51 protein-coding genes and 1 riboswitch (1 of these 52 cut by a window edge) are annotated in these 55,811 nt (G+C 66.7%); of the genes, 30 read left to right on the forward strand and 21 right to left on the reverse strand.

Features of this window, described 5'->3' with window-relative positions:
* Positions 1 to 181 precede the first annotated feature (181 nt).
* The 3 genes from BW970_RS00800 to BW970_RS00810 form a co-directional block, all read right to left on the reverse strand.
* Positions 182 to 1,204: an acyl carrier protein gene (locus BW970_RS00800; protein WP_076527766.1), complete on the reverse strand. Its 1,023-nt coding sequence runs from the start codon at positions 1,202 to 1,204 to the stop codon at positions 182 to 184.
* Between the two features lie 176 nt (positions 1,205 to 1,380).
* On the reverse strand, positions 1,381 to 3,564 hold the full coding sequence (locus BW970_RS00805) for a dehydrogenase E1 component subunit alpha/beta (RefSeq protein ID WP_076527768.1): 2,184 nt from the start codon (positions 3,562 to 3,564) through the stop codon (positions 1,381 to 1,383).
* 155 nt (positions 3,565 to 3,719) lie between these two features.
* A complete protein-coding gene (locus BW970_RS00810) occupies positions 3,720 to 4,940 on the reverse strand; it encodes an acyl-CoA dehydrogenase (RefSeq protein ID WP_076527770.1) in 1,221 nt (406 codons plus the stop codon).
* A 101-nt stretch (positions 4,941 to 5,041) separates the two neighbouring features.
* Between BW970_RS00810 and BW970_RS00815 the strand changes: the two genes are divergently transcribed.
* The gene (locus BW970_RS00815) at positions 5,042 to 5,992 is read left to right on the forward strand and encodes a LysR family transcriptional regulator (RefSeq protein WP_076527772.1); all 951 of its coding nucleotides are present in this window, start codon (positions 5,042 to 5,044) and stop codon (positions 5,990 to 5,992) included.
* Positions 5,993 to 6,331: 339 nt separating this feature from the next.
* Here the strand turns inward: BW970_RS00815 and BW970_RS00820 are convergent, their stop codons facing one another.
* Positions 6,332 to 6,730 carry an META domain-containing protein gene (locus BW970_RS00820; protein ID WP_076527774.1) on the reverse strand — a complete coding sequence of 133 codons (399 nt, stop codon included), beginning with the start codon at positions 6,728 to 6,730 and terminating at the stop codon, positions 6,332 to 6,334.
* 202 nt (positions 6,731 to 6,932) lie between these two features.
* Between BW970_RS00820 and BW970_RS00825 the strand changes: the two genes are divergently transcribed.
* Positions 6,933 to 7,286 carry a DUF1304 domain-containing protein gene (locus BW970_RS00825; protein ID WP_076527775.1) on the forward strand — a complete coding sequence of 118 codons (354 nt, stop codon included), beginning with the start codon at positions 6,933 to 6,935 and terminating at the stop codon, positions 7,284 to 7,286.
* A gap of 58 nt (positions 7,287 to 7,344) precedes the next feature.
* Here the strand turns inward: BW970_RS00825 and acnA are convergent, their stop codons facing one another.
* The gene (gene acnA / locus BW970_RS00830; protein ID WP_076527777.1) at positions 7,345 to 10,098 is read right to left on the reverse strand and encodes an aconitate hydratase AcnA; all 2,754 of its coding nucleotides are present in this window, start codon (positions 10,096 to 10,098) and stop codon (positions 7,345 to 7,347) included.
* 484 nt (positions 10,099 to 10,582) lie between these two features.
* Here acnA and BW970_RS00835 point away from each other — a divergent pair, with 484 nt between their 5' ends.
* The 7 genes from BW970_RS00835 to BW970_RS00865 all read left to right on the forward strand — a co-directional run bounded on the left by BW970_RS00835 (position 10,583) and on the right by BW970_RS00865 (position 17,150).
* Positions 10,583 to 11,383 (forward strand): LpxI family protein, encoded by an 801-nt coding sequence (locus BW970_RS00835; RefSeq protein ID WP_076529096.1) that lies wholly within the window; start codon positions 10,583 to 10,585, stop codon positions 11,381 to 11,383.
* Positions 11,380 to 12,534: a lipid-A-disaccharide synthase gene (lpxB, locus tag BW970_RS00840; protein WP_076527778.1), complete on the forward strand. Its 1,155-nt coding sequence runs from the start codon at positions 11,380 to 11,382 to the stop codon at positions 12,532 to 12,534. Before BW970_RS00835 ends, lpxB begins: the two co-directional genes overlap by 4 nt.
* 37 nt (positions 12,535 to 12,571) lie before the next feature.
* On the forward strand, positions 12,572 to 14,059 hold the full coding sequence (gene hisS, locus BW970_RS00845; protein WP_076527780.1) for a histidine--tRNA ligase: 1,488 nt from the start codon (positions 12,572 to 12,574) through the stop codon (positions 14,057 to 14,059).
* A gap of 3 nt (positions 14,060 to 14,062) precedes the next feature.
* Positions 14,063 to 15,166 (forward strand): ATP phosphoribosyltransferase regulatory subunit, encoded by a 1,104-nt coding sequence (locus BW970_RS00850; RefSeq protein WP_076527782.1) that lies wholly within the window; start codon positions 14,063 to 14,065, stop codon positions 15,164 to 15,166.
* Positions 15,163 to 15,873 (forward strand): ATP phosphoribosyltransferase, encoded by a 711-nt coding sequence (gene hisG, locus BW970_RS00855; protein ID WP_076527784.1) that lies wholly within the window; start codon positions 15,163 to 15,165, stop codon positions 15,871 to 15,873. Before BW970_RS00850 ends, hisG begins: the two co-directional genes overlap by 4 nt.
* 146 nt (positions 15,874 to 16,019) lie before the next feature.
* Positions 16,020 to 16,760: a 3-oxoacyl-[acyl-carrier-protein] reductase gene (fabG, locus tag BW970_RS00860; RefSeq protein WP_076527786.1), complete on the forward strand. Its 741-nt coding sequence runs from the start codon at positions 16,020 to 16,022 to the stop codon at positions 16,758 to 16,760.
* 153 nt (positions 16,761 to 16,913) lie between these two features.
* Positions 16,914 to 17,150, forward strand: a complete 237-nt coding sequence (locus BW970_RS00865; protein WP_076527788.1) for an acyl carrier protein — start codon at positions 16,914 to 16,916, stop codon at positions 17,148 to 17,150.
* 291 nt (positions 17,151 to 17,441) lie between these two features.
* Here BW970_RS00865 and BW970_RS00870 read toward each other — a convergent pair whose 3' ends face one another.
* From BW970_RS00870 to BW970_RS00880, 3 genes are read right to left on the reverse strand one after another with little or no spacing between them, the layout of a single operon-like run.
* The gene (locus tag BW970_RS00870; protein ID WP_076527790.1) at positions 17,442 to 20,747 is read right to left on the reverse strand and encodes an efflux RND transporter permease subunit; all 3,306 of its coding nucleotides are present in this window, start codon (positions 20,745 to 20,747) and stop codon (positions 17,442 to 17,444) included.
* Positions 20,748 to 20,754: 7 nt separating this feature from the next.
* The gene (locus tag BW970_RS00875) at positions 20,755 to 21,951 is read right to left on the reverse strand and encodes an efflux RND transporter periplasmic adaptor subunit (protein WP_083701081.1); all 1,197 of its coding nucleotides are present in this window, start codon (positions 21,949 to 21,951) and stop codon (positions 20,755 to 20,757) included.
* On the reverse strand, positions 21,948 to 22,589 hold the full coding sequence (locus tag BW970_RS00880; protein ID WP_076527792.1) for a TetR/AcrR family transcriptional regulator: 642 nt from the start codon (positions 22,587 to 22,589) through the stop codon (positions 21,948 to 21,950). The genes BW970_RS00875 and BW970_RS00880 overlap by 4 nt, the downstream gene beginning before the upstream one ends.
* 256 nt (positions 22,590 to 22,845) lie before the next feature.
* Between BW970_RS00880 and BW970_RS00885 the strand changes: the two genes are divergently transcribed.
* Positions 22,846 to 24,354 (forward strand): VOC family protein, encoded by a 1,509-nt coding sequence (locus tag BW970_RS00885; protein WP_076527794.1) that lies wholly within the window; start codon positions 22,846 to 22,848, stop codon positions 24,352 to 24,354.
* A 163-nt stretch (positions 24,355 to 24,517) separates the two neighbouring features.
* Positions 24,518 to 25,453 carry a ring-cleaving dioxygenase gene (locus BW970_RS00890; protein WP_076529101.1) on the forward strand — a complete coding sequence of 312 codons (936 nt, stop codon included), beginning with the start codon at positions 24,518 to 24,520 and terminating at the stop codon, positions 25,451 to 25,453.
* On the opposite strand, the gene BW970_RS00895 is transcribed toward BW970_RS00890, so the two are convergent.
* The 6 genes from BW970_RS00895 to BW970_RS00920 form a co-directional block, all read right to left on the reverse strand.
* Positions 25,450 to 26,595 carry a CaiB/BaiF CoA transferase family protein gene (locus tag BW970_RS00895; protein WP_076527796.1) on the reverse strand — a complete coding sequence of 382 codons (1,146 nt, stop codon included), beginning with the start codon at positions 26,593 to 26,595 and terminating at the stop codon, positions 25,450 to 25,452. The genes BW970_RS00890 and BW970_RS00895 overlap by 4 nt on opposite strands.
* Positions 26,592 to 27,686, reverse strand: coding sequence for an AbrB family transcriptional regulator (locus BW970_RS00900; RefSeq protein WP_159441409.1), 1,095 nt, complete (start codon positions 27,684 to 27,686; stop codon positions 26,592 to 26,594). Before BW970_RS00900 ends, BW970_RS00895 begins: the two co-directional genes overlap by 4 nt.
* 52 nt (positions 27,687 to 27,738) lie before the next feature.
* Complete coding sequence (locus BW970_RS00905; RefSeq protein ID WP_076527798.1) at positions 27,739 to 27,945, reverse strand: SlyX family protein; 207 nt, start codon at positions 27,943 to 27,945, stop codon at positions 27,739 to 27,741.
* Positions 27,946 to 28,046: 101 nt separating this feature from the next.
* Complete coding sequence (locus BW970_RS00910) at positions 28,047 to 29,078, reverse strand: NADP-dependent oxidoreductase (protein ID WP_076527799.1); 1,032 nt, start codon at positions 29,076 to 29,078, stop codon at positions 28,047 to 28,049.
* A complete protein-coding gene (locus BW970_RS00915) occupies positions 29,075 to 30,499 on the reverse strand; it encodes an FAD-binding oxidoreductase (protein ID WP_076527802.1) in 1,425 nt (474 codons plus the stop codon). Before BW970_RS00915 ends, BW970_RS00910 begins: the two co-directional genes overlap by 4 nt.
* 63 nt (positions 30,500 to 30,562) lie before the next feature.
* A complete protein-coding gene (locus BW970_RS00920; protein ID WP_229740418.1) occupies positions 30,563 to 31,255 on the reverse strand; it encodes an arylesterase in 693 nt (230 codons plus the stop codon).
* Here BW970_RS00920 and BW970_RS00925 point away from each other — a divergent pair.
* From BW970_RS00925 to BW970_RS00960, 8 genes are all read left to right on the forward strand, one after another.
* A complete protein-coding gene (locus BW970_RS00925; protein WP_076527804.1) occupies positions 31,245 to 31,928 on the forward strand; it encodes an ABC transporter ATP-binding protein in 684 nt (227 codons plus the stop codon). The two genes, BW970_RS00920 and BW970_RS00925, sit on opposite strands and share 11 nt — an antisense overlap.
* A 34-nt stretch (positions 31,929 to 31,962) precedes the next feature.
* Positions 31,963 to 32,385, forward strand: coding sequence for a DUF1801 domain-containing protein (locus BW970_RS00930; protein ID WP_076527806.1), 423 nt, complete (start codon positions 31,963 to 31,965; stop codon positions 32,383 to 32,385).
* A gap of 149 nt (positions 32,386 to 32,534) precedes the next feature.
* Positions 32,535 to 32,741: riboswitch (cobalamin riboswitch) on the forward strand.
* 131 nt (positions 32,742 to 32,872) lie between these two features.
* Positions 32,873 to 34,738: a TonB-dependent receptor plug domain-containing protein gene (locus tag BW970_RS00935; protein WP_076527809.1), complete on the forward strand. Its 1,866-nt coding sequence runs from the start codon at positions 32,873 to 32,875 to the stop codon at positions 34,736 to 34,738.
* 106 nt (positions 34,739 to 34,844) lie between these two features.
* Positions 34,845 to 35,654: an ABC transporter substrate-binding protein gene (locus BW970_RS00940; protein ID WP_076527811.1), complete on the forward strand. Its 810-nt coding sequence runs from the start codon at positions 34,845 to 34,847 to the stop codon at positions 35,652 to 35,654.
* Positions 35,651 to 36,631: a FecCD family ABC transporter permease gene (locus tag BW970_RS00945; protein WP_076527814.1), complete on the forward strand. Its 981-nt coding sequence runs from the start codon at positions 35,651 to 35,653 to the stop codon at positions 36,629 to 36,631. The genes BW970_RS00940 and BW970_RS00945 overlap by 4 nt, the downstream gene beginning before the upstream one ends.
* Positions 36,628 to 37,374 carry an ABC transporter ATP-binding protein gene (locus BW970_RS00950; RefSeq protein WP_076527816.1) on the forward strand — a complete coding sequence of 249 codons (747 nt, stop codon included), beginning with the start codon at positions 36,628 to 36,630 and terminating at the stop codon, positions 37,372 to 37,374. Before BW970_RS00945 ends, BW970_RS00950 begins: the two co-directional genes overlap by 4 nt.
* Positions 37,371 to 38,042 (forward strand): adenosylcobinamide amidohydrolase, encoded by a 672-nt coding sequence (locus BW970_RS00955; RefSeq protein ID WP_076527818.1) that lies wholly within the window; start codon positions 37,371 to 37,373, stop codon positions 38,040 to 38,042. Before BW970_RS00950 ends, BW970_RS00955 begins: the two co-directional genes overlap by 4 nt.
* Positions 38,035 to 38,808, forward strand: coding sequence for a cobalamin-binding protein (locus BW970_RS00960; protein ID WP_076527820.1), 774 nt, complete (start codon positions 38,035 to 38,037; stop codon positions 38,806 to 38,808). Before BW970_RS00955 ends, BW970_RS00960 begins: the two co-directional genes overlap by 8 nt.
* A 137-nt stretch (positions 38,809 to 38,945) precedes the next feature.
* On the opposite strand, the gene BW970_RS00965 is transcribed toward BW970_RS00960, so the two are convergent.
* Complete coding sequence (locus BW970_RS00965; RefSeq protein WP_076527822.1) at positions 38,946 to 39,968, reverse strand: aspartate-semialdehyde dehydrogenase; 1,023 nt, start codon at positions 39,966 to 39,968, stop codon at positions 38,946 to 38,948.
* Positions 39,969 to 40,455: 487 nt separating this feature from the next.
* Between BW970_RS00965 and BW970_RS00970 the strand changes: the two genes are divergently transcribed.
* Positions 40,456 to 41,667, forward strand: a complete 1,212-nt coding sequence (locus tag BW970_RS00970) for an MFS transporter (RefSeq protein WP_229740419.1) — start codon at positions 40,456 to 40,458, stop codon at positions 41,665 to 41,667.
* 18 nt (positions 41,668 to 41,685) lie between these two features.
* Here the strand turns inward: BW970_RS00970 and BW970_RS00975 are convergent, their stop codons facing one another.
* Complete coding sequence (locus tag BW970_RS00975) at positions 41,686 to 42,012, reverse strand: HesB/IscA family protein (protein WP_076529108.1); 327 nt, start codon at positions 42,010 to 42,012, stop codon at positions 41,686 to 41,688.
* 82 nt (positions 42,013 to 42,094) lie between these two features.
* Here BW970_RS00975 and BW970_RS00980 point away from each other — a divergent pair, with 82 nt between their 5' ends.
* Positions 42,095 to 43,261, forward strand: a complete 1,167-nt coding sequence (locus BW970_RS00980) for a deoxyguanosinetriphosphate triphosphohydrolase (protein WP_076527824.1) — start codon at positions 42,095 to 42,097, stop codon at positions 43,259 to 43,261.
* Between the two features lie 252 nt (positions 43,262 to 43,513).
* Here the strand turns inward: BW970_RS00980 and pyrC are convergent, their stop codons facing one another.
* The 3 genes from pyrC to BW970_RS00995 form a co-directional block, all read right to left on the reverse strand.
* Positions 43,514 to 44,560 (reverse strand): dihydroorotase, encoded by a 1,047-nt coding sequence (gene pyrC / locus BW970_RS00985; protein ID WP_076527826.1) that lies wholly within the window; start codon positions 44,558 to 44,560, stop codon positions 43,514 to 43,516.
* A 59-nt stretch (positions 44,561 to 44,619) separates the two neighbouring features.
* A complete protein-coding gene (locus BW970_RS00990; protein WP_076527828.1) occupies positions 44,620 to 45,147 on the reverse strand; it encodes a Dps family protein in 528 nt (175 codons plus the stop codon).
* 99 nt (positions 45,148 to 45,246) lie between these two features.
* Positions 45,247 to 46,677 carry a Glu/Leu/Phe/Val family dehydrogenase gene (locus tag BW970_RS00995; RefSeq protein ID WP_076527830.1) on the reverse strand — a complete coding sequence of 477 codons (1,431 nt, stop codon included), beginning with the start codon at positions 46,675 to 46,677 and terminating at the stop codon, positions 45,247 to 45,249.
* Positions 46,678 to 47,126: 449 nt separating this feature from the next.
* On the opposite strand from BW970_RS00995, the gene BW970_RS01000 reads away from it, so the two are divergent.
* From BW970_RS01000 to BW970_RS01010, 3 genes are read left to right on the forward strand one after another with little or no spacing between them, the layout of a single operon-like run.
* Entirely contained in the window at positions 47,127 to 48,695 is a 1,569-nt protein-coding gene (locus BW970_RS01000) for a pilus assembly protein TadG-related protein (RefSeq protein WP_076527832.1), read from the forward strand.
* Entirely contained in the window at positions 48,692 to 49,237 is a 546-nt protein-coding gene (locus tag BW970_RS01005; RefSeq protein ID WP_076527834.1) for a TadE/TadG family type IV pilus assembly protein, read from the forward strand. Before BW970_RS01000 ends, BW970_RS01005 begins: the two co-directional genes overlap by 4 nt.
* A gap of 3 nt (positions 49,238 to 49,240) precedes the next feature.
* Positions 49,241 to 49,801, forward strand: coding sequence for a TadE/TadG family type IV pilus assembly protein (locus tag BW970_RS01010; protein ID WP_076527836.1), 561 nt, complete (start codon positions 49,241 to 49,243; stop codon positions 49,799 to 49,801).
* 3 nt (positions 49,802 to 49,804) lie between these two features.
* Here BW970_RS01010 and BW970_RS01015 read toward each other — a convergent pair whose 3' ends face one another.
* On the reverse strand, positions 49,805 to 50,299 hold the full coding sequence (locus BW970_RS01015) for a hypothetical protein (RefSeq protein ID WP_076527838.1): 495 nt from the start codon (positions 50,297 to 50,299) through the stop codon (positions 49,805 to 49,807).
* A 156-nt stretch (positions 50,300 to 50,455) separates the two neighbouring features.
* Between BW970_RS01015 and BW970_RS01020 the strand changes: the two genes are divergently transcribed.
* From BW970_RS01020 to BW970_RS01040, 5 genes are all read left to right on the forward strand, one after another.
* Positions 50,456 to 51,367 carry a pirin family protein gene (locus tag BW970_RS01020; protein WP_076527840.1) on the forward strand — a complete coding sequence of 304 codons (912 nt, stop codon included), beginning with the start codon at positions 50,456 to 50,458 and terminating at the stop codon, positions 51,365 to 51,367.
* 87 nt (positions 51,368 to 51,454) lie between these two features.
* Complete coding sequence (gene fsa, locus BW970_RS01025; protein ID WP_076527842.1) at positions 51,455 to 52,108, forward strand: fructose-6-phosphate aldolase; 654 nt, start codon at positions 51,455 to 51,457, stop codon at positions 52,106 to 52,108.
* Between the two features lie 57 nt (positions 52,109 to 52,165).
* Positions 52,166 to 52,882, forward strand: a complete 717-nt coding sequence (locus BW970_RS01030) for a DUF484 family protein (RefSeq protein ID WP_076527844.1) — start codon at positions 52,166 to 52,168, stop codon at positions 52,880 to 52,882.
* 38 nt (positions 52,883 to 52,920) lie between these two features.
* Positions 52,921 to 53,808, forward strand: a complete 888-nt coding sequence (locus BW970_RS01035) for a tyrosine recombinase XerC (RefSeq protein WP_076529112.1) — start codon at positions 52,921 to 52,923, stop codon at positions 53,806 to 53,808.
* A gap of 53 nt (positions 53,809 to 53,861) precedes the next feature.
* A complete protein-coding gene (locus BW970_RS01040) occupies positions 53,862 to 54,554 on the forward strand; it encodes a CDP-alcohol phosphatidyltransferase family protein (protein WP_076527846.1) in 693 nt (230 codons plus the stop codon).
* Positions 54,555 to 54,559: 5 nt separating this feature from the next.
* Here the strand turns inward: BW970_RS01040 and BW970_RS01045 are convergent, their stop codons facing one another.
* A complete protein-coding gene (locus BW970_RS01045; protein WP_076527848.1) occupies positions 54,560 to 54,847 on the reverse strand; it encodes a DUF6477 family protein in 288 nt (95 codons plus the stop codon).
* A gap of 229 nt (positions 54,848 to 55,076) precedes the next feature.
* Here BW970_RS01045 and BW970_RS01050 point away from each other — a divergent pair, with 229 nt between their 5' ends.
* Positions 55,077 to 55,811: the 5' portion of a DUF6456 domain-containing protein gene (locus BW970_RS01050; protein WP_076529114.1), read on the forward strand. Its footprint extends 375 nt past the window's final position; the window shows 735 of its 1,110 coding nt (coding positions 1-735); it begins with the start codon at positions 55,077 to 55,079; the stop codon falls past the right edge of the window.

Raw genomic sequence — 55,811 nt, forward strand, 5'->3', positions numbered from 1 at the left:
CCACGGGACTTTGCCCGAGGAACCTGCCGGATCGGTGTGTCACTTCGCGCGTTATGTCAGGAATTTTCGTTGAAATGACGCAAGCGAGAGTCACATTGCAAAGGCGCTTGCGTCACCTTGTCCTGGAGCTTGGCTGTGTTCGCCAAGGGGGGCATGATGCGCCGGGCCTGCGTATCGGGGTCTAGCCTGTGACCAGTCCGCGTTGATCCTCGCGCCCCATCGAGACCAGAATCGGTTGCTCCGCTTGCCGCGCCATGAAGTCGTCCTTCGACGTCATGCCCCGCCATCCGGCCAGCACCAGGCTTTGCGCCACGGCGCCGCCCAAAGTGGTGCCGGGGCCGGTCACGATGAAGACATCCGGTGCGAATTCCCGTGCCGCCACGGCAATGGCATGGGTGAACTCATAGGCTGCCACCACCTGATGCCCCAGCGTATAATCGGCCAGTCTGCCCAGATCGGCAGAGCGGGGCCACCAGATTTCGCCCCTCCCATCAATCATGGGAAGTGCCGGTTGCTGCCAGGGCAGGCCCAGAAAGGCCGCGCGCCCTTCGGCCGCAACCGGCGCCTGCAAGCCTGTGTGAAAGGCAGCATGGTTGGGCAGCCGCAGCGGGAACTGCCCCGCTTTGGGCACCGCCGCCTCAAAGGCCGCCAGCCCCGCCTCGTTTCCAGCCAGCACCAGCATTCCGCCCAGGTCGATCGACAGCGCAAACGCATGTCCCGGCCGTGCACCGATGTCTGCCACCAGCGCCAGCAACTCGGCCTTGCGGGCTGGGTCGGGGCGCCAGTCGTCACCCATATGCGGATAGACCAGTTGCCCCCCGATCAGCGCCGCCTGCATCCGCGCGCCCATGCCGTTTGCCAGCCGGAATCCCTCGACGGGGGCCAGCGCACCGGCCACGGCCAGTGCCGAATACCAGCCCATCGAATTGCCCGTGACGGCGACCACCTCGACCCCGGCCAGATCCATGGTATCGGCCACCGTCATCGCATGAATCAGCGCCGAAGCATTGTCGCCCCGCGTATGCCGTGCCATGTCGAACCGGGCGGCGCCATCCAGATCTGCGAGGCTTTCCTGCCCGGCCTCTGCCCGCACCGACTCGTAGCTCGCCAGCAGATCGGCCTTGCCGGCATGATGCCGCAGCAGCGACCCCAGTTCGCCCTTGCCATAGGTGCCGCGCCCCGGACAGACCACAACCGCCTTCATCGCATTTCTCCTCGACCCGGTCGCGCACGACCCTGTTTATATTGGATGGCCCCGGCAAGACGTTGCGGACGGGCGCCTTGTCAGTCCGTCTGCGCCAGGCACCTGCGGCAGATGTATCGCACAGGGCCCGCCCGGCGCACGGGGCCCGCCCGCCAGGGCAGGACCCTGCGGGCGCGCTATGCCAGCGCGGCCTTGGCCGCCGCCACGATCTGTTCGCGCGAGGGCATGGTTGCCGCATAGGCGGGGCCGGTGGCGATGAAGCTGTCCTCTGCCGCCAGCCGCGCAACGCCTGTCACGCCTGCCAGCGTCAGGGCGCTGACCACCGCCTCGGACGGCCCGCCTCCGGTGCGGCGGCATTCGTCGACCACCAGCACCCGCGCACAGCCCTTGACCGCCTCCAGCATCGCCGCCTCGGGCAGGGGCGTCAGCCAGCGCAGGTCGATCACCCGCGCCGATACGCCTTCGGCCGCCAGATCCGCCTGTGCCTGACGCGACAGATAGACACCGTTGCCAAAGGTGACGATGGCCAGATCGGTGCCATCGCCATGCACCCCCACCGTGCCAAGCTCTGTCCGTTCGCCCAGGGCGGGATAGGTGCGCATCCAGCCGCCGTCCTTGTCCGCCAGCAGATCGCGCATCGGGTAAAGCGCGATCGGCTCTAGGAACACCACCAGCCGCTGTTCCTCGCGTGCCAGCCGGACGCATTCGCGCAGCATCCGCACCGCCTCTGCGCCATCGGAGGGCACGGCAAGGATCAGCCCCGGAATGTCGCGCAGAACGCCGACCGAGTTGTCGTTGTGGAAATGCCCGCCAAAGCCCTTTTGATAGCCAAGGCCCGCGATGCGCAGCACCATCGGGTTGGTATACTGGCCGTTGGAGAAGAAGGGCAGCGTCGCCGCCTCGCCGCGCAACTGGTCTTCGGCATTGTGCAGATAGGCCAGGAACTGGATCTCGGGCATCGGCAGAAACCCGTTGTGCGCCAGACCGATGCCCAAGCCCAGAATGGATTGCTCATCCAGCAGCGTGTCGATCATCCGGTCCGGGCCAAAGCGCGCCTGAAGTTTCTGCGTCACGCCATAGACGCCGCCCTTGCGGCCGACATCCTCGCCCATCATGACGATTTCGCCATGCTCCAGCATCAGATCGGTCAGCGCCCAGTTGATCAGCTTGGACATGATCTGTGGCTCTGCCATCTGGCGTAGCTCTGCGCCGAAGGCGGCGGCGCGCGCCTCCTCTGCCGGGCCATTGGTCGGGCGACAGGGCCTTGCAGGCGGTATCAACGCGGCCATCACGCCCTTGGCGTCGTTCAGGCGCGGGCGCGTCACCGCTTCGGCGGCGACTCTGGCCACCCGTTCGCGGGTGTCGAGATAGATTTGCAGCGCCTCTTGCGGTGCCATGGCGCCGGCCTCGGCCATCAGCCGGACGGAATGCAGCAGCGGATCGTTCGCCTCTTCGGCTTCGACCTCTTCGCGGGGCATGTAGGTGGTGGGCAGATCGGCCCCGGCATGGCCATACAGCCGCACGGTGCGCAGATGCAGAAAGGCGGGCTTGCGGCGCTTGCGCACCCAGTCGGCGGCTTCCTTCGCAACGGCGAAGGTTTCGTACATGTCCAGCCCGTCGGCCTTGAAGTATTTCACACCGGGCCGCGCGCGAAAGCCCGCCTCGATCCAGCCTTTCGGGGTCTTGGTCGAGATCCCGATCCCGTTGTCCTCGCAGACGAACAACAGCGGCAGCGGGATATGCTGATAGGCGGTCCAGCCTGCGGTGTTGAACGCGCCCTGAGCCGTCGAATGGTTGGCCGACGCATCGCCGAACGAACAGACGACGATGGCGTCATCGGCCATGCTCCGATGTTCCGGTGGCCGCCGCCGCGCCAGCCCCAGGGCATAGGCCGCGCCCACCGCCTTTGGCAGGTGGCTGGCAATCGTCGATGTCTGCGGCGGAATATTCAGCGCCTTGGAGCCCAGCACCTTGTGCCGCCCGCCCGAAATCGGATCCTCGGACGACGAGGCGAAGGACAGCAGCATATCCCAGATGGGGGTCTGTCCGGGCACCTGATCGGCGCGTGCAATCTGGAATGCGGCATCGCGGTAGTGCAGAAAGGCCATGTCCTCGACCCGCAGGGCGGCGGCAACGGCGGCCATCCCCTCGTGCCCCGAGGAGCCGATGGTGTAGAAACCTTGCCCCGCCTTCTGCATCGCGCGGGCTTGCAGGTCCAGCGCCCGGCTTGCCACCTGCGCGCGATAGACGGCGACCGCCGCTGCGGCAGTCAAGCCCGGTGCCGGGCTGCGCCCAGCGGGAAAATCCCCGACCGGCACGCGGCGCAGGAAATTGTCGTGAACGATTTGCGAGCGCGGCATTGGCGGCTCCCTCCCTTGTCCCGGCTTTTCCGGCACCGGGATCGTTGTCCCACAGGCGGGTGGCTCCCGCCTGTCTGTCTTGCCCGACATGCCCCCAGACCCTCGGGCAAATCCCGCGGGTCAGGGGTGCGGGGGCGGGCGCCCCCGCCCGTGGCTCAGTAGAACGCCTGCAATCCGGTGATGGCACGGCCCAGGATCAGCGCGTGCACGTCATGGGTGCCTTCGTAGGTGTTCACCGTTTCCAGGTTCACCATATGGCGGATCACCTGGAACTCCTCGGAGATCCCGTTGCCGCCGTGCATGTCGCGGGCCCAGCGGGCAATGTCCAGCGCCTTGCCGCAGTTGTTGCGCTTGACGATGGAAATCATCTCGGGCGCGGCATTCGCGGCATCCATCAGCCGACCGACCTGCAACGAGGCCTGAAGACCCAGCGAGATCTCGGTCATCATGTTGGCCAGTTTCAACTGGAAGATCTGGGTCTGGGCCAGCGGCTTGTTGAACTGCTTGCGGTCCAGGCCATACTGGCGCGCGGCGTGCAGGCAGAACTCGGCAGAGCCAAGAACACCCCAGGAAATGCCATAGCGGGCGCGGTTGAGGCAGCCGAACGGACCTTTCAGCCCCTCGACATGCGGCAGCAGCGCATCTTCGCCGACTTCGACATTGTCCATGACGATTTCGCCGGTGATGCTGGCGCGCAGGCTCAGCTTGCCGCCGATCTTGGGCGCCGACAGGCCCTTCATGCCCTTGTCCAGCACAAAGCCGCGGATCTTGCCGCCATGGGCCTCGGACTTGGCCCAGACCACGAACACATCGGCGATCGGGCTGTTCGAGATCCACATCTTGGATCCGTTCAGCACATAGCCATTGGCGGTTTTCTTCGCCACGGTCTTCATGCCCGCGGGATCCGATCCGGCGTCGGGCTCTGTCAGGCCAAAGCAGCCGATGAACTCGCCAGAGGCCAGTTTCGGCAGGTATTTCTTGCGCTGTTCTTCCGAGCCATAGGCATAGATCGGGTACATCACCAGCGAGGATTGCACCGACATCATCGAGCGATAGCCCGAATCCACTCGTTCCACCTCGCGGGCGACCAGACCATAGGCGACGTAGCTGGCGCCCAGACCGCCGTATTCCTCGGGAACCGTCACGCCCAAAAGGCCCATCTCGCCCATTTCACGGAAGATTTCCGGATCGGTGGATTCCTCGGCAAAGGCCTTGATGACGCGGGGTTGCAGCTTTTCCTGGGCATAGGTGCGGGCGGCATCGCGCATGGCGCGCTCGTCCTCGGTCAGCTGGGCGTCCAGACGGAAGGGATCTTCCCAGTCGAAGCGGGTCAGATCGGGGGCATCCTTGGCTTTGAGTTTCGGGCGCTCGGTCATGGCGTTCCTCGTGGTTTCAGGGGTTGCATGAGGTATAGGCTTGGCAAACCCGGCAATCCAACGTTATCTGGGCGTCAATCCATGCGCAAAACACATATCACATGAGCCGCCCGCGTCGTTTCCTGCCATCGGTCAGTCTGTTGACGGCGTTCGAGGCCGTCTTGCGCACCGGCTCGACCGCCGCGGCGGCACGGGAACTGGATCTGACCCAAGGGGCGGTCAGTCGCCTGGTGCAGAACCTGGAATCGCAACTGGGGCAACCGCTGTTCCTGCGGGAACGTCGCCGTCTGATCCCGACCGAGGCCGCGCGCGCCTATGGCCGCGACATTTCCCGCGCGCTGGATCTGGTGGCGCGGGCGTCGATGGAACTGGCCGCCAATCCGGGCGGCGGGGTGCTGAGCCTGGCGATCCTGCCCGCCTTTGGCACCCGCTGGCTGGCGCCGCGTCTGGCGGGATTCCTGTCGGCGCATCCGGGCATCACGATCAATCTGGCCACGCGGCTCAAGCGGTTCAACTTTGCGGCCGAGGGCTTTGATGCCGCAATTCATTTCGGCGTGGATGACTGGCGCGGGGCAGGGCATCTGCGGCTGTTTGACGAAACGCTTGTGGCCTGTGCCGCGCCCGCGTTCCTGCGCGCCAATCCGATCCGGCAGCCTGCCGATGTGCACGCCCTGCCGCTGCTTCAGATCGAGACGCGCCCCACGGCCTGGCCGGAATGGTTCCGCGCCCACGGGCTGGTGGCCCCCTTGCCGCGCGGCATGTTGTTCGACCAGTTCGCCCCGATGACGCAGGCGGCGATCCATGGTCTGGGGGTGGCGCTGCTGCCTGAATTCCTGGCGATGCCGGATCTGGACGAGGGGCGGCTGCAACGGCTCCCCGGCGCGCCGGTCAGCGGAACCGGAAGCTATTGGCTGGTCTGGCCAGAGGCGCGGGCCGATTATCCGCCGGTGGTCGCCTTGCGCGACTGGCTGGCCGCCGAAACCGCCGATCTTCGGGCGCGCGAAGGGGCAGGGGATGGTGCGGACGACGGGGATCGAACCCGTACTCCCTGAAGGAGGCAGATTTTCGTACCACTTCGGCTTTCGCCGCCGCCCCCGTTGCGGGGGGCGTTCGTGGTCTGGACTGTCCCTTCGCCATGGCCCCGAAAGGCTACAGGCGCCGCCCGTCCAGTCTCTACACCTTCCCCGGTGTCGGGGCTTGGCTCGGGATTGGCAGGGGGCCGCATGGCCCCGTCAGCTTTCCCCGACTTTGAGCGGTTCTGCACCGCAGGTTTCCCCGCGGGCACCCAATGATTTCAAGTCTGCTGCGTCTACCTGTTTCGCCACGTCCGCACAGGGCCGAATCCGGCCCTGCCGCCGATATAGACCAGCCGCGATGGAATGGGCAGTCCCTTAGCGCGTGGCGCGCAGCAGCAGGCCATCGCTGCCCAGCAGTTCCAGCGCCCCGCCCGGCGTCAACGCAAGGGTGGTCACTGCCCCCAGCGCGGCAAGCATCCGGTCCTCGACCTCCATGCGGGCGGAGTCGCAAGCCATGCGTGTGGTGGCCATGGCGGTAAAGGTCAGTTGCAACCCGTCCTGCGTCCAGCCGCCGGTAAAGCGGTTGCAGCCGGAATGTCCCGCGACCCTGCCCTCGGCAGAAAAGCTCAGCGTGGGCGTCGCGTCGGGGGGCAAGGTGATGCCGGGCAGATCGGCGACCTGCCAGTCACCCCCTGTCAGGGTCTGCGCCTGCGCCAGCATGGGCATGGGGGCCAGCATACCAAGAACGACCGTCAGGGCCTGGAAAATGCGCATGATATCCTCCGTTCAGCGGCCACTCGGGGCCGGATCCCTTATGGCATCCGCCGCCGTGCGCCGCCATCCTTGGCGGTGGTGTCCGGCGGGGGTTTGCCGGTGGCCAGTCTGGCACGGGATCGAACGCCGGCAAGGGCTTTGTCCTTGATCTGCCGCAGGGCGGGCGTCACCCTGCGCTATCGGCCCTGGCAGGAGAACGGGAATGCTGGCTTTGGTTCTGGTTGCGGTGGTCGCGGCCATCCACATCTATATCGTGATTCTGGAAATGGTGCTGTGGGAAAAGCCCGCAGGCCGGAAGGCGTTCAACACCACCGTTGAACAGGCCGCGCAAACCAGGGTGCTGGCTGCCAATCAAGGGCTTTACAACGGGTTTCTGGTGGCCGGCCTGCTTTGGGGCCTGATCCACGGCACGCCGAGGGCTGATATCACGGTGTTCTGCCTGATCTGCGTTGCCGTCGCCGGGATCTATGGCGCGGCGACGGTCAGCAGGCGCATCCTGATGGTGCAGACTTTGCCCGCCGTGCTGGCGCTGATCGCACTGTGGCTGGGCTGGTAGGCGCGGCCGATGTGAAAAGGCGCCCCGAAGGGCGCCTTTTCGCAAGTATCGCAGACGCTTATGCCTTGGCGAGGTCGCGCAGCACATAGTGCAGAACGCCGCCGTTCTCGACATATTCGATCTCGATCGCGGTATCGATGCGGCACTTGATCTGAATGGTCTTCACCGTGCCATCCGCATAGGTGATGGTGCAGGGCACCATGCTGAGCGGCTTCAGATCCCCTGCCAGACCGGCGATGGAGACGGTCTCGTCGCCCTTCAGGCCCAGCGTCTTGCGGTTTTCGCCGGGGCTGAATTCGAACGGGATGACGCCCATGCCAACCAGGTTCGAGCGGTGGATACGCTCGAAGCTTTCGGCGATCACGGCCTTGACGCCCAGCAGCGCCGTGCCCTTGGCCGCCCAGTCGCGCGACGAGCCTGCGCCATATTCGACACCGCCAAAGATCACCAGCGGGGTACCCTGTTCCTGATAGGCCATCGAGGCATCATAGATCGAGGTCTGTCCGCCGTCCGGCCCCTTGGTGTAGCCGCCTTCGACGCCGTCCAGCATCTCGTTCTTGATGCGGATGTTGGCAAAGGTGCCGCGCATCATGACTTCGTGGTTCCCCCGGCGCGAGCCGTAGGAGTTGAAATCCTTGTGCGCCACCTGGCGTTCGGTCAGGTATTTGCCCGCCGGGGTGGTCGGCTTGAACGAACCGGCCGGGCTGATGTGGTCGGTGGTGATCATGTCGCCCAGGATCGCCAGCACGCGGGCGTCCGAGATGTCGTTGATCACGCCCTTGCCCTTGGCCATGCCGCGGAAATAGGGCGGGTTCTGGATATAGGTCGAGCTGGGCGGCCAGTCGTAGGTTTCCGAGTCGGTCACTTCGACCGCCTGCCAGCGTTCGTCGCCCTTGAACACATCGGCGTATTTCGACTGGAACGCTTCGCGCGTCACGGTCTTGTGCACCAGATCGGCGATTTCCTGGTTGGTCGGCCAGATGTCTTTCAGGAACACATTCTTGCCATCCGGGGTCTGGCCGATCGGATCCTTGGTCAGGTTGATGTTCATGTCACCGGCAATCGCATAGGCGACAACCAGCGGCGGCGAGGCGAGGAAGTTTGCCCGCACGTCCGGGCTGATCCGGCCTTCGAAGTTGCGGTTGCCCGACAGGACGGCCGCCGCGACCAGATCGTTCTCGTTGATCGCCTTGGAAATGGCAGGATCGCCCAACGGGCCAGAGTTGCCGATGCAGGTGGTGCAGCCATAGCCGACGAGGTTGAAGCCGATGGCGTCCAGATCCTCTTGCAGACCGGCGGCCTCCAGATAGGCGCCCACGACCTGCGATCCCGGTGCCAGCGAGGTTTTCACCCAGGGCTTGCGGTTCAGACCCAGCGCGCGCGCCTTGCGGGCCACCAGACCGGCCCCGATCATCACATAGGGGTTCGAGGTGTTGGTGCACGAGGTTATTGCCGCGATCACGACCGACCCGTCGGTGACGCTGTAGTCCGTGCCTTCGACCGGAACGACCTTGCGCACATCCTTGGGCGGGGCGACGATGGCGCCGCCTTCGGCCCCCATCTCCTGCGCGTCAGGCGACAGGTCGATGCCGCGGTAATCGGCCACCACCTTGTAGAAGGTGCGGGCGCTGTCGGTCAGCGGCAGATAGTCCTGCGGGCGTTTCGGTCCCGAAATGGCCGGCACGATCTCTGCCATGTCCAGATGCAGGGTCGCGGTGTAGACCGGGTCATAGTCCGGGCCGCGCCAGAAGCCGTTTTCCTTGGCATAGGCTTCGACCAGCGCGATGCGGTCCTCGTCGCGCCCCGTGTTGCGCAGGTAGCGCAGCGTTTCGTCATCGATCGGGAAGAAGCCGCAGGTGGCGCCGTATTCCGGGGCCATGTTGGCAATCGTCGCGCGGTCGGCCAGCGGCAGGTGGTCCAGCCCTTCGCCGTAGAATTCGACGAATTTGTTCACCACGCCATGCTTGCGCAGCATCTGCACGACCTTGAGCACGAGGTCGGTGGCGGTGGTGCCTTCGACCATCTTGCCGGTCAGCTTGAAGCCGACGACCTCGGGGATCAGCATCGAGACCGGCTGGCCCAGCATCGCGGCCTCGGCCTCGATCCCGCCGACGCCCCAGCCCAGAACGGCCAGGCCGTTGACCATGGTGGTGTGGCTGTCGGTGCCGACCAGCGTGTCGGGGTAGGCAACCAGATTGCCGTCCTGGTCGGTATCGGTCCAGACGGTCTGGGCCAGATATTCCAGGTTCACCTGGTGGCAGATGCCGGTGCCGGGCGGCACCACGCGGAAGTTGTTGAACGCGCCCTGGCCCCATTTCAGGAACTGGTAGCGTTCCATGTTGCGTTCATATTCCAGATCGACGTTCATCTGGAAGGCGCGCGGATTGCCGAATTCGTCGATCATCACCGAGTGGTCGATGACCAGATCGACCGGGTTCAGCGGGTTGATCTTTTGCGGGTTGCCCCCCAGGCCGATGATGCCGTCGCGCATGGCGGCCAGATCCACCACGGCGGGAACGCCGGTGAAGTCCTGCATCAGCACGCGGGCGGGGCGATAGGCGATCTCGATCGGGTTCTTGCCCCCCATCTTGCCCCAGTCCGAAAATGCCTTGATGTCGCCGACCGAGACGGTCTTGCCGTCTTCGAACCGCAGCATGTTTTCCAGCACCACTTTCAGCGCGGCGGGGAGTTTCGAGAACTCTCCCAGACCGGCGGCCTCGGCTGCGGGGATGGAGTAATAGGCATAGGATTTTCCGCCGACCACAAGGGTCTTGCGGGTCTTCTGGCTGTCATGTCCGACGGTCACGGTCATCTGCGGCCTCCTGGCTGATCGGTCGTGCTGGGATCCTGTCCCCGGCGGCGGGGAGGGAGTCGAGAGCCTTGTATGCAATTGTATGCCGAAAATCCAGCCCGATCTTGCCGTGACCCTCGGACAGGCGATGCGACCGGGCTGGACCCCCCATCTGGCCGCCGCAGCCACACCTGCCGTGCGCCTGCCGCGCGCGGGGGATCCCTGCGGTTGGTCCCTATGGTACCGGCAGGGACGACCGGGCGCAACGGCTCCGCCCCGGACGGGCAAGCCACGATTTTCCTGCGGTCGTTCGCGGGGGCGGCGCCGTTCGTGGCATGGGGCGCTGCCTTGCGCCCGCCTGTGCCATCGGCGATAGTCCGGTCTGGCCGGAGATGGCAGCGCGCCGGATCCCTCGGGATCCTGGTGGTCATCGCGGCCCATGATCGTGCAGCCCCCGGCCCTGATGGCACCGTCAGGGGGGTGCACACAGCAGCAGGCGGTTGGCATGGGACGGATAGCGATCATTGCAGGGGCCGGGGCGTTGCCGGGTGCGGTGGCGGTAGCGCTGGGACGCGCAGAGGTCTTTGCCCCCGAAGGGGTTGCGGTTGACCTGCCTGCCGAACGGTTCCGGTTCGAACGGTTGGTGCCGTTCCTGCGCCACCTTGCCGAACGCGATGTGACCGGGGTGGTGCTGGCGGGGGCGATGACCCGCCCGTCGCTGGACCCCGCCCTGTTCGATCCGGCCACTGCACAACTGGTGCCGCGTCTGCTGGGGGCCATGCAGGCGGGCGACGATGCCACCCTGCGCGAGGTGATCGCGGTGATCGAGGAATCGGGGCTGGAGGTGCTGGGCATTGACCGCGTTGCTCCGGAGCTGATCCCCGGTCCGGGTATTCTGGGCGCGATACGCCCCCAGCCCGCGGACGAGCGCGACGTGGCGCGCGCGGCGGCGATTGTCGCGGCCCTGGGCGCCGTGGACGTGGGGCAGGGCTGTGTGGTCGCGGGGGGGCTGTGTCTGGCGGCCGAATCGTTGCCGGGCACCGATGCCATGCTGGACTGGGTCGCCGCGACGGCGGGCCGTCTGCGCCCTCAGGGCGCGCGCGGCGTGATCTACAAGGCCCCGAAGCCGGGGCAGGACCGCCGCGCCGATCTGCCCGCGCTTGGCCCGCAAACGGTGCGCAAGGCCGCCGCCGCAGGCTTGGCCGGGGTGGCCTGGCAGGCGGGCGGCGTGCTGTTGCTGGACCGCGAGGAGTTGCTGGCCGAGGCGGAGCGGCTGGGCCTGTTCCTGTGGTCGCGCGAGCCATGAAGCTGTTCCTGATCGCGGGCGAGCCATCGGGCGACCGTCTGGGCGGCGCGCTGATGGCGGGGCTGCGGTCGCTGGAGCCGGTCGAATTTGCCGGCGTGGGCGGCCCGTTGATGGAGGCCGAAGGACTGTCCAGCCTGTTCCCGATGGAGGAACTGTCGGTCATGGGCATTGCCGAGGTGCTGCCCAAATACCTCCATCTCAAGCGCCGTATCGCCCAGACTGCACAGGCGGTGCTGGACAGTGGCGCCGCCGCGCTGATCACCATCGACAGCCCGGATTTCTGCCTGCGTGTGGCGCGGATCGTGCGGGCGGCACGGCCCGGATTTCGCACCATCCATTATGTCGCGCCGTCGGTCTGGGCCTGGCGGCCGGGGCGGGCGGCAAAGATGGCGCAGGTGGTGGATCACGTGCTGGCGCTGCTGCCGTTCGAACCGCCCCTTATGCAGGCGGCGGGCATGACCTGCGATTTCGTCGGTCATCCCGTGGTGGCCGAGCCGGTGGCGGATGCCGCCGAGGTGGCGCGCTTTGCCACCGCCCAGGGGCTGGACCGGCCCTGGCTGCTGGCGTTGCCCGGTTCGCGCCGGGGCGAAGTGGCGCGGCTGGCCCCGGTGATCGGGCAGGTGCTGCACGAGGTTGACCTGCCGGTCGTGCTGCCAACCGTCCGGGGGGTCGAAGGGCTGGTGCGCGACCTGACCGCAGGCTGGCCCCGCTCCCCGCGGATCGTGACCGATGCGGCGGACAAGCGCGCGGCCTTTGCCGGGGCGCGGGTGGCGCTGGCGGCCTCGGGCACCGTGTCGCTGGAACTGGCGGCCAATGGCGTGCCCATGGTCATCGCCTATGACATGAACTGGCTCAGCCGCGTGCTGATTTCCCGTCTGTTGCGGGTCGATACGGTGACGCTGGTCAATCTGGTGGCCGACAGCCGCACGGTGCCGGAATTCCTTGGCCCGCGCTGCCGCGCTGATCTGATCGCCCCCGCGCTGGCCGCGCTGATCCCCGACGGAGCGGCGCGCGCGGCCCAGGCGCAGGCCATGGCGCTGACCATGGACCGGCTGGGGCAGGGGCGCGCGCCGCCGGGCCTGCGCGCGGCCCGCTCGGTGCTGGCCCATCTGGGCGGAGCGCCGCTTGCCCCCCGGCGCCCCATCCGCTAAGCCCGCAGCACCTGACCCCATGCCCAAGCGAGGCCCCATGTCCAAGGAAAAGGCCCCCCGCCGCCCGCGCGCTGAAACCCCCAAGGGGTTCCGCGACTATTTCGGTGCGGAAGTGACCGAGCGCAAAGCGATGCTCGACGCCATTGCCAAGGTCTATCAGTTGCATGGGTTCGAGGCGCTGGAAACATCGGCCGTGGAAACGGTCGAGGCTTTGGGCAAGTTCCTACCCGACGTTGACCGCCCGAACGAAGGTGTCTTCGCCTGGCAGGAAGACGAAAAGGATTGGCTGGCCCTGCGCTATGACCTGACCGCGCCGCTGGCGCGCGTCGCGGCGCAGTATCGCAACGACCTGCCCACGCCCTACCGCCGCTATGCCATGGGCCCGGTCTGGCGCAACGAAAAGCCGGGGCCGGGGCGGTTCCGGCAGTTCTATCAATGCGATGCCGATACGGTCGGCGCGCCGTCCGTGGCGGCGGATGCCGAGATCTGCGCCATGCTGGCCAATGCGCTGGAAGCGGTGGGGATTGAGCGCGGGGACTATGTTGTTCGGGTCAGCAACAGGAAGATTCTTGACGGTTTGATGGAGAGCGTGGGTTTGCTCGACCTCAACGACCCAAGCTACAATGCCGCAGAACGTGGTATTGCGATGCGCGCAATTGATAAGTTTGATCGTCTGGGTGAGTCGGGCGTCGAGAAGTTACTCATGGATGGCCGCGAGGACGCATCCGGGGATTTCACTCAAGGGGCTGGTCTTAACTATTTGCAGGCTTTGTCTGTAACGACCTTTTTGATGCAACGGCTCCCGACAAATGCCGAAACGATCTCCGGCTTGAGAAGCTTGCTAGCACAATCTGTTCGTGGCCTCGAAGGCGTCCAGGAACTCGAAACCATCGCCGCCCTCCTCGATGCCCAAGGCTTCGGCCCCGACCGCATCGTCATCGACCCGTCCGTCGTCCGTGGCCTTGGCTACTACACCGGCCCGGTGTTCGAGGCGGAATTGACCTTCGAGATCCTCGACGATAAGGGCAACAAACGCCAGTTCGGCTCGGTCGCCGGGGGCGGGCGCTATGACGATCTGGTCAAGCGGTTCACCGGGCAGGCCGTTCCGGCCACCGGCGTGTCCATCGGGGTGGACCGGCTGCTTGCGGCCCTGCGCGCCAAGGGGCGGGCCGAGGCTCCGGCCCCCGGCCCGGTCGTTGTCACCGTGATGGACCGCGACCGTATGGCCGACTATTTCGCCATGGCCGCCGATCTGCGCAACGCAGGCATCCGCGCCGAGGTCTATCTGGGCAACCCCAAGCAATTCGGCAACCAGTTGAAATACGCCGACAAACGCGCAAGCCCCGTTGCCGTGATCCAGGGCACGGACGAGGCGTCGCGCGGTGTGGTCGTGCTCAAGGATCTGATCCTGGGCGCCAGGATCGCGCAGTCGGCCACGCTGGAGGAATGGAAGGACCGCCCCGCCCAGGTCGAAATCCCCCGGTCCGATCTGGTCGCCGCCGTGCGCCAGATGCTGGAAGGCTGAGCCATGCCCATCAGCCCCGCCGCCCGCGCCGAGGCTGCGCGCCTGTTCACCGCCTTTCAACAGGCCGGGGCGCAGCCGGTGGAAACCGACATCCTGCAACCGGCCGATACGCTGCTGGATCTGTATGGCGAGGATATCCGCAGCCGCGCCTATGTGACATGGGATCCGCTGCGCGGCGAAATGATGCTGCGCCCGGATTTCACCGTGCCCGTGGTGCAGATGCACATGGCCCATGGCGCCGATCCCGCGCGCTATTGCTATATGGGCGAGGTGTTTCGCCGTCAGGATCACGCAGGCCCCCGCGCCAGCGAGTATCTTCAGGTCGGCTATGAGGTGTTCGCCCGCGACACCCCCGAAACGGTCGAGGCCGAGGTCTTTGCCCTGTTCGACGATCTGCTGACCCCCCTGCGCCCGCGCGCCGCGATGGGCGACATCGGCCTTCTGGTCGCGGCGGTGGACGGGCTGTCGGCCACGCCCCGCCGCAAGGCCGCGCTGATGCGCCACATCTGGCGGCCGCGCCGCTTTCGCGCGCTGCTGGATCGGTATGCGGGCTGCGTGCCTGCCCCTCCTGCGCGGCTGAAACTGCTGGAACGGCTCGCCACTGGCCGCCCTGCCGATCTCATGGCCCAGGCGGGGCCGGCGCTTGGCCTGCGCGACCCATGGGAAATTGCCGAACGCGCCACTGCGCTGCTGGAAGATGCGGCCACGCCCAACATCCCGGCGCGCGAGGCGGATCTGATCGACGATCTGCTGCGCCTTTCGGCCCCCGCGCCCGCGGCGCTGGAACGCCTGATGGATCTTGGCGTCGACATGCCCGCCATCCGCCCCGCCGTCGACCGGCTGGCAACCCGGCTTGCCGCGCTGGAACAGGCTGGCGTCTGGCTCAGCCAGGTGACGTTCGAGCCCAATCACGGACGCACGACGCTGGAATATTACGACGGCTTTGTCTTTTCCTTTCATTCCGACCGTCCCGGCCTGCCCCCGGTGGCCAGCGGCGGGCGCTATGACGCGCTGACCCGCGTGCTGGGACAGGGCCGCGAGATTCCGGCCGTGGGCGGTATCATCCGGCCCGGCGTTGTCGCCAGCCTCAAAGGGGCCCCCGCATGAGCCTCAAGATCGGCGTGCCGTCCAAGGGGCGGCTGATGGACAAGACCTTCGACTGGTTCGGCGCGCGCGGCATCACCATGACCCGCTCGGGGGACGAGCGTGAATATTCCGGTCGTGTCGACGGGATTGACGATGTGCAGCTTGTCCTGTTGTCCGCAGGCGAGATCCCGCGCGAACTGGCAGCGGGGCGCATCCATCTTGGCGTCACCGGCACCGACCTGATCCGCGAAAAGCTGGCCGACTGGCCGCAACAGGTGGCCGAAGTGGCGCCGCTGGGCTTTGGCTTTGCCGATCTGATCATCGCCGTGCCGACCTGCTGGATTGATGTCGATACGCTGGACGATCTCGATGCTGTGGCGGCCCAGTTCCGCGCCCGCCATGGCCAGCGCCTGCGCATCGCCACCAAATACCACCGCCTCGTGCGCGACTTCCTGCGCGAGGCCGGGGTGGCCGAATACCGCTTGGTCGACAGCCAGGGCGCCACCGAAGGCACCGTGCGCAACCTGACCGCCGAGGCGATTGCCGACATCACCTCCTCTGGCGAAACGCTGCGCGCCAATCACCTCAAGATCCTCTCCGACGGGCTGATCCTGCGCAGCCAGGCAGAACTTTTCGCCGCCCGCGCTGCCGACTGGTCGAATGGCCACCGCGCCACGCTTGCCGCACTGACCTCTCGGCTGGGCATCGACGCGCCGGACCTGCCCTGATCGCTTTCATCTTGCCCCAAATACCCTCGGGGGGTGAATGCGGCCTTGGCCGCAGAGGGGGGTCCGAGGACCCCCCTTCCTCCCCATCAAGGTTGAGCGCGCGCGCCCGACCGGCTAACACAGTCAAAACCCTCACGGAGGATCCCATGTTCGACCTTACCGGCAAGACCGCGCTGATCACCGGCGCCTCGGGTGGCATCGGTGCCGAGGTGGCCCGTGCCTTGCACGCGGCAGGGGCCACGGTCACGCTGTCCGGAACCCGCATCGACCCGCTGGTCGCGCTCAAGGACGAGTTGGGTGAGCGTGCGCATTATGCCACCTGCAACCTTTCGGACAGCGCCTCGGTCGAGGAACTGCCCAAGGCGGCGGCCGAGCTGATGGGCGGGCGCGTCGACATTCTGGTCAACAATGCCGGCATCACCCGCGACAATCTGTTCATGCGGATGTCGGATGACGAATGGCAATCGGTGCTGGATGTGAACCTGACCGCCAGCTTCCGGCTGATGCGCGGCGTGATGCGCGGCATGATGAAGGCGCGCTGGGGCCGCATCGTATCGGTCACGTCCATCGTCGGGGTCACCGGCAATCCGGGGCAGGGCAATTATGCCGCCTCCAAGGCCGGGCTGATCGGCATGTCCAAATCCCTGGCGCAAGAGGTGGCCAGCCGCGGGATCACCGTCAACTGCGTGGCGCCGGGCTTTATCGCCACGGCGATGACCGACAAGCTGAACGACGAGCAGAAAGGCCGCATCCTGCAACAAATCCCCGCCGGGCGGATGGGCGATGCGCGGGAAATCGCCGCCGCCGTTCTTTATCTTGCAAGCCCGGAAGCCGCTTATGTTACAGGGGCGACACTTCATGTGAATGGCGGCATGGCCATGGTGTAACCATGCCGCAGGGCGGCGGAAACAGTTTGCGGCGCCCGGCGAACATGCTATAGCCCTGCCGGATCGCAGGTGACTCCCCGGAGTTGCAATCACCGGCCCTGCGGACGATATGGGACAGACAGCGGGCGCGGCCCGCCCTAGAGAGGAAGAACCATGAGCGACATCGCGGACCGCGTGAAGAAGATCGTTGTCGAACACCTTGGCGTCGAAGAAGACAAGGTTGTCGAGAACGCCTCGTTCATCGACGATCTGGGCGCGGACAGCCTTGACACGGTTGAACTCGTGATGGCCTTCGAGGAAGAATTCGGGATCGAAATCCCGGATGACGCTGCCGAGACCATCCAGACCTTTGGCGATGCGGTGAAGTTCATCACCGAAGCTTCGGCCTGAGACAAGCGGGTCGCTTGACCTGACAGGGCGCCCCCAGCGGGGCGCCTTTTGCGTTTGCATGGGGCCGTAGGCCGGGCCAGGGCTTGGCGGGCAGGGGCCTTTCCGCGCCCCTTTGCATGACGCCTGCGCACGCCGTGCCGTCAAAGGACAGGTCTGTCAGAGCGAATGAGGACAGGCCGGGGCAGCGATCCTGCGGCCCCGGCCCGTCCTGCCTGCGTCACGCCGTTTGTGGGGGCGGCGGGGCGGCACATCGCCGCCCGGCGCGGTGTTGTGGCAATCGGCCACAGGGCGCTATTCTGCGGCCGCGGTCAGGGTCTTGGTCGGTGGGTGCAATGTCTGTTCCACCCGATCCAGACGCGCGGCAAGGCCCGCCCGTTCGGCATCGGCTTCGACCACGCGGCGCGAAAGCTCTTCGGGGGGCAGGGTTTCGGCCTCGGCCTCCCTGGGGCCGATGATGCCACTGAACAGCCGCGCGATCAGGCGCGAGAGGTCGTCCATGATCAGGTAGAAGGCCGGGACGACAACCAGGCTGAGCACGGTAGAGACAATGATGCCGCCGATCACCGCCGTGGCCATCGGCGCGCGGAATGCCCCGCCTTCCCCGACGCCAAGCGCCGAAGGCAGCATTCCTGCCGACATGGCGATCGAGGTCATCACGATGGGCTGGGCGCGCTTGTGCCCGGCCTCGATGACCGCTTTCAGCCTGTCCAGCCCCTGATTGCGCATCTCGATGGCAAAGTCGATCAGCAGGATGGCGTTCTTGGTGACGATCCCCATCAGCATCAGCATTCCGATCAACACCGGCATCGACAGCGCCGAATTGGTCAGGATCAGCGCCGCCGCCACCCCGCCGATGGCCAGCGGCAGCGACAGCAGGATGGTGAAAGGTTGGATCACCGATTTGAACAGCAGGATCAGCACCGACAGCACGAACAGCAGACCCATGATCATGGCATTGCCAAAGCTGACCATCAGTTCGTCCTGGATTTCGGCGTCGCCCGCCTTGGCCACCCGCACCGATGCCGGCAATTCCACCCCGCTGACAAGTTCCATGAAACGGTCGGTTGCAGTGCCAAGTGCCACGCCCACCGGCAGATTCGCCCCGATGGTGGCGCGGCGTTCGCGGTTCATCCGGTCGATCAGGGCCGGGCCTTGCGAAATGGTGATGTCGGCCACGGCCAGCAGCGGCACCGAGACCCCCGCGCCATTGGTCACGCGCAGCGCGCCGATCCGGGCAATGTCGGATCGCGCAACATCGTTCAGCCGGACGCGGATCGGCACCTGACGGTTGTCGATCGACAGTTTCGCCAGCGCGGCATCCTGATCGCCGATGGTGGCGACGCGGACCGCTTCGGCAATCGCGGCGGTGGTGATGCCCAGCCGCGCCGCTTCGTCAAGCCGGGGGGTGATCTGGAGTTCCGGCCGTGGCAGTGCACCTTCGGACGACACATTGGCCAGCAGCGGATCGCCGGACAGCGCCTCCTCCAGTCGCCGCACCGCCTCGGACAGATCGGCCTCGTTCTGCGACAGGATGGAATAGGAGATGTCGCGTTCGCCGCGGTCGTTCAGCTTGATCGAGCGGGAATCGGGGATCTGGGCCAGCCGGTCGAAGATCTCGGCCTCGATCACATTCTGCGGGCGGATGCGTCCGTGGCTCTCCATGGCCGGGATCATGTGGCCGACCAATGGCAGGCCCTGCGCAACGGTGCTCAGCCGGTAGCTCAGCCGGTGGTCCAGCCGTTCCAGAACCACGGTGATCGAGGCGCGGCGCACGTCCATGTCACCTTTGGGCGAGGCGCCGCCCAGAACATAGATGCTCTCGATCCCTTCGACATCGGCGATGGCGCGCACCATTGCAGAGGTGGTGCGGTCGGTTTCCTCAAGCGTGGTGCCGGGGGGCAGTTCGACGCTGACCGAGATGCGGCTGACATCCTCGGGGGGCATGAAGGCGCCGGGTACCTTGAGCATGAAATGCACCGAGATGATCAGCACCACGATGCCGGTGAGCAAGGTCAGATAGCGCGCGGGGATCCACAGCAGGCGGCCCGAGGTCGAGGTGCGGACAAAGCGCAGATAGCCGCGCATGATCAGCCCGTCCTTGTGGTCGTCGTCATGGGCGGCGTCCTTGTCGCGCATCAGATAGGCGGCCATCATCGGCGTGATCAGCCGCGCGACCAGCAGCGAGAAGAACACCGAGATCGCCACCGTCATGCCGAACTGCCGGAAATACTGCCCCGGAATCCCTGGCATGAAGCTGACGGGGGCAAAGACCGCGATGATGGTGAAGGTGGTGGCGATGACGGCAAGGCCGATTTCGTCGGCGGCCTCCATCGCGGCGCGGAACGGGGTCTTTCCCATGCGGATGTGCCGGGCGATGTTTTCAACCTCGACGATGGCATCGTCAACCAGAATGCCGGTCGCCAGGGTGATCGCCAGAAAGGACACGAGGTTCAGCGAAAACCCCAGCAGGTCCATCACCCAGAAGGTCGGCACCGCCGACAGCGGAAGTGCCACCGCAGCGATCAGCGTGGCCCGCCAGTTGCGCAGGAAGGCAAAGACCACCAGCACGGCCAGCAAGGCGCCTTCCATCAGGGTGTGCAGCGCGCTTTCATAGTTGCCATAGGTATAGAACACCGTGTCATCGACCAGCGAGATTGCCACGTCGGGGTGTTTCTCGCGCAGCAGGTCCAACTGTTTGCCGACCGTCTCGGCGACCGTGACCTCGGAGGCGCCCTTGGCGCGGTAGACCGCGAATGTCACCACCTGATCGCCGTTGAAGCGTGAAAAGCTGCGCAGTTCCTCGTAGGTGTCCCTGACCTCGCCCAGATCGGACAGGCGCACATGGCGCCCGCCACCGACGGCGATGGTGGTCTGTGCCAGTTTCTCGACGGTGTCGGCGTTGCCAAGGGTGCGGATCGCCTGTTCGCTGACGCCCACTTCGGCGCGGCCTGCACCAAGGTTGGTATTGGTCAGGCGCAACTGCTGGCTGACCGCCTGGGCGGTTACGCCCCAGCTGTTCAGCTTGACCGGATCAAGCTCGATACGGATCTCGCGGTCGGCGCCGCCATAGCGGTCGATCCGGCCGATGCCGGGTTGGCCCTGAAGGGCGCGCTTGACGGTATCCTCGACGAACCAGCTCAGTTCCTCGATGGTCATGTCGGGGGCCGACACCGCAAAGGACTGGATCGGCGCCCCTTCGACGTCGATCCGGGCGACCACGGGGTCATCGGCGCTGGCGGGCAGGTTGCCGCGAATCCGGTCGATGGCATCCTTGGTGTCCTGCACCGCCTTGTCGGTCGGGATCTCGATGCGGAATTCGACCGAGGTGGTGGACACGCCGTCCGTGACCTTGGAATAGATGTTCTTGACCCCGGCGATCCCGGCGACGGCATCCTCGATTTCCTTGGTGATCTGGCTTTCCATCTCGACCGGCGAGGCGCCGGTCTGCGGGACGGTGACAGAAACCAGCGGCACGTCGATGTTGGGAAAGCGCGTGATCGGCAGGGTGTTGAACGAATTCCACCCCAGCAGCATCAGGATCACAAAGGCCAGGATCGGGGCGACAGGGTTGCGGATGGCCCAGGCGGAAAAATTCATGGCGCCCTCAGTTGGTTGCGGCCAGAACCGGGTTGACCCGGTCGCCATCGCGCACAAAGGCGCCTGCCTTGGTCACAACGCGGTCGCCGCCGGTCAGGCCCGACACGATCTCGACCATGCCGCCGTCGCGGATGCCGGTTTCGACCGTCACGCGGGACACATGGCCCTGCGCATCGACCCGCATCACGGTTGCCCCGGCAGGGTCCGTGCTGACTGCGGTGACAGGCACGGCCAGGCCCATGCGCCGCGCCACCAGGATTTCGGCATCGGCAAACATGCCGGAAACCAGGATGCCGGGCTCCTCCAGCCGGATCCGGGCATGGCCCAGCCGCGTGGCCTGATCAACCGTCGGTTCGACCAGACGCACCGTGCCGGACAGCACCCGCGACGCACCGGCGACGCGCAGTTGCGCCGTTTGCCCCGGTGCGATGCGGATCAGGTCGCGCTCTGCCAGTTCTACCCGCAGCTCCAGCGCGCCGTCGCGCATCAAGGTGAACATCGGCTGACCTGCGGCCGATGCGATGGCGCCGACCTGCGCGTTGCGGGCCACGATCGCCCCGGCCACCGGGGCCACCACATCGGTCCGGTTGAGGTTGAGTTCGACATTCGCCAACTGGGCCTCGGTGCTGGTCAACTGCGCCCGCGCGGCTTCAAGCGACTGGCGGGCCACGGTGACACGGGCCGTCGCGGCCATGGCACTGGTCTGCGCCTGATCCAGCGCGGCCTGGCTGGCATTGCCACCCTCGCGCAGGGCGCGGGCACGATCGGCGACCCGCCGTGCTTCGTCCGAGGAGGCTTCGGCCTCCAGCACCTGCGCCTCGGCCTGGGCCACGGTGGCGCGGGCCGCCGCGACAGAGGCCAGCAACTGGCTGCGGTTCAGGTCAAGCGTGGTCTTGGACAGCCGCGCCAGCACCTGGCCCTCGGCCACCCGGTCTCCGACATCGGCAAGCAGCGCGTCAATCGGCTGGCCTTCGATCAGGGGCGCCACCTGAACGGTTTCCAGCGCCTGCACCAGCCCGCCCGCAAAGATGCGGTCGGACAGCGATGCCACCTTGACCGGCGACACGGTGATCGCGGGCAGCACCGGGGCCGGTGCCCCGGCGGCCAGCGCGGTTGCGGTTTCGGCCAGCACGGCCTGCGGGGCGTGCCCCACAGTGGCCATGACAAGAACAAGCGCGATACTGGGAATGGAACGGGGTGTCATGTGCGGGATGTCTCCGGGCGGGCGGCGGCGACCTCGTCGAGCAGGCTGTCGATCTGGCGCAGGATCAGGACGGTCAGGGCCTCGCCATCGACATCGCCGATGCGCAGGCGCGTGGTGCAGGCCTTGACCAGCAGCACGATCAGGCGGGCATGGGCGGCAAACCGCTGCCAGGCCGTATCGAAATCCAGCCCGGTGGCCGTGCCGAAGGCGCGGACCAGGTAGGTGGTTATCTCGCGTTCCACACGTCCCACGACGATGGCCAGTTCGGGTTTGCGCAAGGCGGCGGCGGTGATCTCGGCCCGCAACGGGGCATCGGTGCACATTTCGGCATAGTTGCGCACCCGTTCCGCCAGGGCGATCCGCAATGTGGCCAGCGGATCGGGCGCCGAGGCGACGCGGGCGAAATGCGCCTCGACATCTTTCAGATCATGGCGGATCAGTTCCTCGACCATGGCGGCCTTGGACGGGAAATAGCGGTAGAAGTTGCCGACGCTCATGCCCGCAGCCCGCGCCAGTTCCTGCATCGACGCGCCATCGAACCCCTTTTCGGCAAAGACATGCCGCACCGCATCGAGGATCTCTGCCTCGCGCGGGGTGGGAGGCTGGGCCTGGGCGTCAAGCGGCGCAAGATGGGTCATTGGGCAGGGCACCCTTTGGGGCGGGAGTGAACGTTCATTCACACGCAGATGGATCCGAACCGGACCCCCGTCAAGGGCTGGACTCCTGCATTTTCCGGGGCTGTGGCGAAATGCTGCGGCGGTGCTGCATTTTTCGCCACCTGTCAGGCCGAACCGGCGTATGGTCGGGCGATCCGTAAGGCGATCAGGCGCGGGGCACGCCTGCGCCGCTGGGCGACGGGGGCCGCAAGGGGCGGCAGACAAGAAGGGGCCGCACATGACCACAGGCATTCATCACGTCACCGGGCTGACTGCGGACGCGCAGGCGAATGTCGATTTCTATGCCGGATTCCTCGGGCTGTCGCTGGTCAAGCAAACCGGCGGCTACGAGGATGCCGAGCAGTTGCACCTGTTTTGGGGCGATGCCGCGGGCAGCCCCGGTACTCTGGTCAGCTTTCTGGTCTGGCCGATGGCGGGGCGCGGGCGCACCGGGCTGGGGCAGGTGTCGGAACTGGCGCTGCGCGTGCCGGTGGCCAGTATCGGCGACTGGCTGACGCGCGCCCTGTCGGCGCATGTGCCGGTGCACGGGCCGGTGCGGGAATTCGGCGAGCCGGTGCTGCGCCTGACCGACCCGGACGGGATGATCGTCAAGCTGGTGGGTGTCGGCGACGGGCCGATGCGGATCCGGGGCGTGACCATCCTGACCGATACACCGCAAGAGACGGCCAGCTTCCTGACGCGGTTCGGCTATCGTGCCGCAGCGGTCGAAGGCCCGTTCCAGCGCATGGAATCGCAAAGCGATGTGGTGGATCTGCGGGCCTCGGCGGGTTTTGTGCCCTCTATCCCCGGCGCGGGTGTGGCCGACCATGTGGCGTTCCGCGCCCCGGATGCGGCAGCGGTCCGGGCCATGCGGCTTGCGCTGAAGGATCATGGGCCGACCCAGGTGCATGACCGCAAGTACTTCCTGTCGCTGTATGTGCGGGAACCGGGGCACACACTGATCGAATATGCCACCGATGGCCCCGGCATGGCGGTGGATGAACCCGCCGACCGGCTGGGCCGGATCCTGATGATTCCGCCCGAGGCGGCGGGGCGGGCCGACGACCTGCGGGTCATGCTGCCGCAATTCGCCTTGCCGGGCGAGGAGCGGTTTCCGATGCGCGATCTGCCGTTCGTCCACCGTTTCCATCGCCCGCAGAACCCGGACGGATCGACGCTTGTGCTGCTGCACGGAACGGGCGGCAACGAGGCGGATCTGATGCCGCTGGCTCACCAGATCGCGCCGCGTGCCACGTTGCTGGGGGTGCGTGGCCGGTCCACCGAGGAAGGGGTGAACCGCTGGTTCCGCCGCTTTGATGCCACGCGCTATGATCAGCAGGATATTTCCTTTGAATCCATGGCGTTCGCGGCATTTGTTGCAGAGGCGGTGAAAGGCTACGGGCTGGATCACGCGAGAATGGCGTTTGTTGGATACTCCAATGGAGCCAATATATTGGCGGCGATTCTTCAACTTCGTCCCGGCGTTGTCCGCACGGCCGTCCTGCTGCGAGGGCTGCAACCGCTGGAAGATCCGCCCGCGCCCGACCTGACCGGCACGCGCGCGCTGATGCTGACCGGGGCCGAGGATCCCTATGGCCGTCTCGCGCCGCCGCTGGAAACCGCCCTGCGCGCGGCGGGGGCCGAGGTGACTGCGCAGGTGCTGGCCGCAGGGCATGAGCTGACGCGCGAGGACGCCACCCTTGCCGCCCGCTGGTTGGCGGCGGCGCCATATCCGGCCGAGGGCTGAACTGCGGCGCGGAAGGCGGCGTGCGCTGCATCTCCCGCACCGCGCGCCTCTGGAGCAGGCCAGGGCGTGGAACGTGTCAGGGGGGATCGGCGTTGACCCCGACAGTATGCGCGCAGGCAGGCGCGGCGCAGATCGGGACGTGTTTCAGGGCGAGGAGGACATCATGGAATTGCAGGGGATCCATCATCTGACGGCAATCACCGCAAATGCCAGCGGCAACAAGCGGTTCTACACCGAAACACTGGGGCTGCGGCTGGTGAAAAAGACGGTCAACCAGGACGATACCAGCGCGTGGCATCTGTTCTATGCCGATGGGCTGGCCAGTCCGGGGACCGACATCACCTTTTTCGACTGGCCGACGGGGCCGGAGCGGCGGGGCAGCCGGTCTGTTGTCTGCACCGGCCTGCGCGTGGCCCCTGACAGTCTGGACTGGTGGGCCGACCGGCTGCGCAAGGCCGGACTGGCGCAGGGCGACAGGGGCGTTCTGGACGGTCGCGCATCGCTGGAGTTCGAGGACCCCGAAGGTCAGCGCCTGCGGTTGGTGGCTGATGCGGCGGGACCGGCCCATCCCTGGCACGGCAGTCCGGTCCCGCCCGAGCATCAGATTCGCGGGCTGGGGCCGGTCACGCTTTCGGTGAACGATCTGGCGCCGACACGCAGGGTGCTGGAAACCGTGATGAACATGCGGGAGGTGCGGGCCTACGATCTGGCGGATGCCGCCGTCCATGTGTTCGAGATGGGGCCGGGTGGCGCGGCGGCCGAGGTGCATGTCGCAGTGCATCCCGGCCTGCAACGGGCGCGGCAGGGCGCGGGCGGCGTGCATCACGTCGCCTTTCGCACACCGGATGCTCAGGGGATCCGGGCCTGGGCGGAACGGCTGGCCGCGCAAGGGATCCAGTCGTCGGGCGAGATCGAGCGGTATTACTTCCGCAGCCTGTATTTCCGTGAACCGGGCGGAACCCTGTTCGAAATCGCCAGCGACACGCCCGGCTTTACGGTGGACGAGCCGCTGGACAGCCTGGGCGAGCGCTTGTCGCTGCCGCCATTTCTGGAACCACAGCGGGCGCGGATCGAGGCGGGGTTGAAGCCGATCGACTAGCTTTTGAACGCCCAGCTCCCCTCGCCCAGTGCCGGTGCGGCCTTTTCCGTGATCAGCGGGCTGCGCGAAAAGCGGATCGGGCTGCGCAGGCCGGGGATGCCTTCGGGTTCGACGCGCATCGCGCGGGCGGCGACCTGCGGGTCGTCCAGCGCCTCGGCCACGGTGTTGATCGGGCCTGCGGGGACGCCGGCCTTGTCCAGCAGGGCAATCAGCGCGGCGCGGGGATGGGTCTGTGTCCGGTCCGTCAGCAGCGGGATCAGCGCATCGCGGTTGGCCACGCGCGCGGGGTTGGTGGCATAGGGGGGCGCGACGCTCAGATCCTCGCAGCCCAGCACACGGCACAGGGCGGCGAATTGCCGGTCGTTGCCACAGGCGATGATCAGATGGCCATCGGCGGCAGGAAACACCTGATAGGGCACAATGTTCGGATGGGCGTTGCCTAGGCGGGTCGGCACCATGCCACCCAGCAGGTAGTTCGTTGCCTGATTGGCCAGCACGGCGACGCCGGTATCCATCAGCGACAGATCCAGGTGCTGCCCAAGGCCAGACCGGGCACGCTCTGCCAGCGCCGCCTGCACGGCGATCACGCCATAGAGCCCGGTGAACACGTCGATCCAGGCCACGCCGACCTTTTGCGGCTCGCCCGAGGGGTCGCCGGTCAGATCCATGATGCCGCTCAGTCCCTGCACCATGAAGTCATATCCGGGCTGCGCCGCGCGCGGCCCGGTCTGGCCAAAGCCGGTGACAGAGGCATAGATCAGGCCGGGATTGCGGGCCGAGAGCGTGGCATGATCCAGCCCGAACTTGCGCAGGCCGCCGAGTTTGAAATTCTCGATCACCACATCGGCGCTGTCGATCAACTGCCCGAGGCGGGCCAGATCGCTGGCATTGCCGAAATCGCAGGTGACGGAGGTCTTGCCGCGATTGGCCGCGTGGAAATAGGCCGCGACCCGCTCGGTCGTGCCATCGGCGCGCGGGCGGTCGATGAAGGGAGGGCCCCAGCGGCGGGTGTCGTCGCCTTCGGGCGCCTCGACCTTGATCACCTCGGCGCCAAGATCGGCCAGGGTCTGGCCGATCCAGGGGCCAGCCAGGATGCGGGCCAGTTCGACGACCTTGAGGCCCTTGAGCGGAGCATCGTTCATGTCAGGGGATCCTTTGGCAAGAAGCGCAGCGCGGCACGGGCGACCAGCACGGCCAGCACGATGCGCACCAGATGATGCAGGGTGACATAGACTGCCGACAGGTGCAGCGAGATGGCGACCAGCGCCATTTCACTGATCCCGCCGGGGGCAAAGGCCAGGATGACCGCCGAGGCGGGTTCGCTGACCGGCCCCGACAGCAGCAGCGCAATGCCAAGTGCCAGCAGCAACGAGGCGGCGATGGCCACCACCGACAGGCGCATGGCCAGCCACAGGCGGCGCGGCTCCAGCCCGGCAAAGCGCGTGCCCAGGGATGTGCCCACCACCCACTGGGTCAGCACGATCATCCAGCCGGGCGGCGCAGCCGCCGTCAAGCCCGAGGCATGGGCCAGCGCCGACAGCAGCAACGGCCCCGACAGCACCGCCGCCGGAAGGCCCAGCCGCTGCGCGCCCAGATAGCCCAGCACCCCCGAAGCCGTCAGGATGGCCACATCCCTCAACGTCAGGGTGACATCGGCGCCGGGCATGGCACTGCCCGATCCGCTGCCGACGGCATGGCCGGTGACCAGCGAAAACAGCAGCGGCACCAGGACGATGCACAGGATCAGGCGCAGGAATTGCAGCATGACCAGCATCTGCATTTCCGCCCCCCGCGCCTCGCCCATGTCCAGCGCCTCGATGAACCCGCCGGGCATGGCCGAAAAGAACGCGGTGGGCGGGTCGATCCGCCCAAGGCGGCGGTAGATGTGGTAAGAGACCCAGTGCGCCAGCGGAACAAAGGCGAATACCGCAAGGACAGTGGGCCACCAGTGCAGCGCCTGGCCCAGAAAGTCGGACGGAAAGCTGGCCCCGATCGCCACGCCGATGATGGGGATGAAGGCGTTGCGCCAATGCTGCGGAACGCCCGGCAGGGCGCCCAGAAGATGCACCCGTGTCGCGGCGGCCACCGCGACTGTCAGCATGGCGCCCAGCAGCACCCCCAGCGGCAGGCCCACCGCCCAACCGGCCAGCCCCCCCGCCGCGCCAAGCGCGAATGTGGCAAGCACCGGGGGCAGGCGGTGCCCCCGCATCAATCCGGTTCGCCAACTGGCCATGCGTCGTCCTTTTGGCGCGCAAGGCACCATCATCGGCAGGGAAGTGCAAGGGCTACCAGTGCGGAGGTTTCTGGTCGGCGAGCGGGATGGCATGGCTGCCATCCGCCTCGCGTTCGGCCTCGCGTTCCAGCAGCAGGCCGACGCGGCGTTTCAGCCGGTCGATCTCGCGGCCCTGCGCGGCGGTGACATCGGACAGATCCTCGACCGTGCGGGTCAGATGCGCGACAAGGGTTTCCAACTGGGTCAGGCGGGTGTCCATGACGGGCCTTTGATCTGGGGGCCCCGCGCGGGGCCCGTTGGATATGCGGTGGAACCTGGCGCCACGGCGCGGCCACCGGCCGCCGTGGCGCTGCCCCAGGATCAGCCCGGATCGGCGCCGATGCGGACCAGTTGCTTGCCGTCGTTCTTGCCTTGCAGCAGGCCCATGAAGGCGGCAGGGGCGGCGTCCAGCCCGTCGGCGATGGTTTCGCGCCATTTGATCTGGCCCGCAGCGACAAGGGGCTGCACTTCGGCCAGGAATTCGGGGGTATGGGCGTAGTGGTCAAAGACGATGAAGCCCTCGATCCGCAGGCGCCGGGTCAGGACGGTGCGCCAGACCGGGGGCAGGGGGGGAGGGTTGTCCACGCCGGAATACCAGGCGATCGTGCCGCAGACGGCGATGCGGCCATGGACATTCATGCGCGGGATCACCGCCTCCAGAGTCTTGCCGCCGACGTTTTCGAAATAGACATCGACGCCATCGGGCGCCGCCGCCTTGATCTGGTCCGACAGGGTGCGGGCATCGGGGGCGGCGCGGTGGTCAAGACAGACATGGCAGCCATACTCCTGCACCGCGCGGGCGCATTTGGCGGCCCCGCCGGCGACGCCGATTACCCGCATCCCCTTGCGTCGCGCCAGTTGCGCGGCAAGGCTGCCGACGGCGCCGGTCGCCGCCGAGACGACGATGGTTTCGCCCGGTTGCGCGGCGGCAATGCGGTTCAGCCCTGTCCAGGCGGTCATGCCCGGCATTCCCAGCACCCCCAGCCAGGCGGCCAGCGGTGCGGCGCCCGGTTCCACCCGCTTGACCTCGCGCGCGGGGACCAGCGCATGTTCGGCCCAGGGCATCAGTCCGTAGACCACATCGCCGGGCGCAAGCGACGGATCGCCCGAGGAGATCACCTCGGCCACGCAACCTGCATTCATCGGTGCGTCGATCTCGATGGGCGGCACGTAGGATTTTGCCGCGCTCATCCGTCCGCGCATATAGGGATCGAGCGACATCCAGATCACCCGTACCAGCACCTCGCCAGGGCCGGGATCGGCCAGGGTGGTGGGTTCGAGCCGGAAATTCTCGGGTCCGGGTTCGGCTTCGGGGCGCGAGGCCAGCACGATCTGGCGGGTTTGCTGGGTCATGGTCGGGTCTCCTCCGGGTTTTGCGGCAGCACCTTGCCGGGGTTCATCAGGTTCAGCGGATCAAAGGCGGACTTGACCGCCTGCATCATCTCCAGCACCAGCGGATCCTTGCGGCGCCGCATCGAGGCCAGCTTGGACAGGCCGATGCCATGTTCCGCGGAAAAGCTGCCATCCAGTTCCGCCACCACATCCTCGATGGCCGAGCGGATGGCGTCCAGCAGTTCGGGCGTCGCCGTGCTGGGAAAGACGGTGTAATGCAGGTTGCCGTCGCCCAGATGCGCCACTGTCAGATCGGTGGCGCCCGCGTCCAGCGCAGCAAGGCGCAGGGGCATCCGGTGCAGGAAATCCTGCACCCGGTCCAGCGGCACGCAGACATCGGTATCCACCAACGGCCCACGGGTCAGCGCCAGTTCCGCCGCCGCCTCGCGCCGTGCCCACATGGCGGCGCGCTGTGCCTCGGTCCGGGCGACAACGGCATCCAGTACGGCGCCCTCGTCCATCATGGCGGCGAGGGTTTCTTCCAGCAGATCCACAACGGGGATCGCGCCATCGGGGCGCGGCTCGGCGTCGCGCGGGGCCGTGGCGCCCAGTTCGACCAGAATCGTCACCTCATGCCGTTCGGCAAAGGGCTGGCCCAGATCGGGGCGCAACTGCGCCAGACGGTCCATATAGCCACCGGGCATGAATTCATAGGCTTCGACCAGCCCGCCCGTCACCTCTTGCAGCCGGTTCAGCAGCGTCAGCGCGGCCGCCAGCGATGGGGCAGCCAGCGTTGCGGTGGCATGGGCGCGCGGCGCAGGCACCAGTTTCATCGTGGCGGCGGTGATCAGGCCCAGCGTGCCTTCGGCACCGATGAACAGATCCTTGAGCGCATAGCCCGAATTGTCCTTGTGCAGTTCCTGCATCAGGTTCAGCACCCGGCCATCGGGCAGCACCACCTCCAGCCCCAGACACAGGCCACGGGTAGACCCATAGCGCAGCACGTTGGACCCGCCCGCATTGGTGGACAGCGCGCCGCCCAGCATGGCCGATCCGCGCGCACCGAACCACAGGGGCAACAGCAACCCGTGATCGGCCGCCGCGTCATGCAGCCGGGCCAGCACGACCCCCGCCTCGGCCACCACGACCCGCGCCTCGGGCTTGAGCGCGCGGATGCGGTTCAGCCGTTCCAGCGACAGCATCAACTGTCCAGGCGCCTTGGTGCCGCCGACCAGCCCGGTATTGCCCCCCACCGGCACCACGGGCACCCGCGCCTCATGGGCAAGCCGCATCACGGCGGCCACCTCTTGCGTGGTTCCGGGCCGCACCACGGCCAGCGGCGACCAGGTATAGCTGCCGGTCCAGTCGCGGCTGTGGCTTGCGGCGTCGGCACCGGCAAGTACATTGCCCGCGCCGACGATGGCGCGCAGACGGTCGAGCATCCTGTTTCCCCGCTTTGTCAATCGGCGGCATCCTTGCCGATCTGCGCGGCGGATGCCAGAGCCTCACTGACCCTGCGCGAGGTCCAGAAGCTCGATGACCTGCGGCCCCATGGCCTCGACGATCTTTGCCACGCCGTCGCGGTTGGGATGGATCCCGTCGGCCTGCATCAGGTCGCGCATCAGCGACAGATTGCTTTCCCCGCGAACCAGCGGCTTGAGAAACACCTCTCCCAGCAGCGCGCCATGCTTTTGCGCCAGTTCGGCGTACATGGTGTCAAAGGCCAGCTTGTATTCGGGGCCGTAATTGCCCGGCGCCTCCATCTGCATCAGCAGGACCGGCACGCCCTTGACCGCCGCCGCGGTCAGGATGCCGTCCAGATTGGCCTTGCTGCTGGCCGGGTCGATCCCGCGCAACAGGTCGTTGCCGCCCAGGGTCACGATCATGGCATCGGCGGGTTCGGCCAGCGTCCAGTCCAGCCGTGACAGCCCTCCGGCGGTCGTGTCACCCGAAACCCCCGCATTGTTGATCACCACGTCCCGCCCCTGATCGGCCAGCCATTTCGCCAGTTGCGGCACGAAACCATCGCCCTCGGGCAGGCCATAGCCTTGCGTCAGGCTGTCCCCAAGGGCAACAAGGCGTTGCGGTTCCGCAGCCACAGCCGTGGCGCCGAATGCCAGCGACAGGTTGAGAACCGCCAGCGCCGCCCCATATCGGACGGAACGGGCCACGGACAGGATGGATGTAATGGGCGACACGGTGCTTTCCTTGCGCGATGCGCGGCTGACGCTGGACGGCAATGCCGGGCCAGTGGAGATTCTGAAAGGCATCACGCTGGACGTGGCGCAGGGTGAAACGCTGGGATTGGTCGGGCCTTCGGGGTCGGGCAAGTCGTCTCTCCTCATGCTGATGGGCGGGCTGGAACGTGCCACCGGCGGGCAGGTGCTGGCGCTGGGCCAGGATCTGACGACGATGGACGAAGACCGGCTTGCCCGCTTTCGCATGGCCAATATGGGGGTGGTGTTTCAATCGTTCCACCTTATCCCGACCATGACCGCGCTGGAAAATGTCGCGGTGCCGCTGGAACTGGCTGGCGTGGCGGATGCGTTCGACCGTGCACGGGCCGAACTGGAGACGGTGGGGCTGGCGCATCGTGGCGGACATTATCCCGCGCAGATGTCGGGGGGCGAGCAACAGCGCGTGGCGCTGGCACGGGCCGCCGTGGTGCGGCCGCGCATCCTGCTGGCCGATGAACCGACCGGCAATCTGGACGGCGTGAACGGCGCCGCGATCATGGATCTGCTGTTCGGCCTGCGGGACCGGCATGGTGCCACCCTGGTCCTCGTGACTCATGCGCGCGAACTGGCCGACCGCTGCGACCGGGTCGTGCGGCTGGTGGATGGCATGGTGGCAGAGCCGGTGGCGGCCTGACCCCGAAGCCCCCGCAACACAGGGCGGACCACTCATGACCGACGACGGAAAACCGCAACCACGCCTTTTGTCCGGCGGAAACCCCCAGATCGCCAAGGGCTATGGCGAGGCGCCGGTCCGGGCCTGGCTTGCCGCCGCGCCGGGGTGGAAGGGCGATGTCTGCCTGCGCCTTGATGCGGTCATCAGCGCCACGGTTCCGCAGGTCTGCAAGGCGGTCAAGTGGAACTCGCCGCTGTACGGGATGGCACAGGGCGAATGGTTCCTGGGGCTGCATTGCCTGACCCGCTATGTGAAGGTTGCGTTCTTTACCGGCGCCGGTCTTGTGCCGCCGCCGCCCGTTGCCTCGAAACAGCCAGACGTGCGCTATCTGCATGTCTTCGAGGACGGGCGGCTGGACGAGGCGCAGGTGGCCGACTGGGTGGCACAGGCCAGCCGTGTGCCAGGCGTGCGGATGTAGCCTGCGCTCCTTGCGTCCGGGCAGGGCTCCCGCCGAACGGCTCTCCCGCCACGGTGGACGGCTGGGGTGGAGCCTGTCGCGCAAGAGACGCATTCCACGTTTGGGCCGCCCTCGCGACGCACGCGCCCTTGACTCGGGGGGCGGTTGGCCTATTCAGGGCGCACTTCGGTTCCGTCCGGGCCTGCCCGGCGGATGAAAAGGGAACGCGGTCCGGCCATCTGGCCAAATCCGCGGCTGCCCCCGCAACTGTAGGCGGTGAGCGACGGCCAGACACACCACTGGGGCATCCGCCTCGGGAAGGTTGGCCCAAGCGATGACCCGCAAGCCAGGAGACCTGCCGAGGTGATCACCTTTCCGACGCGCGGGGTGCGCGGACGGAGGCGGACTCCCGCCCATGGTGACGCATTCACCGTCGGCGGGAAGGGCAACCTTTCCAATGACTTGACGTCATACCGGGCCGATCCGGCCCAACGGAACAGGACTTGCCATGCCTCGTCAGGCCGTCTCTTTCATCACTTTGCTTGCCGCCGCGCCGCTGGCGCTGGCCAGCCCCCTTGCCGCCCAGGTCGTCACGCTGGACGAAATCGTCCTCAGCGCCAACCGGACCCCCGCCGAACTGGCACGCACCGGGCTTTCGGTGTCGGTCGTCACGGCCGAGGATCTGGAAAAGGCCGGTGATCTGCAACTGTCCGATTATCTGGCGCGTCTGCCGGGCGTCGGCGTGGTCCAGTCCGGGCCTGCGGGCACATCCGCCAACCTGCGCATCCGTGGCGCAGAGCCGCGCTATGTGGCGGTATATGTCGATGGAATCCGCGTCGACGATCCGACCGGGATCGCCAGCGAGTTCGATTTCGGCGCCATGTCAACGGCGGACATCGGCCGGGTCGAGGTGCTGCGCGGTTCGCAATCGGCGCTCTGGGGCAGCTCTGCCGTTGGCGGCGTGATCAATATCACCAGCCGCAAGGCGCTGAAGGACGGGCTGAGCCAGGAGGCCGCCATCGAGGGTGGCAGCTATGGCACGGTCGCCGGGCGCTATGGCCTGGGCTACAAGACCGACCGGGTCGAGACGCATTTCACCCTGTCGCATCGCCGCACCAAGGGGTTCTCGGCCTATGATACCCTGCCGCCGAACCCGGCGCTGGAACCCGACGGGATGGAGGCGACGCGGCTGTCCTTTGGCGCGCGCTACGCGCTGACCGATGCGGTGGCGCTGGGCGTTTCTGCATTCGCCCAGACGACCGAACATGACTATGACGGCTGGGGCGCCGATGCCGCGAATATCCAGAAGCGCAAGGAATGGGGCGCGCGGGTGTTCGGCGAATGGTCGGTGGGCAATTCCACCCATGTGCTGGATGTGACCCGCTATCGCATCTCGCGCGATCAGTTCGCCGCGGGCGTTCCGGATGGCAGTTTTACCGGCGTGCGCACCGGGCTGAGCTATCAGGGCACGACCGAGTTCTCGAATACGTTCACGCTGGTCTATGGCGCGGACAGCATGAAGGAAACCGCGTTCAACGCCTCGCTGCCCACCGGCGGCAGCACCCGAATTTCCGGCGTCTATGTGCAGGGGCTGTTCCGGCCCATCGACACGCTGGACATTTCGGCCAGCCTGCGGCGCGACGACAATTCGCGGTTTGGCGGCCACAGCAGCGGGCGTCTGGCGCTGGCCTGGCAGGCGGCACCGGGCCTGACGCTGCGTGGTGCGGCCTCGACCGGGTTCCGGGCACCGTCGCTTTACGAACAGTTTGGCGATCCGACTTGGGGTATCGCGGCCAATCCCGGCGTCGGCCCGGAGAAAAGCCGCAGCTTCGAGATCGGGGCGGATTATGCCATGGCAGGCGGGGCCTCGTTCGGGCTGACGCTGTTCCACATCGACGTGGACAATGCGATCACCTATTGCGGGGCCCGGGCCAGTGCCTGCGTGACACCGTTGCCGGGCGGGTTCACCAACCTCTACGAGAACGCGCCGGGCCGGTCCAAGCGGCGCGGGCTGGAACTGTCGGGCGCCCTGCCGCTGGGGGAACGCGCGGATCTGGGGCTGGCCTATACCTATACCGATGCGCGCAACCCCGCAGGTGCCCGCCTGGCCCGCGTGCCGCGCCATGCGCTGTCGCTGTCGCTGGATGGCAAGCTGTCCGAGCGGCTGACCGGCCAGCTTTCGCTGCGCCATTCGGCAGGGCGGACGGATGTGGCCGATTTCACCGTGGTGAATGCCGGGTTCAGCTATGCGCTGGGCGCCGATACCGCGCTGAGCCTGCGGGTCGAGAACCTGTTCGACAAGGCCTATCAGACCGTGCCCGGCTATGGCACCTCGGGCCGCGCGGTCTATGTCGGGCTGAAGACGAGCTTCTGACATGGCAAAATCCGGGGGTGCAGATGTGGCAAGGGGGACACTGCCCCCCAGGGCGCCGGGGGGACCGGCGCCTTGCCCCGGCCTATGGGGATCAGGGCGAAAGGGGATGCTCGCGATCCTTTTCGGCCTGATGACCGGGACGTCGGTCCTGGCTGCACCGCAGCGCGTGGTGTCGGTGAACCTGTGCACGGACCAGTTGGCAATGCTGCTGGCCGATCCGGGGCAACTGCTGTCGGTGTCCTATCTTGCGGCGGATCCGCGTGCCTCGGTCATGGTCGAGGCGGCGGCAGGCCGGGTGCTGAACCGCGGCGGCGCGGAAGAGGTGTTTCTGATGCGCCCCGATCTGGTGCTGGCCGGTACCTATACCGCGCGGGCCTCGGTCGATCTGTTGCGGCGGCTGGGGGTCGCGGTGGTGGAACTGCCGCCTGCAAACCGGCTGGCCGATGTGCCCGCGCATCTGCGCGCGGTCGGGGCGGCCCTTGGCCAGCAGGCGCGCGCCGAGGCGCTGGTGGCCGAGTTCAACGCCGGGCTGGAGGCCGTGCGCGTGCCGCAGGTTCCTTCGGTGACGGCGGCTTTTTATCATCCGAACGGCTATACCACGGGGGCCGGGACATTGGCCGATGACATCCTGTCGGTGACGGGCTTCATCAACGCGGGCGCGACTGCCGGGGTGACGGGCGGGGGGATCCTGCCGCTGGAACGGCTGGTGATGGTGGCGCCCGAGTTGATCGTCACCTCGGCCCCCTATCCGGGGGCATCGCGGTCCGAAGACATCCTGCGGCACCCGGCGCTGGAGGTGCTGCGCGCCAAGGCGGCGGCGCGGCGCATGTCGGATGCGGACTGGATCTGCGGCATTCCGCATATCCTGCGGGCGGTGGCCGGGATGGCCGCGGCGCACAAGGCCCTGACGCCATGAGGGTGATCCTGCCCCTGGCCGTGCTGGTGGTGGCCTTGTTCGCCGCCTCGTTGCTGATCGGTCCGGCTGCGATCGGGTTGCGCGCCTCGCTGCACGCCTTGGTGACGGGAGAGGGCGAGGCGGTGGTCCTGGTCATGCGCGAAATCCGCCTGCCGCGGGCCTTGCTGGGGCTGATGGTGGGCGCGGCGCTTGGGCTGTCGGGCGCGGCGATGCAGGGCTATCTGCGCAATCCGCTGGCAGAGCCGGGGCTGATCGGCGTGTCGCCTGCCGCATCGCTGGGCGCGGTGGTGGCCATGCAGACCGGGCTGGTGGCGATGTTCGCCCCGGCCTTGCCGCTGGCGGCCCTGCTGGGTGCGGGCCTGTCGGTGGCGTTGCTGTTCGTGCTGGCCGGGCCGGGCGGCGGGGCGCTGGCGCTGATCCTGGCGGGGGTGGCCTTGTCGGCGCTGGCAGGGGCGCTGACCTCGCTGGTGCTGAGCCTGTCGCCCAATCCGTTTGCAATGATGGAGATCGTGTTCTGGCTGATGGGGTCGCTGGCCGACCGCTCGATGCTGCATGTCTGGCTGGCCGCGCCGGTGATGGCGCTGGGGGTGGGGCTGCTGTGGCGCACGGGCCGGGGCCTTGATGCCTTGACGCTGGGCGAGGATGCGGCGGCCTCGCTCGGGATCCCGCTTGCGCGGCTGCGCGCGCAGGTGGTGCTGGGGGTGGCGGCGCTGGTCGGGGCGGCTACGGCGGTGGCGGGGGCGGTAGGCTTTGTCGGGCTGGTTGTGCCGCATCTGTTGCGGCCGCTGGTGGGCGGGCGCCCTTCGGCGCTGTTGCCGGTCTCGGCGCTGGGGGGGGCTGCGGTGGTGCTGGCGGCCGATATTGCCACCCGCGTCATCGCGCCGGACCGGGATCTGAAACTGGGGGTGCTGACCGCCATCGTGGGGGCGCCGTTCTTTTTCCGGCTGATCTGGCAGATGCGGCGGGGGGCGGAATGAGCTTGCTGGACCTGCGCGACCTGAGCGTGACCCGTGGCGCGGTGCCCGTGCTGTCGCGCATTTCGCTGGCGGTGGCCGCAGGCGAGTTTGTCGGGCTGGTCGGGCCGAACGGGGCCGGCAAGACCACCCTGTTGCGCGCGGCGCTCGGGTTGGTGGCGCATGAGGGATACGCCTCGCTCTCGGCCCTGCCGGGGATGGCGCGGGCGCGGCAGGCGGCGTTCTTGCCACAAACCCGCGAGGTCGCCTGGCCCGTCTCTGTTGCGGCGCTGGTGGGTTTGGGGCGGGTGCCGCATGGCCGCAAGATGCAGGCGCAGGACCATCAGGCGGTGGATCACGCCCTGCACCGGATGGATCTGGCCGAATTCCGCGCCCGCAATGTGCTGGAACTCTCGGGCGGGGAACTCGCGCGCGCCCTGATCGCCCGTGTTCTGGCGCAGGAGACCCCGCTGCTGCTGGCCGACGAGCCGGTGGCAGGGCTGGATCCGGCGCATCAGATCCGCACGATGCAGGTGTTCCGCGATCTGGCGGATCAGGGGCGCGGGGTCGTCGCCTCGGTCCATGACCTTGGGTTGGCGGCACGGCATTGCACGCGCCTTGTGGTGCTGTCGGGCGGGCGTGTCGTGGCCGATGGCGCGCCGATGCAGGTGCTCGATGATGCGACGCTGGCCACGGTGTTCGGCATCCGCGCCTTTCGCGCACAGTCCGATGGCCCGGTGCTGATGCCGCTGTCGGTGCTGCCATGATCCGCGTGACGCTGGAGCGCCCGTGGCTCGAGGCACGGCTGCCGCGCCCGATGCGGGCGCTGAGCTGGGCGCCGGTCGGCGGCGGCACCACCATGACCGACCGTGTTCTGTGGCGCGAGGTCAGGAATGCCGACCTGACCCCCGATTTCGATGCGCTCGGCTGGTTCGAGGCGGAAATGGCGCTGCGGGCGCCGGGGGCGGTCGGCCTGATGACATCGCGCGACATCGGCGGCTGGCACGAGGCCGTGGCGCAGGTCGAAGGCATCCGCGCCCATGCCCTTGCCACTGCGGGCCTCTCGAATGCCGAAGCGGTCGGGCGGCGCTTGCCCTGGCATTCGGCAGACTATGGCACGATCAACCTTCTGGTGGCGGTCGAGGGCGGCCTGACCGACACCGCCCAGCTTGAAGCGCTGAGCGTGGCCGTCCAGGCCCGGACCGCCGCGGTGATGGAAGGCGGGCTGCAACTCGCCACCGGGCTGGCAACCGGGACCGGCACCGATTGCGTGGTGCTGGCCTGCGATCCGGGCAGGATCCGTCACGCCGGGTTGCATACCGCAGTGGGCGAGGCGGTGGGCGCCGCCGCCCGCGCGGCCATGACGCGCGCCACGGCCGACTGGCTGGCATGGCGCGCCGCCAAGCGGCAGGAAAGGGACATCCACGATGTATGAACGGATCATCTGCCTGACCGATGAAACCGTCGAAACGCTGTATCTGCTGGGCCAGGACCACCGCATCGTCGGCGTCACCGGCTATGCCACCCGCCCGGCACGGGTGCGGCGCGAAAAGCCGCGTGTCTCGGCCTTCACCTCGGCCAATATCGGCAAGATCCTCGATCTGTCGCCCGATCTGGTGCTGACCTTCTCCGACCTCCAGGCCGATATCGTCGCCGATCTGGTGCGCGCAGGCGTGGCCGTCCATGCCTTCAACCAGCGCGACATTGCCGGCATCCTGTCGATGATCCGCACGCTGGGCGCCTTGACCGGCGCCATGGACCGCGCCGAGGAACTGGCCAGCGGCCACGAGGCTCGCATCCAGGCCCTGCGCGCCGATGCCCCCGACCGGCGCCCCCGCGTCTGGCTCGAAGAATGGGACGATCCGCTGATCTCGGGCATCGGCTGGGTGTCGGAACTGGTCGAGATTGCCGGCGGGCAGGACGTATTCCCCGAACTTGCCAGATGCAAATCCGCCCGCGACCGTATCGTCACCCCCGATCAGGTGGCCGCCCGCGCGCCCGAAATCATCATCGCCTCGTGGTGCGGCAAAAAGGTGGTGCCCGCCCGCATCGCGGGCCGTCCGGGGTGGCAGGCGTTGCCCGCCGTGCAGGCTGGCCGCATCCACGAGATCAAGTCGCCCATCCTGCTCTCGCCCGGCCCCGCCGTGCTGGGCGACGGGCTGGAGGCGATGGTGCGCCTGATGCGGCAGACCAGCACCTGAGCCCGGCTTGCCCGGCGCTGCCTGTTCATCTTGCCCCAAATACCCCCGCCGGAGGCAGCAACGGCCCCACCGGGTGCCGCGCCACAGGCAAAGGGCCGCCCTTGCGGACGGCCCTCTCTTGATACGCTGCGCCGTCCTCAGCCCTTTTTCAGGCAGCGGCTTCCCAGCACTTCGGCGATCTGCACCGCATTCAGCGCGGCACCCTTGCGCAGGTTGTCCGACACGCACCAGATGTTCAGGCCGTTCTCGATGGTCTCATCCTGCCGGATGCGGCTGATATAGGTCGCATATTCACCAACGCATTCGATGGGGGTGATGTAGCCGCCCGCCTCGCGCTTGTCGACGACCAGGATCCCCGGCGCCTCGCGCAGGATGTCGGTGGCCTCTTCCCAGTCGAGATAATCCTCGAACTCGATGTTGATGGCCTCGGAATGGCCGACAAAGACCGGAACGCGCACGCAGGTGGCCGTCACCTTGATCTTGGGATCAAGGATCTTCTTGGTTTCGGCCACCATCTTCCATTCTTCCTTGGTCTCGCCCGAGTCCAGGAACACGTCGATATGCGGGATCACGTTGAAGGCGATCTGCTTGGGGTAGACGCTGGGCGCGACCTCCTGTCCGGGGACAAAGATGCCCTTGGTCTGGTTCCACAGCTCGTCCATGGCCTCCTTGCCGGTGCCCGACACGGATTGATAGGTCGAAACGACGACACGCTTGATCCGCGCGCGGTCATGCAGCGGCTTCAGCGCCACCACCATCTGCGCGGTCGAGCAGTTGGGGTTGGCGATGATGTTCTTCCTGGAATAACCCACCACCGCATCGGCGTTCACTTCCGGCACGATCAGCGGCACATCCGGGTCATAGCGATAGAGCGACGAGTTGTCGATCACCACGCAGCCGGTGGCCGCCGCCTTGGGCGCATAGACCTTGGTCGCGTCCGAACCGATGGCGAACAGCGCAATGTCCCAGCCGGTGAAATCGAACGTGTCCAGATCCTGGGTCTTCAAAGTTCGGTCGCCGAAGCTCACTTCGGTTCCCAGCGACTTGCGCGACGCCAGTGCCGCGATTTCGTCCACGGGGAATTCACGCTCCGCCAGGATGTTCAGCATTTCCTTGCCGACATTCCCGGTAGCGCCCACGACAACGACCTTGTAGCCCATCATGGCCTCCTGAGTTCAGAACCCCGCCGCATCTGCGCGGCACGGGCGTGTGGCGAATACCGCATGGGGGCGGCAGGGGAAAGCGAAAGCAGGAAAGCGTGAATGTCAGAATGACGAAAAACACGTCATTCTGACGGGGACGCGGGCAGATTGCGGCATTGCGCGCCGGAGGACCGCGAACAAAAGGGCGGCCCCCCGCGCCAATGCCGTGCGTTCGCGCGATCCGGCTCGTCAGATCCGCGCGGACGTGCGCCGCTGTGCTGCTCCCCTCCCCCTCGTGGGGAGGGGATGGGGGAGGGGGGGCGCGCAAAGATGCGGCGACCGGATGGACACGCCGCCGCGCTACCCGATCAGGCAGCGCCGATGGCTGTTGCCGGTCCCGCCATCATTGCCGCCCCTGCATGGCGGATATGATGGCCCGCCCCCCTTGCCCTGGCGGTCCTGCCAGGCGAGATGTGATGTTCGCGCAAACAGACAGGACTCCGTGATGACCATGACCGCCCCCGCACCGGGTGAGGATGCGGCCCCCATGCCCCCTCGTATCGGCATCGTCATTCCTGCGCTTGCCATGGGGGGATTTGCCATCGGCACTGTGGAATTCGCCGCCATGTCACTGGTGCCCTATTACGCTGCCGACATGGGGGTCGATCCTGCCCGTGCGGCCCATGCCATTTCGGCCTATGCGCTTGGCGTCGTGGTCGGCGCACCATTGCTGGCAGTGCTGGGTGCACGCATGGCGCGCAAGACGCTGCTGGTCGCGCTGATGGTGCTCTATGCGCTGGCCAATCTGGCGGCGGCACTTGCCCCCGATTTCGCGCTGCTGATGCTGTTCCGCTTTCTCTCGGGTCTGCCACATGGCGCCTATTTCGGGGTGGCGGCACTGATGGCCGCCGGGCTGGTGGCGCAGGGCCGGCGCACCTGGGCGGTGTCGATGGTCATGCTGGGCCTGACAGTGGCGACGCTGGTTGGCGTGCCGCTGGCCAATCTGCTGGGGCAGGGCATCGGCTGGCGCTGGGGCTTTGCCATGGCGGCGGGCCTTGCAGGTGTGACCGCAGTACTGGTCGCGCGATTTGCGCCTCTTGACCGGCCCGACCCGCGCGCCAACCCGCTGGCGGAACTGTCGGCTCTGGCCAATCGCCAGGTGCTGCTGACCCTGGCGACCGGGGCCATCGGCTTTGGCGGGCTGTTCGCCGTCTATACCTATGTCGCCAATACCTTGCAGGAGGTGACGCTGGCCCCGGCCTGGGCCGAGCCGCTGGTGTTCCAGACCTTTGGCCTTGGCATGGTGCTGGGCACGCTGTTCACGGGGCGGGTCGCCGACCGCTGGGGGCTGCTCCAGACGACCGCAGGGCTGATCGTGCTGTCCTGCGTGGCGCTGGTGGCCTATCCTACCACGGTGCACAGCCTGGGGCTGATGGTGCCTTGTGTCTTTGTCATCGGCTTTGGCGGATCGTTCGGACTGGCCTTGCAGACCCATCTGATGGATGTGGCAGGTCGCGCCCAAACTATGGCAGCGGCCATGCACCATGCCGCCTTCAATGCGGCAAATGCACTGGGGCCCTGGCTGGCCTCTGTCGCGGTGGCCGCAGGGCTGGGGTATGCCTCGACCGGGTTCGTCGGCGCGGCGCTCGCGTTGGGCGGGCTGGTGGTTCTGGGGCTAACGGCGCTCGATTTGCGCCGCAGCCGCAGCCGCGGCTGATCGGCCCGCGCGCCGCTCTCACATCGAAAAGCTGGTGCCGCAGCCGCAACTGCTGGAGGCATTGGGATTGTCGATCACGAACCGCGCTCCGATCAGCTCTTCGGTAAAGTCGATCCGCGCCCCCGACAGGAACGGCAAGGACACCGGGTCGATCAGCACGGTCTGACCATCCTTTTGCAACACCAGATCATCCTCGGCCGGATCATCCAGCTTGATATCGTAGTGAAACCCCGAACAGCCTCCTCCTTCGACAGCCACGCGCAAGGCGCGCGCCACTCCGGTCGCCTCGGCAATCTCGGCAAGCCGGGCAAAGGCGCGGTCGGTCACGGTCGGCGGCAGGGTCAGCGTCATCGCTTTGGCATCCATGCTGGCAATGCTGTTACGCAGCGAATATAGGGACACACACGCCCGCCGACAAGGAAGCCCGATGTTCGCCCCCTATGCCTGCCTGCCCGACCAGAGCCGCGAACGGCTTCACGCCGAACGGATGAGCACCTTTCGCAGCCCCTATCAGCGCGACCGTGACCGCATCATCCATTCCAGCGCCTTCCGTCGACTGAAACACAAGACCCAGGTGTTTGTCGAACACGAAGGCGATTACTACCGCACCCGCCTGACCCATTCCATCGAAGTGGCGCAGGTGGCGCGCACGCTGGCGGGGGTGCTGGGGCTGAATACCGACCTGGCCGAGGCGGTGGCGCTGGCGCATGATCTGGGCCACACGCCCTTTGGCCATACCGGCGAAGATGCGCTGGCCGCCCTGATGGCACCCTATGGCGGGTTCGATCACAATGCCCAGGCGCTGCGCATCGTGACGCGGCTGGAACGGCACTATGCCGATTTCGACGGGCTGAACCTGACCTGGGAAACCCTTGAAGGCATCGCCAAGCACAATGGCCCGGTAACCGGCCCGAATGCCGATCCGAAACACGCGCGCGATCCGCTGCCCTATGCACTGGCCGAAGCGAATGCCGAGTGGGATCTGGAACTCTCGACCTTTGCCAGCGCCGAGGCCCAGGTGGCCGCGATCGCCGATGACGTGGCCTATTCGCACCACGATCTGCACGATGGCCTGCGCTCGGGCCTGTTCAGCGAAGACGACCTGATGGATCTGCCCGTCACCGGCCCGGCCTTCGAGGCGGTGGACCGGATGTATCCCGGCCTCGACCGGATGCGGCGGCGCCACGAGGCGCTGCGACGGGTGTTCGGCGTGATGGTCGAGGATGTGATCGCAGTGGCCAGGAACCGGCTGGACGCCGCACAACCGAAATCCGCCGACGAGATCCGCGCGATGGAGGGGACGGTGATCCGGTTCTCCAAACCGCTTTATCAGGAACTCAAGGCGATCCGGTCCTTCCTGTTCACCCGCATGTACCGCGCGCCTTCGGTGATGGTGGAACGCGCGCGGGTGTCGGCGGTGATCGCCGATCTGTTCCCGCTGTTCATGGCCCAGCCCGACCTGCTGCCGGACGAATGGCAGGCCGATGTCGCGGCGGCGCAGGATGAAACCACCCTGGCGCGCACGGTGGCGGATTATGTCGCCGGCATGACCGATCGCTTCGCCTTGCAAGAACACAGCCGCCTGCTCGGCTGACCACGCGCTCCCGCACCCGTGCCGCGCCCCTGCGGGGCGCCGCCCGGCTTTGGGCCAGGCAGCGCGCAGGCGCGCTGCGCACCGCATCTGCCATCTGCCCGCACGGGGCGCGCGAGCGCCGGATCAGAGTGCAGGCCCCACCGTGGCGGTGGAACCGCCGCCCGGCACGGATCGACGCCGCGCTGTTTCATCTTGCCCAAAATACCCCCGCCGGAGGCATCCGACGCCACCACCAGGGGCCGCGGCCAGTGGTCAGTCCCCGGCCACGTCCCAGAACACCTCAAATCCGGGGTCGAAGACGGTGACGGGCCCTGCGCCGGTGTGGATCTTGTCGGGGAAGCGTGTCGGGGTTTCGCGCTTCACCAGCCGCAGCATATCGGAATTGGCCGGAAGGCGGTAATAGGCCGGGCCGTTGAGCGAGGCAAAGGCTTCAAGCCGGTCAAGCGCGCCGTCCTGTTCAAAGACATGGGCCAACAGAGCCATGGTATTGGTGGCGGTGAAGCATCCGGCGCATCCGCAGGCGCATTCCTTCAGCGGATCGACATGGGGCGCGCTGTCGGTGCCCAGAAAGAAGCGCGCATCGCCCGAGGTGGCCGCAGCCCGCAGCGCCAGGCGGTGTTCTTCGCGTTTGGCGACGGGCAGGCAGTAATAATGTGGGCGGATGCCGCCAACCAGCAGGTGGTTGCGGTTGATGATCAGATGATGAGTGGTGATCGTCGCGGCCAGATCCTGGCCGGCCGCGCGCACGTAGTCCACGCCTTGTGCGGTGGTGATATGTTCCATCACCACGCGCAGGCCGGGGGTGGCGCGGCGGATCGGGTCGAGCACGCGGTCGATGAACACCGCCTCGCGGTCAAAGATGTCGACGGCCGGGTCCGTCACTTCGCCATGCACGCAGAGCGGCAGGCCGATCTCTGCCATCACCTCCAGCACGCCGCGCACCTTGTCGAAGTCGCGCACGCCGGAATGGGAATTGGTCGTCGCCCCGGCGGGATAGAGCTTGACCGCCTTGATCAGCCCGCTGCGCGCCGCTGCGCGCAGATCGGCGGCATCGGTGCCCTCGGTCAGATAGAGCGTCATCAGCGGCTCGAACGACATGCCGTCGGGCAGGGCGGCCAGGATGCGGTCGCGGTAGGCGGCGGCATCGGCGCCGGTGACCACCGGCGGCACCAGGTTCGGCATGATGATCGCGCGGGCGAAATGGCGCGCGGATTCGGGCAGGATACCTTCCAGCATCGCGCCATCGCGCAGGTGCAGGTGCCAATCGTCGGGGCGGCGGAGCGCGAGTTCTGTGACCATGCCCCGGACCTAGCCGAATGGCAGGGCGATTTCCAGTCCCCGCGCGCCGGTGCCGCCCGTCAGTGACCGCTGGCCATCGCTGGCCGATTGGTTTCGAACAGGAACCAGACACGGCGTTCGGCGGCGTCGATCCATTCGTCGATCATGGCAGAGCTGGCATGGTCGCCATGATCGTCGCAGGTGGCCTTGGCCTTGCGCAATGCGGCGACCAGGGCGCGGTTGTCGTCGGTCAGTTCGGCCAGCATCTTGTCTGGGGAAACGAAATCGGCCTCGTTTTCCGTGATGCCGCTGGTTCCGATCACCTGGGCCAGCGATTTCAGCGCGGGGCCACCGATCTTGCGGGCGCGTTCCGCCACATCGTCGGTGATCCCGATGATCTCGGCGGCCTGCTCGTCCAGCATGAGATGATAGTCGCGGAAATGCGGCCCCGAGACATGCCAGTGAAAGTTCTTCGTCTTGAAGTGCAAGGCATAAAGATCGGCCAGAACGCGGTTCAGCGCGGCGGAAATGTCCTTGACGGCATTGTTACCCAGATCGCTGGGCGTGGCGAGGCGGGGTTTGGTCTTGAGGTCGGTTGTGGTGGCCATGGATGTCTCCTGTCAGGTTGGCGCAGGATTTCCCTGCGACGTCCCCAGGAAGACGCGCCCCGCGCCAGGATGGTTCCATGGCGCGGGGCTTTGGGGCGGTCAGAGCCCCTTGGAGCGATAGGTCGCGGCCACGCGGTCGATGGCGACGATATAGGCGGCGACGCGCAGATCCTCGACATCCTGGCGGCCATGCCAGATTTCGCGCATCGACTGATAGGCGGTGCGCATGGTGTCATCCAGGCCCGAGCGCACCAGCGCCAGTTCGTCTGAACCTGTCAGGAACTTTTCGCGGAATTCCGGCTTCAGCTCCCATCCAAGGCCCTTGTCGGCGGACAGGCGTTCCAGTTCCTCGACCAGCAGGCGCGAGCGCGATTCCTCGGCTCGGCGCTGCATCCGGCCAAAACGGATATGCGACAGGTTCTTGACCCATTCGAAATACGAGACGGTCACGCCGCCGGCATTGGCATACATGTCGGGAATGATCACGCAGCCCTTGCGGCGCAGGATTTCATCGGCGCCAAAGGTGATGGGGCCGTTCGCAGCCTCGATGATCAGCGGCGCCTTGATCCGTTCGGCATTGCCGATGTTGATCACCCCTTCCATCGCGGCGGGAATCAGGATGTCACAGTCGGTTTCAAGCACCGCCGCGCCCTCAGCCACATATTGGCCATGGGCATAGTCCTTGACCCCGCCGGTGGCCGCCAGATGGGCGCGCAGATCCTCGATGTCCAGGCCGGCCGCATTCAGCACCGCGCCGTCGCGTTCGATCACCGCGATGATCTTGGCGCCATCTTCCTCGGACAGGAACTTGGCGGCATGATAGCCCACATTGCCCAGGCCCTGCACCACGACCCGCTTGCCGTCCAGCGTGCCGGTCAGCCCGGCCTTGGCCATATCCTCGCGGTGGCGGAAGAATTCGCGCAGCGCATATTGCACGCCCCGGCCCGTCGCCTCGACCCGGCCGCGTATCCCGCCCGAGTTCAGCGGTTTGCCGGTGACACAGGCGGCGGCGTTGATGTCGGTGGTGTTCATGCGGCGGTACTGATCGACGATCCAGGCCATTTCCCGTTCGCCCGTGCCCATGTCGGGGGCGGGCACGTTCTGCGCCGGGTGGATCAGGTCGCGCTTGATCAACTCATAGGCAAAGCGGCGGGTGATCTGTTCCAGCTCGCGCTCGTCATATTGGCGCGGGTCGATGCACAGGCCGCCCTTCGATCCGCCGAAGGGCGTTTCGACCAGCGCGCATTTGTAGGTCATCAGCGCGGCCAGCGCCTCAACCTCGTCCTGGTTGACGTTGGTGGCATAGCGGATGCCGCCCTTGACGGGTTCCATATGTTCGGAATGCACCGAGCGATAGCCCACGAAGGTCTCGATCTTGCCGCGCAACCGCACGCCGAACCGCACCGTATAGGTGGAGTTGCAGACCCGGATCTTCTGCGCCAGCCCGGCGGGCAGGTCCATCAGCGCGACCGCGCGTTCGAACATCAGGTCGACAGATTCCCGAAAGCTGGGTTCGCCGGAATGGTGCATTGCGTTTCCTCCCGTATGCATGGACCTTGCGGAGCCGTACTACAGGGTTAGCCCCGCTTTGCCCGGCGATCCACCGCGAAGTGATGGCGGAATGCTCCGAATCACCTGCACTTTGGCGCGAGGAGGTTAACGAAGCCCGAAATTTTCCGGTGCAACACTGTTGTCGAAACGCCCCTCAATCCGGTGGGGCAGAGCCTGTCCGTTTCCGGCCTCTGGGGAAAAATGCATAAAATTCGGCAGCTTCGCCCTACTTATGCCACAGGAATTAGGGATTTTATCGTCTGGTGACTCTGGCGGACGCACGCCCGTCCGACAGAGCCGCGAATTTCACGAGGCGAGGTATCATGGTGCAAGGTTCTCTCATACAGCCCCCACGCCGGGCCATCGGGTCCGGGCGTTCCTGCCTGCTGTCCCGTGCGGCGCGGTTTCGCCGGGATGAAGACGGCAGCATGTTGTTCTTTTCGATGGTCGTGCTGCTGATCATGTTGTTCGTTGGCGGGATGGCCATCGACATGATGCGCTACGAGGCCGAACGTTCGCGCACCCAGGCCACGGCCGATGCGGCCGTTCTGGCCGCTGCTGCGATGCGTCAGACACGGCCACCGGCCCAGGTGGTGCAGGACTGGTTCGACAAGGCCGATCTGTCCGACTCGCTGACCGGCGTGATCGTTGACAACGGCCTGAACTTCCGCACCGTCCGCGCCCAGACACGCACCGTCACGCGCCCCTATTTCATGCAGATGCTGGGGGTGGACGAATTGCGTTCGAACGCCGCCAGCACGGCCGAGGAACGCCGTACCAACGTGGAAATCGTGCTGGTGCTGGACATTTCGGGCTCCATGCAGGGGACCAAGCTGACGCGGCTCAAGGATGCGGCGGTCGAATTCGTGACGAACATCCTGGAAGAAGACACCGAGAACCGGGTCTCGATCTCGATCGTGCCCTATAACGGGCAGGTGAATGTCGGGCCCGATCTGCGTGACCGCTTCAATGTGCTGGGGACGCACAACCGTTCGTATTGTATCGACCTGCCGCACAGCAGCTATCAGCAGCTTGCGCTGCCGACCTCGACGCCGATGTATCAGCACGCCTTTGCCGATACCTACAACACGTCCAATACATCGACATCCTGGAGCACCTCGAACATGACGCCCGGCACCACCAACGTCTGGTGCCCGGTCAATTCGACCAACAGGGTCCGTGTGCACAGCAACAACCTCACGCTGTTGACAAGCCAGATCCGCAACCTCGAAGCCGTCGGCGCCACCTCGATCGACGCAGGTCTGCGCTGGGGCGTGACGCTGATCGACCCCGGCTCGCGGCCGCTGATCACCTCGCTGGCGAATGGCGGGATCGTGCCCAACACCTTCCGCAACCGCCCGTTCGACTATGATGACGAGGAAGTGCTGAAGGTCATCGTGCTGATGACCGATGGCGAACATTGGCCGAACGAGTTTGTGAACGATGATTTCAAGTCGGGCGACTCGCCGATCTACCGGCACAGCGACGGATATTATTCGATCCATCACCCCGGCAGATCCGGCAGCAACAAATACTGGGTGCCGCATCGCAGCGAATGGCGTGCCGTTCCGTGGTCGGGCTCGACATGGTGTTCGGCCTGGTCCTGCGTGGCGACGGCAACCCGCAACCCGCTGCCGTGGCAGACAGTCTGGGTGAACCTGCGGGTGCAATGGGTGGCCAACCAACTGTATCGCCGGGCCCTGGGCGGCAGCGTCAACAGTTGGGTCGAGCATCTGCGCACCCGCGAGGGCACCGTCATCGGGGCGGGACCGCACGAGGTCAGCCGGATGGATACCCGCATCAATACGCTGTGCACGCTGGTCAAACAGCAGAACGTCGCCATCTTCGGCATCGCCTTCGAGGCGCCGACGAACGGCCAGAACCTGATCCGCAACTGTGCCTCGCCAGGCCGGTTCTATGATGTGAACGGGCTGGACATCTCGACCGCGTTCCGTGCGATCCGCGCCCAGATCAGCGCGCTGAGGCTGACGCAATGACAGCCGTCCGGCGCCTGTCCAGCCGCCTGCGCCGCTTTGCGCAGGCGGAGCAGGGGTCCGTCACGCTGGACTTCGTGCTGATGTTGCCGCTGGTGCTGACGATCCTGCTGGCCTCGTTCGAGGCGGGCTATTCCATGCTGCGGCTTGTCATGCTGGAACGCGCGCTGGACATCACCGTGCGCGATCTGCGGGTGGGGGCGATGGGCACCAGCCCGACGCATGACCAGGTGCGCGACCGATTCTGCGACGAGGTGATGCTGATGCCTGCCTGCCGGTCTGAACTGAAGCTGGAAATGCGGCTGATCAACCGTGCCAACTGGACGGGTTTCACCACATCGCCGACCTGTATCGACCGCACGACCAACATCAACCCCGCGCTCAGCTTTACCCAGGGCGGCACGAACGACATTGTGACGATCCGCGCCTGTGCGGTGTTCGACCCGTTCTTTCCGACAACCCGTTTCGGGTTGCGGCTCGATCTGGATGCGTCCGGCGGCTATCAGCTGGCCGCCAATTCAACCTTTGTGAACGAACCGAGGTAGGCCATGCATTGCCTGTTGTGCCGTCTGCGGCAGACCCTTCGTCGGTTCCGGCAGGACGAGCGGGGCATCGTATCGACCGAAACCATACTGGTCATGCCCCTGTTGATGTGGGTGTTCATGGCGATGTTCGTCTATTGGGATGCGTTCCGCGCCCATAACACCAGCATCAAGGCCAGCTATGCCATCGCCGATCTGATCTCGCGCGAGAATGCGCCGGTGAACAATGCGTTCATCGGCGGGATGCACAGCCTGTTCCGCTACATGGTCGCCACCAACGAAGGCACCTGGCTGCGCGTGAGTTCGGTGCAATATGATGCGTCGCAGGATCGCTACAACGTGCTGTGGTCGCGGACGACCAACACCCATCGCTCCCCGGCGCATACGACCGCGACCATGGTGGCTATGCGGCCCAAACTGCCGGTGCCCGCGAATTCCGACACGCTGATCGTGGTGGAGACCTGGCGCCAGTTCTCTCCCGCCTTCAAGGTCGGGCTGGAACGGCGGACGTTTTACGAAACATCGGTGGTCCGCCCGCGCTTTCTGTCGCCGCTGCCGATCTCCTGAGCCTCAGCCGTTGCGGCGGCGCACCAGTTCCGACAGCATCGCCGCCATTGCCTTGGCCTCGACCCGCGCCGTGGTGCCGCCCACGCCAAGGCGGCGACCCAGCCGCCACCACAGCCCCGGCGCCCAGCCGACCGGGGCAGGGCGGCTCAGCGTGATCACAAAGCCGCCCGCAGGCTTGAACAATGCGATGGCGCTGTTGTCCACGCTGACGATGTCGGCCAGTTCGACCAGCACGCGCCCGCCATCGCCCTCCCGCAGGGCGCGGGGGGTCAGCTCCAGCCCGCGGGCCGTGGCCTGCCAAGTGCGCCACGCCATCCATAGCAGAGCCATCCCCACCAGCGGCAAGCCTATGCGCAGCGGCATCCGATCTGCGGGCATCTCCAGCCCGGCCAGCGCTGCCATGGCGCCGAAGGCGACCAGCATCGCCACGCCCGTCACCCGCCGGATCGGCGAGGGTTTCAGGCGCAGCAGGATATGGGAGGTGTCCGTGCGGGTCATGGTGGCTCCTGTCGGGTTCGCGCGGGCATAGCGCAAACGGTCCGCGCCGCAAACCCTGCGCGTGCGCGCACAGATCTGCCGCCGTTGATGCGCCTTATTTCACAGGCCGGTTTGCACTAGATTGAGGCAACGCAACCGATCCCGGAGCCTCCCGCCATGTCGATCCGCCCCGTTGACCGCCAGAGCCTGGCTACCCCCACGCTGGAAGGCGCTGGCGTGCACCTGCACCGCGCCTTTGGCTTTCACGATCCCAAGCGCCATGACCCGTTCCTGCTGTTCGACGATTTCCGCGGCGACCACCCCGGCGACTATGCGGGCGGCTTTCCCTGGCACCCGCATCGCGGGATCGAGACGATCACCTATGTTCTGGCCGGCAGCGTCGATCATGGCGATTCGCTGGGCAATGCCGGGCGGCTGAAGGCCGGGGACGTGCAATGGATGACGGCCGGGTCGGGCATCCTGCACCAGGAAATGCCCAAGGGGAACGCGCAGGGCCAGATGCACGGCTTTCAGTTGTGGGCCAATCTGCCGCGTGACCTCAAGATGACCACGCCGCGCTATCAGGACGTCAAGTCGCGCGATATTCCCGAGATCCTGGAAGATGACGGCACGGTGGTGAAGGTGATCACCGGCAATTTCTGGGGGCGCTCCGGTCCGGTTGACGGGATCGCCGCCGATCCGCTGTATCTTGACATCTATGTGCCACCCCTGCGCCGCAAGACCTTTCCCATCGACACCCGCCGCAAGGCCTTTGCCTATGTCTTTGAAGGGGCGGGCAAGTTTGCCGATGCGTCTGATCCGCGCGGCGTGCTGCTGGAAAAGGAAGTGCGCGGCGAGGAGGTGAACATCCGCGATCTGTCGGGCAACCGCACGCTGATCCAGTTCGGCAAGGGCGACGAGGTGGCGGTGCAGGCGGGGCCGGATGGCCTGCGGTTTCTGCTGGTGGCCGGAGCACCGATCCAGGAGCCGGTGGCCTGGCATGGCCCCATCGTGATGAACACCGCCGAGGAACTGCGCACCGCCATGGCGGAACTCAGGAACGGCACCTTCATCAAGCCGGCGCATTAGGCGGGCGGGGGCCGGGGCGCGGCCCAAGGGTTTGCGCCCCCCGCTGTGCGTGGTATAGCGCCGCCAAACCAGCCCCCGAGGATTGCCATGAAATTCTTCGTCGATACCGCCGATGTCGCCGCCATTGCCGAGCTGAACGAGCTGGGCATGGTCGATGGCGTGACCACCAACCCCTCGATCATCATGAAATCCGGCCGCGATATTCTTGAAGTGACGAAGGAGATTTGCTCCATCGTCTCGGGCCCGGTCTCGGCAGAGGTCGTCGCCACCAAGGCCGAGGACATGATCGCCGAAGGCCGCAAGCTGGCCGAGATTGCCGAGAATATCGCCGTCAAGGTGCCGCTGACCTGGGACGGGCTGAAAACCTGCAAGGTGCTGTCCTCTGAAGGGCGGATGGTCAACGTGACCCTGTGCTTCAGCGCCAATCAGGCATTGCTGGCGGCCAAGGCCGGGGCGACCTTCATTTCGCCCTTTATCGGGCGTCTGGACGATATCAACCTGGACGGGATGGAGCTGATTTCCGATATCCGCCAGATCTATGACAACTACGATTTCCAGACGCAGATCCTGGCCGCCTCGATCCGCACGGTGAACCATGTGCGCGAATGCGCGCTGGTGGGCGCCGATGTGATGACCGCGCCGCCCTCGGTGATCAAGGCCATGGCCAACCATGTGCTGACCGACAAGGGGCTGGAACAATTCATGGCCGACTGGGCCAAGACCGGGCAGAAAATCCTCTGACACGGTGGCTGTGTTCGGTATAAACTGCCCCGGAGTGGCACCAGACCGGAGAACGGCATGACGCCAGGGGCAGGGCAACCGGGCCGCATCGGCCTGACCGATGACATGCGCGATCAGATCCTCTCGGCCCCCGAGGCAATTCTCGGGGATCCAGAGGTGATGCGGGCGCTGATTGCCGCGAACGACCGGGCGATGGGCGAGAATATCGTCGATCTGCGCGGCGTGGCGATGCGGCGGCTGGAAGGGCGGCTGGACAAGCTGGAAGACACCCACCGCAGTGTGATCGCAGCCGCCTACGAAAATCTGGCAGGCACCAATATCGTGCATCGCGCTGTGCTTCAGTTGCTGGAGCCGGAAACCTTTCCGGCCTTTCTGGCCTCGCTTGCCACGACGGTGGCCACGACCCTGCGGGTCGAAAGCCTTGCGCTGGTGCTGGAAAGCCCAGAGGGCCACGCAGCCCCGCCGCTGGCCGCGCCCGTGCGCGTCGCGCCGCCGGGATTTGTCGACGCCTATCTGACCGCCAGCCGCGGCGGTCCGGTGCGGCCGGTGGTGCTGCGCCAGACGGTGGCCGATACGGCGCTGGTGCATGGCGACATGGCGCCCGACATCCGCTCCGAGGCGGCCATGCGGCTGGATCTGGGGCCGCGCCGGCTGCCTGGCATGTTGGTGCTGGGATCCGAGGATCCGCATCAGTTCCGCCCGGCGCAGGGCACCGACCTGTTGGCCTTTCTTGCCGCCAGCTTCGAGCGCGTGATGCGCCGCTGGCTGTCTTGACCGATCATCCGGGCATCTCGGCCGCGGCCCGTGCGGCCATGGCCGACTGGCTGGCGCAGATGAAGGCGCTGGATGGCGCCAGCCCGGCAACGCTGGAGGCCTATGCGGGCGATGTCGGCCGCTGGCTTGCGTTCATGGCCGGACATCACGGCGGCGGGCAGGGGCTTGCCGCATTGGCATCGACCTCCAGGTCCGATCTGCGCGCCTTCATGGCGCATGAACAGGGCCGGGGGGTGGGCGCGCGGTCGCTGGCGCGGCGCCTGTCGGCGGTGAAGTCCTTTACCCGCTGGATCGCTGATCGCAGCGATACCGATGCCACCGCCCTGCTGGCCACCCGCGCGCCCCGCCACCGCCCCAAGCTGCCCCGCCCCCTGACCCAAGAGGGCGCCCGCGCCGTGCTGGACGAGGTTGCCACCGATGCGCGCGAGGATTGGATCGGCGCGCGCGATATGGCGGTGGTGACGTTGCTTTATGGGTGCGGGCTGCGGATCTCCGAGGCGCTGGGGCTGACCGGCGCCGACCATCCGCTGCCAGAGGTGATGCGCATCATTGGCAAGGGCGGCAAGGAGCGGCTGGTTCCGGTGCTGCCGGCGGCGCGGGCGGCGGTGGCGCGCTATGCCGCGCTGTGCCCGTTCGAGATATCGCGCGATGGCGCGCTGTTCCGTGGCGCGCGCGGGGGGGCGCTGTCGCCGCGTCTGGTGCAACTGGCGATGGAAAAGGCCCGCGCCCGTCTGGGTCTGCCTGCCACGGCCACACCCCACGCCCTACGGCATTCCTTTGCGACGCATCTGCTGTCGGCGGGTGGCGATCTGCGGGCAATCCAGGAACTGCTGGGCCATTCGTCGCTGTCCACGACCCAGGCCTATACCGCGGTTGACGCGGCCCGCCTTGCCGAAGTCTATGCGCGCGCTCATCCGCGGGCATGATGGAAACCGCGCGCCTGATTGAAACCATGCCGAACCCGGAGCTAGTCTGACCCATGCTGTCTGAACTGAGGGCCTATTCCGTCCATATGCTGACCGCCACCGGCGCGGTCTGGTCTATGCTGGCCCTGCTGGCGGCGGTTGACGGCAACTGGGACATGATGTTCGTCTGGCTTGTGGTGGCCTTTCTGGTCGATGGCATCGACGGGCCGATGGCGCGGAAATACGACGTCAGGTCCAACGCCCCGCAGATTGATGGTGTGCTGCTGGATCTGATCATCGACTATCTGACCTATGTGTTCATTCCGGCCTATGCGCTGTTTGCCAGCGGCCTGCTGCCGGGATGGACGGGATGGGTGGTGATCATCATCATCACCTTTGCCTCGGCGCTGTATTTCGCCGACACCCGGATGAAGACCAAGGACAATTCCTTTGCCGGGTTTCCGGCGTGCTGGAACATGGTCGCGCTGGTGATCTTTGCGCTGCGCCCCGAGTTCTGGGTCTCGTTGCTGCTGGTCGTGGTGCTGGCGGCGACGATGTTCACGCCGCTGAAGTTCATCCACCCCGTGCGCACCCGGCGCTGGCGCGCGCTGTCGCTGCCGGTCGCGCTGGCCTGGACCTTCTTTGCCGGTTGGGCAGCCTGGGTTGATTTCCACCCGCAAAGCTGGGCGCATTGGGGGCTGGTCCTCACCTCGATCTATCTGCTGGGCGCGGGAATCGCCCAGCAGCTTGTCCCCGCGCGCAGCTAGGCGGGTCAGGCCGGGCGCCGGGCCACCAACCGCGCCTCGGCCATCAGCGCGATCAGCAAATCCACATGGCGGGCGATGCTGTAGGCGGCATCGCCTGCCATGCGCGTGGCTTCGGCCCGCGCTTCGGCATCCAGCAATGCCGCCAGCGCACGTTCGGGCGCTGACGAGGCAGAGGCCCCCAGCAGTCGCCGAAGATCCCGGTCGCGGCGATAATCGGCAACGCCGATGCGCGCGGCCCGGATCATCAGGCGCGGGCGGCGGATGGCGGAAAACAGGGCGAGCAGATCGGTCATGGCGGTCTCCTTCCAGTATGGGCAGAGCATAGCGCGCCACAACCTGGCGTTGCGTTTCGCAGTGTTTCGGCGCGCGCAACATTCGCTAATGTTTAGCATTTGGAAACAATCATGGCGAAACCGGCTGATTTTAACCATGGCGTAACCAATGCCCTCATAGGTTGTGCAAACGTAAACAACAGCCGGGCCGAACCCTGGCAAACAGGCAGCAAATGGAACCGAACGGATGATGACGGGGAACCTGACAACAGATGTGCAGGTGCCGGGCTGGTTGCCCGACATGGTGCGCAATTACCTGGATCACGCCCGCGAAGGGCTGTCCTTGCGCGAAATTGCGCGGCGCGAGGGGCTGCACGCCTCGACCGTGCTGCGACAGGTGCGCCGGATTGAAAACCGGCGCGACGATCCGCTTGTCGATGCGGCGCTCGACCATCTGGTGCGCAGCAGTGATGCGCAGCCCGGCCCCCAGCCCAAGGAGACCCCAAGCATGACCGCACCGATCCGCACCGATGCCATGCTGACCGATGCCGCGACCCTGGCCCGCGAAGGCCGCCGCATCCTGCGCCGTCTGTCCGAGCCCGGCGCCATGCTGGCCATTGCGCCCGACATGGAAAAGGCGGCAGTGCTGCGCGAATTTCCCGATGGCCGCAGTGCGCGGACCGCGGTAGTGGATCGCGCGGTTGCCCAGGCCTTCGCGCTCAAGGACTGGATCGCCTGCCGCCGCCCCGGTCGCGTCGCCAGCTATGAAATCACGCCAGCCGGCCGGGCGGCGCTGAAGCGGTTCCTGGAGGAGGAGGCGGCACATGGCATGGCAGAGGCGCCGCAGATCTTTGCCGCCCAGCACCGTGTCTGGGGGGAACGCACGGTCGATGACGATGGCGAGCCGCGCCGCATCCGCTACAACATGGCCGAAAGCCCGGCTGTCGCGCTGGGGCGGCGGCGCGACAAGGACGGCGTGCCCTTC

The sequence above is a fragment of the Gemmobacter megaterium genome (assembly GCF_900156815.1).
Taxonomy (GTDB): Bacteria; Pseudomonadota; Alphaproteobacteria; order Rhodobacterales; family Rhodobacteraceae; genus Wagnerdoeblera; species Wagnerdoeblera megaterium.

Bases quoted from the DNA above. Each gene is read 5' to 3' on its own strand.
- BW970_RS01005 (WP_076527834.1), top strand. From the start codon at position 48,692: ATGACAGCCGTCCGGCGCCTGTCCAGCCGCCTGCGCCGCTTTGCGCAG.
- BW970_RS00880 (WP_076527792.1), bottom strand. From the start codon at position 22,589: ATGACCCATCTTGCGCCGCTTGACGCCCAGGCCCAGCCTCCCACCCCG.
- BW970_RS00925 (WP_076527804.1), top strand. From the start codon at position 31,245: ATGGGCGACACGGTGCTTTCCTTGCGCGATGCGCGGCTGACGCTGGAC.
- BW970_RS01000 (WP_076527832.1), top strand. From the start codon at position 47,127: ATGTTGTTCTTTTCGATGGTCGTGCTGCTGATCATGTTGTTCGTTGGC.
- pyrC (WP_076527826.1), bottom strand. From the start codon at position 44,560: ATGGTCACAGAACTCGCGCTCCGCCGCCCCGACGATTGGCACCTGCAC.
- BW970_RS01030 (WP_076527844.1), top strand. From the start codon at position 52,166: ATGACGCCAGGGGCAGGGCAACCGGGCCGCATCGGCCTGACCGATGAC.
- hisG (WP_076527784.1), top strand. From the start codon at position 15,163: ATGAGCCTCAAGATCGGCGTGCCGTCCAAGGGGCGGCTGATGGACAAG.
- BW970_RS00935 (WP_076527809.1), top strand. From the start codon at position 32,873: ATGCCTCGTCAGGCCGTCTCTTTCATCACTTTGCTTGCCGCCGCGCCG.
- BW970_RS01015 (WP_076527838.1), bottom strand. From the start codon at position 50,299: ATGACCCGCACGGACACCTCCCATATCCTGCTGCGCCTGAAACCCTCG.
- BW970_RS00895 (WP_076527796.1), bottom strand. From the start codon at position 26,595: ATGAACGATGCTCCGCTCAAGGGCCTCAAGGTCGTCGAACTGGCCCGC.
- BW970_RS01045 (WP_076527848.1), bottom strand. From the start codon at position 54,847: ATGACCGATCTGCTCGCCCTGTTTTCCGCCATCCGCCGCCCGCGCCTG.
- BW970_RS00900 (WP_159441409.1), bottom strand. From the start codon at position 27,686: ATGGCCAGTTGGCGAACCGGATTGATGCGGGGGCACCGCCTGCCCCCG.
- fsa (WP_076527842.1), top strand. From the start codon at position 51,455: ATGAAATTCTTCGTCGATACCGCCGATGTCGCCGCCATTGCCGAGCTG.
- fabG (WP_076527786.1), top strand. From the start codon at position 16,020: ATGTTCGACCTTACCGGCAAGACCGCGCTGATCACCGGCGCCTCGGGT.
- BW970_RS00965 (WP_076527822.1), bottom strand. From the start codon at position 39,968: ATGGGCTACAAGGTCGTTGTCGTGGGCGCTACCGGGAATGTCGGCAAG.
- BW970_RS00910 (WP_076527799.1), bottom strand. From the start codon at position 29,078: ATGACCCAGCAAACCCGCCAGATCGTGCTGGCCTCGCGCCCCGAAGCC.
- BW970_RS00990 (WP_076527828.1), bottom strand. From the start codon at position 45,147: ATGGCCACCACAACCGACCTCAAGACCAAACCCCGCCTCGCCACGCCC.
- lpxB (WP_076527778.1), top strand. From the start codon at position 11,380: ATGAAGCTGTTCCTGATCGCGGGCGAGCCATCGGGCGACCGTCTGGGC.
- BW970_RS00960 (WP_076527820.1), top strand. From the start codon at position 38,035: ATGTATGAACGGATCATCTGCCTGACCGATGAAACCGTCGAAACGCTG.
- BW970_RS00820 (WP_076527774.1), bottom strand. From the start codon at position 6,730: ATGCGCATTTTCCAGGCCCTGACGGTCGTTCTTGGTATGCTGGCCCCC.
- BW970_RS00835 (WP_076529096.1), top strand. From the start codon at position 10,583: ATGGGACGGATAGCGATCATTGCAGGGGCCGGGGCGTTGCCGGGTGCG.
- BW970_RS00850 (WP_076527782.1), top strand. From the start codon at position 14,063: ATGCCCATCAGCCCCGCCGCCCGCGCCGAGGCTGCGCGCCTGTTCACC.
- BW970_RS01040 (WP_076527846.1), top strand. From the start codon at position 53,862: ATGCTGTCTGAACTGAGGGCCTATTCCGTCCATATGCTGACCGCCACC.
- BW970_RS00915 (WP_076527802.1), bottom strand. From the start codon at position 30,499: ATGCTCGACCGTCTGCGCGCCATCGTCGGCGCGGGCAATGTACTTGCC.
- BW970_RS00800 (WP_076527766.1), bottom strand. From the start codon at position 1,204: ATGAAGGCGGTTGTGGTCTGTCCGGGGCGCGGCACCTATGGCAAGGGC.
- acnA (WP_076527777.1), bottom strand. From the start codon at position 10,098: ATGACCGTGACCGTCGGACATGACAGCCAGAAGACCCGCAAGACCCTT.
- BW970_RS00870 (WP_076527790.1), bottom strand. From the start codon at position 20,747: ATGAATTTTTCCGCCTGGGCCATCCGCAACCCTGTCGCCCCGATCCTG.
- BW970_RS01035 (WP_076529112.1), top strand. From the start codon at position 52,921: ATGGCCGACTGGCTGGCGCAGATGAAGGCGCTGGATGGCGCCAGCCCG.
- BW970_RS01020 (WP_076527840.1), top strand. From the start codon at position 50,456: ATGTCGATCCGCCCCGTTGACCGCCAGAGCCTGGCTACCCCCACGCTG.
- hisS (WP_076527780.1), top strand. From the start codon at position 12,572: ATGTCCAAGGAAAAGGCCCCCCGCCGCCCGCGCGCTGAAACCCCCAAG.
- BW970_RS00980 (WP_076527824.1), top strand. From the start codon at position 42,095: ATGTTCGCCCCCTATGCCTGCCTGCCCGACCAGAGCCGCGAACGGCTT.
- BW970_RS00955 (WP_076527818.1), top strand. From the start codon at position 37,371: ATGATCCGCGTGACGCTGGAGCGCCCGTGGCTCGAGGCACGGCTGCCG.
- BW970_RS00995 (WP_076527830.1), bottom strand. From the start codon at position 46,677: ATGCACCATTCCGGCGAACCCAGCTTTCGGGAATCTGTCGACCTGATG.
- BW970_RS00815 (WP_076527772.1), top strand. From the start codon at position 5,042: ATGAGCCGCCCGCGTCGTTTCCTGCCATCGGTCAGTCTGTTGACGGCG.
- BW970_RS00940 (WP_076527811.1), top strand. From the start codon at position 34,845: ATGCTCGCGATCCTTTTCGGCCTGATGACCGGGACGTCGGTCCTGGCT.
- BW970_RS00970 (WP_229740419.1), top strand. From the start codon at position 40,456: ATGACCATGACCGCCCCCGCACCGGGTGAGGATGCGGCCCCCATGCCC.
- BW970_RS00945 (WP_076527814.1), top strand. From the start codon at position 35,651: ATGAGGGTGATCCTGCCCCTGGCCGTGCTGGTGGTGGCCTTGTTCGCC.
- BW970_RS00890 (WP_076529101.1), top strand. From the start codon at position 24,518: ATGGAATTGCAGGGGATCCATCATCTGACGGCAATCACCGCAAATGCC.
- BW970_RS00930 (WP_076527806.1), top strand. From the start codon at position 31,963: ATGACCGACGACGGAAAACCGCAACCACGCCTTTTGTCCGGCGGAAAC.
- BW970_RS00885 (WP_076527794.1), top strand. From the start codon at position 22,846: ATGACCACAGGCATTCATCACGTCACCGGGCTGACTGCGGACGCGCAG.
- BW970_RS00825 (WP_076527775.1), top strand. From the start codon at position 6,933: ATGCTGGCTTTGGTTCTGGTTGCGGTGGTCGCGGCCATCCACATCTAT.
- BW970_RS00905 (WP_076527798.1), bottom strand. From the start codon at position 27,945: ATGGACACCCGCCTGACCCAGTTGGAAACCCTTGTCGCGCATCTGACC.
- BW970_RS00950 (WP_076527816.1), top strand. From the start codon at position 36,628: ATGAGCTTGCTGGACCTGCGCGACCTGAGCGTGACCCGTGGCGCGGTG.
- BW970_RS00810 (WP_076527770.1), bottom strand. From the start codon at position 4,940: ATGACCGAGCGCCCGAAACTCAAAGCCAAGGATGCCCCCGATCTGACC.
- BW970_RS00865 (WP_076527788.1), top strand. From the start codon at position 16,914: ATGAGCGACATCGCGGACCGCGTGAAGAAGATCGTTGTCGAACACCTT.
- BW970_RS00875 (WP_083701081.1), bottom strand. From the start codon at position 21,951: ATGACACCCCGTTCCATTCCCAGTATCGCGCTTGTTCTTGTCATGGCC.
- BW970_RS01010 (WP_076527836.1), top strand. From the start codon at position 49,241: ATGCATTGCCTGTTGTGCCGTCTGCGGCAGACCCTTCGTCGGTTCCGG.
- BW970_RS00805 (WP_076527768.1), bottom strand. From the start codon at position 3,564: ATGCCGCGCTCGCAAATCGTTCACGACAATTTCCTGCGCCGCGTGCCG.